This is a genomic window from Pseudomonas sp. FP453, assembly GCF_030687495.1.
Classification (GTDB): Bacteria; Pseudomonadota; Gammaproteobacteria; order Pseudomonadales; family Pseudomonadaceae; genus Aquipseudomonas.
The window spans coordinates 3,488,361-3,543,843 of record NZ_CP117435.1 but is presented as its reverse complement, the minus strand read 5'-3'; the positions used below and the strand labels follow the sequence as shown (position 1 = coordinate 3,543,843).

Annotated in this window: 56 protein-coding genes and 2 pseudogenes (2 of these 58 only partly in view); 35 read left to right on the top strand and 23 right to left on the bottom strand. The window is 62.7% G+C overall.

The annotated features are described in order from the left end of the window. The 3 genes from PSH87_RS15865 to PSH87_RS15855 form a co-directional block, all read left to right on the top strand. Positions 1–80: the 3' end of a YgcG family protein gene (locus tag PSH87_RS15865; protein WP_305430158.1), read on the top strand. The gene continues 1,117 nt to the left of window position 1, outside the view; the window shows 80 of its 1,197 coding nt (coding positions 1,118–1,197); the start codon falls outside the window, past its left edge; the stop codon is at positions 78–80. Positions 81–98: 18 nt separating this feature from the next. After that, positions 99–620, top strand: a complete 522-nt coding sequence (locus PSH87_RS15860; RefSeq protein ID WP_017738935.1) for a GNAT family N-acetyltransferase — start codon at positions 99–101, stop codon at positions 618–620. 81 nt (positions 621–701) lie between these two features. Continuing rightward, complete coding sequence (locus tag PSH87_RS15855) at positions 702–1,682, top strand: NAD-dependent epimerase/dehydratase family protein (protein WP_305430157.1); 981 nt, start codon at positions 702–704, stop codon at positions 1,680–1,682. Here PSH87_RS15855 and PSH87_RS15850 read toward each other — a convergent pair. The 3 genes from PSH87_RS15850 to PSH87_RS15840 all read right to left on the bottom strand — a co-directional run bounded on the left by PSH87_RS15850 (position 1,600) and on the right by PSH87_RS15840 (position 3,016). Further along, a complete protein-coding gene (locus PSH87_RS15850) occupies positions 1,600–2,028 on the bottom strand; it encodes a MerR family transcriptional regulator (protein ID WP_305430156.1) in 429 nt (142 codons plus the stop codon). The two genes, PSH87_RS15855 and PSH87_RS15850, sit on opposite strands and share 83 nt — an antisense overlap. Positions 2,029–2,056: 28 nt before the next feature. Next, positions 2,057–2,548, bottom strand: coding sequence for a GNAT family N-acetyltransferase (locus tag PSH87_RS15845; RefSeq protein WP_305430155.1), 492 nt, complete (start codon positions 2,546–2,548; stop codon positions 2,057–2,059). A gap of 93 nt (positions 2,549–2,641) precedes the next feature. Then, complete coding sequence (locus PSH87_RS15840) at positions 2,642–3,016, bottom strand: hypothetical protein (protein WP_305430153.1); 375 nt, start codon at positions 3,014–3,016, stop codon at positions 2,642–2,644. A 117-nt stretch (positions 3,017–3,133) separates the two neighbouring features. Here PSH87_RS15840 and PSH87_RS15835 point away from each other — a divergent pair, with 117 nt between their 5' ends. Beyond that, a complete protein-coding gene (locus PSH87_RS15835; RefSeq protein ID WP_305430151.1) occupies positions 3,134–3,595 on the top strand; it encodes a GNAT family N-acetyltransferase in 462 nt (153 codons plus the stop codon). Positions 3,596–3,749: 154 nt separating this feature from the next. Then, positions 3,750–4,031 carry a hypothetical protein gene (locus tag PSH87_RS15830; RefSeq protein ID WP_305430150.1) on the top strand — a complete coding sequence of 94 codons (282 nt, stop codon included), beginning with the start codon at positions 3,750–3,752 and terminating at the stop codon, positions 4,029–4,031. 148 nt (positions 4,032–4,179) lie between these two features. Here PSH87_RS15830 and PSH87_RS15825 read toward each other — a convergent pair whose 3' ends face one another. Beyond that, positions 4,180–4,473, bottom strand: a complete 294-nt coding sequence (locus tag PSH87_RS15825; RefSeq protein WP_305430148.1) for a fructose-bisphosphate aldolase — start codon at positions 4,471–4,473, stop codon at positions 4,180–4,182. 403 nt (positions 4,474–4,876) lie between these two features. Between PSH87_RS15825 and PSH87_RS15820 the strand changes: the two are divergent. The 3 genes and pseudogenes from PSH87_RS15820 to PSH87_RS15805 all read left to right on the top strand — a co-directional run. Continuing rightward, positions 4,877–5,050 (top strand): annotated as a pseudogene (locus tag PSH87_RS15820) (AAA family ATPase); the annotation flags it as partial. A gap of 514 nt (positions 5,051–5,564) precedes the next feature. Further along, positions 5,565–7,826: an AAA family ATPase gene (locus PSH87_RS15810; protein WP_305430147.1), complete on the top strand. Its 2,262-nt coding sequence runs from the start codon at positions 5,565–5,567 to the stop codon at positions 7,824–7,826. Positions 7,827–8,636: 810 nt separating this feature from the next. Then, on the top strand, positions 8,637–9,200 hold the full coding sequence (locus PSH87_RS15805) for an NADAR family protein (RefSeq protein ID WP_305430146.1): 564 nt from the start codon (positions 8,637–8,639) through the stop codon (positions 9,198–9,200). 88 nt (positions 9,201–9,288) lie between these two features. Here the strand turns inward: PSH87_RS15805 and PSH87_RS15800 are convergent, their stop codons facing one another. Further along, positions 9,289–9,891: a response regulator transcription factor gene (locus tag PSH87_RS15800; protein ID WP_305430145.1), complete on the bottom strand. Its 603-nt coding sequence runs from the start codon at positions 9,889–9,891 to the stop codon at positions 9,289–9,291. Positions 9,892–9,988: 97 nt separating this feature from the next. Here PSH87_RS15800 and PSH87_RS15795 point away from each other — a divergent pair, with 97 nt between their 5' ends. Continuing rightward, on the top strand, positions 9,989–11,626 hold the full coding sequence (locus tag PSH87_RS15795; protein ID WP_305430143.1) for a hybrid sensor histidine kinase/response regulator: 1,638 nt from the start codon (positions 9,989–9,991) through the stop codon (positions 11,624–11,626). Here PSH87_RS15795 and PSH87_RS15790 read toward each other — a convergent pair. Then, on the bottom strand, positions 11,592–11,927 hold the full coding sequence (locus PSH87_RS15790) for a hypothetical protein (RefSeq protein ID WP_305430142.1): 336 nt from the start codon (positions 11,925–11,927) through the stop codon (positions 11,592–11,594). The genes PSH87_RS15795 and PSH87_RS15790 overlap by 35 nt on opposite strands. 914 nt (positions 11,928–12,841) lie before the next feature. Here PSH87_RS15790 and PSH87_RS15785 point away from each other — a divergent pair. Next, positions 12,842–13,171 (top strand): DHCW motif cupin fold protein, encoded by a 330-nt coding sequence (locus PSH87_RS15785; protein ID WP_305430141.1) that lies wholly within the window; start codon positions 12,842–12,844, stop codon positions 13,169–13,171. A 3-nt stretch (positions 13,172–13,174) separates the two neighbouring features. Here the strand turns inward: PSH87_RS15785 and PSH87_RS15780 are convergent, their stop codons facing one another. Both PSH87_RS15780 and PSH87_RS15775 read right to left on the bottom strand, forming a co-directional pair. Continuing rightward, the gene (locus PSH87_RS15780; protein ID WP_305430139.1) at positions 13,175–13,642 is read right to left on the bottom strand and encodes a copper chaperone PCu(A)C; all 468 of its coding nucleotides are present in this window, start codon (positions 13,640–13,642) and stop codon (positions 13,175–13,177) included. After that, on the bottom strand, positions 13,642–14,250 hold the full coding sequence (locus tag PSH87_RS15775; RefSeq protein ID WP_305430138.1) for an SCO family protein: 609 nt from the start codon (positions 14,248–14,250) through the stop codon (positions 13,642–13,644). The genes PSH87_RS15780 and PSH87_RS15775 overlap by 1 nt, the downstream gene beginning before the upstream one ends. Positions 14,251–14,431: 181 nt before the next feature. Here PSH87_RS15775 and PSH87_RS15770 point away from each other — a divergent pair, with 181 nt between their 5' ends. The 5 genes from PSH87_RS15770 (at position 14,432) to PSH87_RS15750 (ending at position 18,317) form a co-directional block, all read left to right on the top strand. Beyond that, positions 14,432–14,812, top strand: a complete 381-nt coding sequence (locus tag PSH87_RS15770) for a DUF2946 domain-containing protein (RefSeq protein WP_017738925.1) — start codon at positions 14,432–14,434, stop codon at positions 14,810–14,812. A gap of 62 nt (positions 14,813–14,874) precedes the next feature. Then, the gene (locus PSH87_RS15765; RefSeq protein ID WP_026137068.1) at positions 14,875–15,420 is read left to right on the top strand and encodes a putative natural product biosynthesis protein; all 546 of its coding nucleotides are present in this window, start codon (positions 14,875–14,877) and stop codon (positions 15,418–15,420) included. 162 nt (positions 15,421–15,582) lie between these two features. Continuing rightward, entirely contained in the window at positions 15,583–16,899 is a 1,317-nt protein-coding gene (locus PSH87_RS15760) for an OprD family porin (RefSeq protein ID WP_305430136.1), read from the top strand. Positions 16,900–16,974: 75 nt separating this feature from the next. Continuing rightward, entirely contained in the window at positions 16,975–17,418 is a 444-nt protein-coding gene (locus PSH87_RS15755) for a CopD family copper resistance protein (RefSeq protein WP_017738922.1), read from the top strand. 74 nt (positions 17,419–17,492) lie between these two features. Further along, positions 17,493–18,317 carry a hypothetical protein gene (locus tag PSH87_RS15750; protein ID WP_305430134.1) on the top strand — a complete coding sequence of 275 codons (825 nt, stop codon included), beginning with the start codon at positions 17,493–17,495 and terminating at the stop codon, positions 18,315–18,317. Positions 18,318–18,464: 147 nt separating this feature from the next. Here the strand turns inward: PSH87_RS15750 and PSH87_RS15745 are convergent, their stop codons facing one another. From PSH87_RS15745 to PSH87_RS15695, 11 genes are read right to left on the bottom strand one after another with little or no spacing between them, the layout of a single operon-like run. Further along, positions 18,465–19,919 carry a nitrite reductase gene (locus tag PSH87_RS15745; protein ID WP_305430133.1) on the bottom strand — a complete coding sequence of 485 codons (1,455 nt, stop codon included), beginning with the start codon at positions 19,917–19,919 and terminating at the stop codon, positions 18,465–18,467. Then, positions 19,916–20,740 (bottom strand): uroporphyrinogen-III C-methyltransferase, encoded by an 825-nt coding sequence (gene cobA / locus PSH87_RS15740; RefSeq protein ID WP_305430132.1) that lies wholly within the window; start codon positions 20,738–20,740, stop codon positions 19,916–19,918. Before cobA ends, PSH87_RS15745 begins: the two co-directional genes overlap by 4 nt. Positions 20,741–20,783: 43 nt before the next feature. Beyond that, positions 20,784–21,962, bottom strand: a complete 1,179-nt coding sequence (gene nirJ / locus PSH87_RS15735) for a heme d1 biosynthesis radical SAM protein NirJ (protein WP_017738918.1) — start codon at positions 21,960–21,962, stop codon at positions 20,784–20,786. A gap of 9 nt (positions 21,963–21,971) precedes the next feature. Beyond that, entirely contained in the window at positions 21,972–22,472 is a 501-nt protein-coding gene (locus PSH87_RS15730) for a nitrite reductase (protein ID WP_305430129.1), read from the bottom strand. Next, positions 22,447–22,890: an Lrp/AsnC family transcriptional regulator gene (locus PSH87_RS15725; RefSeq protein ID WP_017738916.1), complete on the bottom strand. Its 444-nt coding sequence runs from the start codon at positions 22,888–22,890 to the stop codon at positions 22,447–22,449. The genes PSH87_RS15730 and PSH87_RS15725 overlap by 26 nt, the downstream gene beginning before the upstream one ends. Further along, on the bottom strand, positions 22,883–23,371 hold the full coding sequence (locus PSH87_RS15720; RefSeq protein WP_370695325.1) for an AsnC family protein: 489 nt from the start codon (positions 23,369–23,371) through the stop codon (positions 22,883–22,885). Before PSH87_RS15720 ends, PSH87_RS15725 begins: the two co-directional genes overlap by 8 nt. 23 nt (positions 23,372–23,394) lie before the next feature. Continuing rightward, positions 23,395–23,853: an Lrp/AsnC family transcriptional regulator gene (locus PSH87_RS15715; protein WP_305430126.1), complete on the bottom strand. Its 459-nt coding sequence runs from the start codon at positions 23,851–23,853 to the stop codon at positions 23,395–23,397. Between the two features lies 1 nt (position 23,854). Next, positions 23,855–25,024, bottom strand: coding sequence for a cytochrome D1 domain-containing protein (locus PSH87_RS15710; protein ID WP_305430125.1), 1,170 nt, complete (start codon positions 25,022–25,024; stop codon positions 23,855–23,857). Next, positions 25,021–25,338, bottom strand: a complete 318-nt coding sequence (locus PSH87_RS15705) for a cytochrome c (protein WP_305430124.1) — start codon at positions 25,336–25,338, stop codon at positions 25,021–25,023. Before PSH87_RS15705 ends, PSH87_RS15710 begins: the two co-directional genes overlap by 4 nt. Before the next feature lie 16 nt (positions 25,339–25,354). Beyond that, positions 25,355–25,669, bottom strand: a complete 315-nt coding sequence (locus tag PSH87_RS15700; protein WP_017738911.1) for a c-type cytochrome — start codon at positions 25,667–25,669, stop codon at positions 25,355–25,357. Positions 25,670–25,693: 24 nt separating this feature from the next. Continuing rightward, positions 25,694–27,367, bottom strand: coding sequence for a cytochrome D1 domain-containing protein (locus PSH87_RS15695; protein ID WP_305430123.1), 1,674 nt, complete (start codon positions 27,365–27,367; stop codon positions 25,694–25,696). A 193-nt stretch (positions 27,368–27,560) separates the two neighbouring features. Here PSH87_RS15695 and PSH87_RS15690 point away from each other — a divergent pair, with 193 nt between their 5' ends. The 6 genes from PSH87_RS15690 (at position 27,561) to PSH87_RS15665 (ending at position 33,879) form a co-directional block, all read left to right on the top strand. Next, positions 27,561–28,337 (top strand): CbbQ/NirQ/NorQ/GpvN family protein, encoded by a 777-nt coding sequence (locus tag PSH87_RS15690; RefSeq protein WP_305430122.1) that lies wholly within the window; start codon positions 27,561–27,563, stop codon positions 28,335–28,337. Then, on the top strand, positions 28,321–28,884 hold the full coding sequence (locus PSH87_RS15685; RefSeq protein ID WP_305430121.1) for a cytochrome c oxidase subunit 3: 564 nt from the start codon (positions 28,321–28,323) through the stop codon (positions 28,882–28,884). The genes PSH87_RS15690 and PSH87_RS15685 overlap by 17 nt, the downstream gene beginning before the upstream one ends. Positions 28,885–28,890: 6 nt before the next feature. Continuing rightward, the gene (locus PSH87_RS15680; RefSeq protein WP_305430119.1) at positions 28,891–29,124 is read left to right on the top strand and encodes a cytochrome C oxidase subunit IV family protein; all 234 of its coding nucleotides are present in this window, start codon (positions 28,891–28,893) and stop codon (positions 29,122–29,124) included. A 982-nt stretch (positions 29,125–30,106) separates the two neighbouring features. Further along, positions 30,107–30,547 carry a cytochrome c gene (locus PSH87_RS15675; protein ID WP_305430118.1) on the top strand — a complete coding sequence of 147 codons (441 nt, stop codon included), beginning with the start codon at positions 30,107–30,109 and terminating at the stop codon, positions 30,545–30,547. A gap of 3 nt (positions 30,548–30,550) precedes the next feature. Further along, a complete protein-coding gene (locus PSH87_RS15670; RefSeq protein ID WP_305430117.1) occupies positions 30,551–31,972 on the top strand; it encodes a cbb3-type cytochrome c oxidase subunit I in 1,422 nt (473 codons plus the stop codon). 65 nt (positions 31,973–32,037) lie between these two features. Continuing rightward, on the top strand, positions 32,038–33,879 hold the full coding sequence (locus PSH87_RS15665; protein WP_305430116.1) for a nitric oxide reductase activation protein NorD: 1,842 nt from the start codon (positions 32,038–32,040) through the stop codon (positions 33,877–33,879). Here PSH87_RS15665 and PSH87_RS15660 read toward each other — a convergent pair. Continuing rightward, positions 33,873–34,064, bottom strand: a complete 192-nt coding sequence (locus tag PSH87_RS15660; protein WP_305430115.1) for a protein DnrP — start codon at positions 34,062–34,064, stop codon at positions 33,873–33,875. The genes PSH87_RS15665 and PSH87_RS15660 overlap by 7 nt on opposite strands. Continuing rightward, entirely contained in the window at positions 34,061–34,744 is a 684-nt protein-coding gene (locus PSH87_RS15655) for a Crp/Fnr family transcriptional regulator (RefSeq protein ID WP_017738901.1), read from the bottom strand. Before PSH87_RS15655 ends, PSH87_RS15660 begins: the two co-directional genes overlap by 4 nt. A 134-nt stretch (positions 34,745–34,878) precedes the next feature. Between PSH87_RS15655 and PSH87_RS15650 the strand changes: the two are divergent. The 6 genes and pseudogenes from PSH87_RS15650 (at position 34,879) to PSH87_RS15625 (ending at position 41,259) form a co-directional block, all read left to right on the top strand. Continuing rightward, a pseudogene (locus tag PSH87_RS15650) lies at positions 34,879–36,055 on the top strand (NnrS family protein). Positions 36,056–37,114: 1,059 nt separating this feature from the next. Further along, positions 37,115–37,669: a molybdenum cofactor biosynthesis protein B gene (gene moaB / locus PSH87_RS15645; protein WP_017735673.1), complete on the top strand. Its 555-nt coding sequence runs from the start codon at positions 37,115–37,117 to the stop codon at positions 37,667–37,669. Beyond that, positions 37,666–38,892, top strand: coding sequence for a gephyrin-like molybdotransferase Glp (gene glp, locus PSH87_RS15640; RefSeq protein ID WP_305430114.1), 1,227 nt, complete (start codon positions 37,666–37,668; stop codon positions 38,890–38,892). Before moaB ends, glp begins: the two co-directional genes overlap by 4 nt. A 9-nt stretch (positions 38,893–38,901) precedes the next feature. Then, positions 38,902–39,897 (top strand): peptidase U32 family protein, encoded by a 996-nt coding sequence (locus tag PSH87_RS15635; protein WP_305430113.1) that lies wholly within the window; start codon positions 38,902–38,904, stop codon positions 39,895–39,897. A 10-nt stretch (positions 39,898–39,907) separates the two neighbouring features. Beyond that, positions 39,908–40,798, top strand: coding sequence for a U32 family peptidase (locus PSH87_RS15630; RefSeq protein ID WP_305430112.1), 891 nt, complete (start codon positions 39,908–39,910; stop codon positions 40,796–40,798). Beyond that, positions 40,792–41,259 (top strand): SCP2 domain-containing protein, encoded by a 468-nt coding sequence (locus tag PSH87_RS15625; protein ID WP_305430111.1) that lies wholly within the window; start codon positions 40,792–40,794, stop codon positions 41,257–41,259. The genes PSH87_RS15630 and PSH87_RS15625 overlap by 7 nt, the downstream gene beginning before the upstream one ends. Positions 41,260–42,031: 772 nt before the next feature. Here PSH87_RS15625 and narL read toward each other — a convergent pair. Together narL and PSH87_RS15615 are read right to left on the bottom strand one after the other, a co-directional pair. Continuing rightward, entirely contained in the window at positions 42,032–42,679 is a 648-nt protein-coding gene (narL, locus tag PSH87_RS15620) for a two-component system response regulator NarL (RefSeq protein WP_017735781.1), read from the bottom strand. Continuing rightward, the gene (locus tag PSH87_RS15615) at positions 42,676–44,478 is read right to left on the bottom strand and encodes a HAMP domain-containing protein (protein WP_305430110.1); all 1,803 of its coding nucleotides are present in this window, start codon (positions 44,476–44,478) and stop codon (positions 42,676–42,678) included. Before PSH87_RS15615 ends, narL begins: the two co-directional genes overlap by 4 nt. A gap of 310 nt (positions 44,479–44,788) precedes the next feature. On the opposite strand from PSH87_RS15615, the gene PSH87_RS15610 reads away from it, so the two are divergent. The 8 genes in view from PSH87_RS15610 to moaA are tightly spaced (at most 57 nt apart) and all read left to right on the top strand, a layout consistent with a single transcriptional unit that may run on beyond the window. After that, positions 44,789–46,039, top strand: coding sequence for a nitrate/nitrite transporter (locus tag PSH87_RS15610; RefSeq protein ID WP_305430109.1), 1,251 nt, complete (start codon positions 44,789–44,791; stop codon positions 46,037–46,039). A 2-nt stretch (positions 46,040–46,041) separates the two neighbouring features. Further along, on the top strand, positions 46,042–47,439 hold the full coding sequence (locus PSH87_RS15605; protein ID WP_305430108.1) for a NarK family nitrate/nitrite MFS transporter: 1,398 nt from the start codon (positions 46,042–46,044) through the stop codon (positions 47,437–47,439). Positions 47,440–47,496: 57 nt separating this feature from the next. Beyond that, positions 47,497–51,270, top strand: coding sequence for a nitrate reductase subunit alpha (locus PSH87_RS15600; protein WP_305430106.1), 3,774 nt, complete (start codon positions 47,497–47,499; stop codon positions 51,268–51,270). A 1-nt stretch (position 51,271) separates the two neighbouring features. Continuing rightward, positions 51,272–52,810, top strand: coding sequence for a nitrate reductase subunit beta (gene narH, locus PSH87_RS15595; protein WP_017735786.1), 1,539 nt, complete (start codon positions 51,272–51,274; stop codon positions 52,808–52,810). A 3-nt stretch (positions 52,811–52,813) separates the two neighbouring features. After that, positions 52,814–53,569, top strand: coding sequence for a nitrate reductase molybdenum cofactor assembly chaperone (gene narJ / locus PSH87_RS15590; RefSeq protein ID WP_017735787.1), 756 nt, complete (start codon positions 52,814–52,816; stop codon positions 53,567–53,569). After that, positions 53,562–54,242 (top strand): respiratory nitrate reductase subunit gamma, encoded by a 681-nt coding sequence (gene narI, locus PSH87_RS15585; RefSeq protein WP_017735788.1) that lies wholly within the window; start codon positions 53,562–53,564, stop codon positions 54,240–54,242. Before narJ ends, narI begins: the two co-directional genes overlap by 8 nt. A gap of 10 nt (positions 54,243–54,252) precedes the next feature. Continuing rightward, a complete protein-coding gene (locus PSH87_RS15580; protein ID WP_305430103.1) occupies positions 54,253–55,146 on the top strand; it encodes a peptidylprolyl isomerase in 894 nt (297 codons plus the stop codon). Between the two features lies 1 nt (position 55,147). Next, positions 55,148–55,483, top strand: partial view of a GTP 3',8-cyclase MoaA gene (gene moaA / locus PSH87_RS15575; protein WP_017735790.1) — the beginning only. The gene runs 651 nt beyond the window's last position; only the first 336 of its 987 coding nucleotides appear in the window; it begins with the start codon at positions 55,148–55,150; the stop codon falls past the right edge of the window.

Sequence of the window (55,483 nt, the reverse complement as noted above, 5' to 3'; positions counted from 1 at the left end):
CGGGTTCCAGCCGCTCCAGCAGCAGCTCGTCGGGCGGTGGTGGTTCGAGTGGTGGCGGTGGCGCTTCGGGGAGTTGGTAAACCATGTCCAGAGACATCATGATTCGTCCCGCAACGGCTGAGGACGCGCTGTGTATCGGCGTGCTGGGCATGCAGGTCTTCCTCGACACCTACGCCACCGAAGGCATCCGCAATGCGATCGCCAATGAGGCGCTGCAAGCGTTCTCGCCGCAGGCCATCACGCGGCTGCTGGCTGAGCCTGGCATTGCGTTGCTGGTTGCCGAGTGCAACCACCACCTGGTTGGCTTCGCCCAGGTCAAACTCAACACCGGTCACGCGATGATTGAGGCGGCGGATGTTGCCGAGCTGCAGCGCCTGTATATCCAGGAGCGTTTTACCGGGTTGGGCATGGGCTACCGCCTGCTGCAAGCCGCCGAACAACGCGCTGCACTGGAGGGTGCCTCATTGCTGTGGGCCACCGTATGGGACGGCAATGAGCGCGCGCTGGCGTTCTACCCTCGGCGCGGCTACGCGCTGTTGGGCGCGCCGACCTACACCTTCCAGGGCGAGACCCACGGCAATCGGCTGTTTGGCAAAGCCCTGGGCCTGACGCCCGCTTGACTCTGCCCCACGGGACAGACTGTATGCTTTTTTTCGCTGCGCATAGCGCAGGGTTTTTTAAGCGAAAAAAGGACGATAAGCATGTTGTGTCTGGTGACGGGGGCCAATGGGCACCTGGGCAATACGCTGGTCAGGGCGCTGCTCAGGCAAGGTCACACCGTCCGTGCCGGGGTGCGCGATATCCATCAGCAGGCCGCGTTCGCAGGGCTCGCGTGTGAGGTGGTCTACGCCGAGCTGCTGGATGAGGCAGCACTAGGCAAGGCCCTCGACGGCGTCGAGGTATTGTTTCAAGTGGCGGCGGTGTTCAAGCATTGGGCGAAAAATCCCGAGGCCGATATCGTCGAGCCCAATGTGCAGGGCACACGGTGTGTGTTGCAGGCCGCCAGCCGTGCAGGGGTCAAGCGCGTGGTGTATGTCAGTTCCGTGGCAGCGGTGGGGCATGACGGTAGCGCGTTGGATGAAACCCGGTGGTGTGAGGAGGCTGAGAATGCCTACTACCGTTCGAAAATCCTCAGCGAACAGCTCGCGTGGCAAACCGCGAATGCGTTGGGGTTGTGGATGGTCTCGGTATTGCCTTCGGCAATGATCGGCCCCAACGCCGGGCGCTTGACCGATACCTTGGGTTTTTTGCAGGCGGTGAAGGATCGCAAGGTGCCGCTGGACCCAGGCTTTCACTTCAATTTTGTCGATGTGCGCGATGTCGCCAACGGCATGCTGCTCGCCGCGCAGAAGGGCCGTGCAGGCCAGCGGTATATCCTCGCCAATGAGCGCTCGTCATCGCTGGCTGAACTGGCCGATGTATTGGGTGTGCGAGCGCCGCCACAGGCGCCGCGTCGGTTGCTGCTGGCCATCGCTTGGCTGCAAGAGCGCTGGGCTCGCCTCACTGGGCATCCCGCCCAGCTGATGCGAAGTCAGGTGCGTTTGTTCCATGGTGTGCGCCAGGAATACAACATCGACAAAGCCAAGGCCGAGTTGGGATTCAATCCGCGCCCGCCGCAGCAGGCGTTGCGCGAAGCGTTTGCGTATCTGGACAGACGCGGGGGGCAGCCGTATGAGGGGTGAACAGCTCATTCATCTGGCACTTGAGCCCGGCGAGGTGGACGTCCAATGCTTGCAACTCGCGGATTCTGGCTTGCACATCCAGGCGTTTGGCATCGACGGCAGCGTTGGCCAAGTCCAATGGAAAGGCGCGTAGCGCGTTTTTCGCGGCGATCAACGGGCCCATCTCGGCGAGCTTGAAACCCGCCGTCTGTGCCTTGCGGATCAGCTGCACCATTTGCACATGGTGCGGGTTGTACACGCGGTAGCGGCCACTGCGCTGGGGTTCGCTGATCAGCCCCAGCTGTTCGTACAGGCGGATCGCTTTTGGCGTGCAGCCGGTGAGTTGGGCGAGGCGTCCGATGAACATCGAGGCAGTCCTTTACCGGGAGGGAAGATCAGAGATCCATGACCATCTCATGCCACGCCATCCCGCCGTGATCAGAGGCTGACGGCCGCACGTAGCGATAGCCCATGTGCTCGTACAACGGCACATGGCGGTCCTTGCACATCAGATGAATGGTCCGTTTGCCCAACGCTTGCATGCGTTGTACAAACGCGTTCATCAGCGTCGTGGAATAGCCCTTGCCCTGGTGCGCCGGGTCAAGCACCACCGACATGATCACCACATTCGGCGCGTCGGCCGAATGCCCTACCAGCTCCTTGAACGCTTCGTCCGACATCACCACTTCGTGGGCGCAACCGCCGTTGATGAACCCCACCACCTCGCCATCGGCTTCCAGGATCAGAAAGCCTTGTGGGTACAGCGCGATGCGCGTGGCGATTTTTTCCAGGGTCGCGGCTTCGTCGCCTTCGTAGGCGCTGGTTTCGATTGCAAAGCAGCGGGCGGCGTCAGAGGGCAGGGCGTTGCGCAAGGTGAGGGTGGGCATGCTGGGGCCTGGAAAGAGAGCGAGGGGCGATATGATAAAGAAATATCGCCTTTGCCACACGGGCTTGCCAACGGCTCGCTCAAATGACCGTGGTCAAGTGAACATGTCCGGGCCGAAGTCTTCAACGCCTTCGTGACGGAGCGTCTGTTGGAACTGCTCCTTGAAGCGGTTTATCTTCTGTTGAAGTTCGGTGCTGTAGGTGCCGTCCGGGTTGTCGGGGGGGAAGTTGAATTGGATCGGATATACGTTCTCCGGGGAAAGGTAAGGGGCTTTTTCAGGCCCCCCCACCTCCGATTGAAGAGGCTGTAAACCGAGGGTCTCGGCGATGTTGAAGGCGGTATTCAGCGTCTTGTCCACATCGCTCGCTTTTACCAGTACCTGGGCTTTTTCACGGGGTGGCGGTAGTTGACTCGATGTTTGATGAATCGAGTGTTGCGCAGATAACGACAGAGAATTAATAGTGGACATGCTCGGTTCTCATGAGGGGAGGGTGGGGGAAGGACCAAACCGTGTGTGGTGCTAGAGACGCTTTGGGTTCCCTGTAACCCGTTGTTCAAGGATGGATTTTTTGAAAAGGAAGCAGACATGCTCGAAATAAAGCCGGCGACTGCGCAGGATGCCCCCGCGGCTTTTGATATTCGCCGCGAAGCTATCCGCAGCCAATGCATCGGCGCCTACACCCGCGAACAAATGATGCTCTGGACACGCGGCAACGCCGACGACGGCTACAGCGCGCTGATGGACAAGCCGTTTTACCTGGGGTGGGTACAGGGTCAGCCGGTGATCACCGGGATGCTCGACCACAATGAAATCGGTGCATTGTTCGTGTTGCCGGGATTTGCCGGGCGCGGGTATGGCAAGGCAATGCTTGAGCACCTGGAATACCAGGCACGGCAACGGGCGGTTGAAACGGTGGTGCTGGATGCGACGTTGAATGCCGCGAGTTTCTATCGGGCGTGTGGGTACGTGGGGGATGAGCAGGCGGTCTACCATTCGCCGTCGGGGCTGACGTTGGCGTGTATACCGATGACCAAGCGACTGGTTTGATGCGTGAGCGCTTTAGCGAGGCTGCGAAGGCGGTGGCACTGCGGGTAGAAATGTTGCCTGTGAACTGTGACCACTGCTGCGCGATGCCGATTTATCTGCCCGTTAACTGCACGAGGTCACTATGGGTTATCACATTTGCCACAGAGATGGGGCCATGCAGTCGGACCCCGGCCTACACACATTCCCGGAGCTTCTTGCCGAACTGAAAACCCGCCCGGAAGATGAGGAACATGCAGAGGTTTCAGTGACCAACGACGCAGAGTGGTGCATCGCAGTGTCCCTGTCAGCCACCGTCACCTTTGAAAACCTGGAGTCCGGCGAGCCTCGCCATATGAAGCAAGTCCCTGAGAGCAAGGTCCTGGAATTGTGGCGCTTATTGGCCGAGGGAGACGTTGCGACCCTTGAGCAAGAACCGTGGTTGCCGGGCTACGCCTGACCTGATGGATGCCAGTCAGTTGAAGGGTGAACACTGTAGCTGTGGCCGGCATCAGGTCGTGCTAACGATGACGCAAGTCCAGCTGCTGAACCCTCAATCAAAAACCAGAAAACCCGCCTAAGCGGGTTCCCTCAACACTCACACACCCTCAACTCGCAGCCGGCACCTCAAACCCTCGCCGCTCAATCACCGCAAACACATCCGCCACATCCTGGACCATGATCCGGGCGGTATTGGCAACGGTATTGATATCGTGCTCGGCATAGTCCGACACGTTGGAACAGGCCATCAGATGCAGGTAGGCGAGGGCAGCGTTCAAGCGTTCGCTGGCGCACGCCTGCAACTCGCTGAGCGGGGCGTCGCTGTCGATCAGCAGGACGGGGTAGTCGGTTGCGGTTTGGGACATGGGGGTGAAGCGGCGGGGCGGGTTTTGATTGGTCATGGTAATAATCCTTTAGCAAGAATAATTGCCACCGTTTTGCTGCGAAACAAAGATGGGTGGCAGCTGTGCGCGGGTTCGCAGACCGGGGATTATTACCAGAACCCGGCAGACCCGAAGGTCTCCCACGCACAACCGCCATAAAACGAGAGGCAGCTTTAATTTGGCTGCGTCATGTTCGACGGTACTGGTAATAATTTTGAGGGCTGCGAAACCCTGTCGCCAGCCAATGCCAGCGACGGGCCGAACTATAAGGCGCTGTGAAAAGGGGTGCAACCAAGAGAATGTTTCAACGCCGCGATAAGGCCTCAAACATCGCGAGCGGTGGTTGCTTCAACGCTTTTCAATCAGCGTCATCAGGCTTCGACACGGCGACGTTCCAGTGCCCAACCCCGTGCTTCATCTCATGACAGGCAAAATCGCCTCCGGCAAATCAACCCTGGCCAAAAGCCAAGCAGCCGAAGACTCGGTCACTCTGCTGAGTGAGGATCAGTGGCTCTCACGGCTGTACCCTGATCAGATCAAATCAATAACCGACTATGTGCGCCTCGCACGACAGATTCGCGAGGTGGTGGGCCCCTGCGCGTGGCGTCCACCCAGTTATCGAGCGTTTTGACGGACATTTCAGCTGGCGGGCCGCTTCGGTTCTGCCAACACTTTCAGCTAGCGCAACCGCTTGAGTCTTGAACTCATCGGTATAGTTACGGCGAGTAGATGGATACATGGCAACCTCCAAGAGAACGATTTAAGTATCGCTTCTTGGCGTCCGTTGTCACGGGACAGGCCCAATAGGTACTTTTGTGCGCCGGATGAGGGGGGGCGGGTTGAAGTTCATCGTGGTTGATGGGGAGGGGCATCGTGAGAATGGGGGGCTGGAAGGCTGGTTTTGGGCCGTTCACTGTCCCCCACAACAGGCGGCTATCGGCCAGGAGCGGTCGCACAACCAGCAAATAAGTCTGTTCCTTTTCCGACTACTCCCTTTCGGACTATATAAGAGCGGACGCCTATCGATTTCTGGTCAAACCGCACCGAAAGCAATTTGCCACCATTAGCCTATACTCGTTCGTTCGCGGTGTTTTCAAGGAGAGATCTCAATGGTTGTACCAGATTTGAATGAGCTAGACGCTCCCGTTGTCGACGATTTTGAAACTTGGCTCGGCGAAAGAAGCCGATGGTTACAGACAGCCGCAAAGAATTTAATCGATACCAAGAAGCCCCCGACAGACGACCAGATAAAAGAGCTTTCCCGGCTTTGCATGGTCGAATCGAAGAAGGAAGAGGACCCAGGCTTCGGCATCGTATCGCCAGGCTCGTTGGCACTTGCTGCCAGCCGTCCTGCCATCCGCATAGAAGGGATCTCAGAAGTCCACGGGTTGAATGCGATCAAATCAGGCGCAGCACTACCCCTTGGCACAGGCAACATCACAGTGTTCTACGGTCAAAATGGCTCAGGAAAAAGCGGGTATGCACGCCTCCTGAAACAGGCATGTGGCTCAAGGTCCAAGGACGAAATTCACCCTAACGTCTTCATTGAAGAGCCTGAGGCCTGCAAGGCTAATTTCCAAATCTCTGCAGGACAAAAGAAAGGAACAATTGAATGGACGCTTACCCAAGGGGCAGATCCTTTACTTCGTCACGCCCAGATATTTGACTCCAGAACGGCTACCCAATACATGGGCAAAAACGAGGCCAGCTACGAACCCAGTCAAATGAAGTTCGTGGCGTCATTGATCGCCGTGTCAGACAAAGTTAGTCAGCACCTCATGGCATCGAAGAATGCATTGCTGAGTGTATTGCCACAATTCCCAGCGGACTTGGAAGTCACTGAAGAACGTACGTGGCTTGCGAGTATTAAGCCTGCAACGAATACGGCTGCTATCGACAAATTTTGTACGTACACTCCAGAGCACGACGCTGAGCGGATTATCACAGAAGGTGCACTGGCCCAGAAGGACGTGGTGGGGCGCCTGGCCTCAATCACGAAAGAAAAGCAAGGAGTGGCAACAGTTCGGCTAGCTATGAGCCAACTCAAGGAAAAGCTCTCCAACGAAACAGCACAGATCATCGTAAGTGCCAACGCTGATGCAAAGGGAAAACGGCAAGCCGCTCAGAAATTTGCTCAACAACTCTTCTCCGAAACTCCACTTGAAGGAGTCGGCGAGGCGGTGTGGCAACAGTTATGGGCCCAAGCTCGATTGTTCTCTCAAAATCATGCTTACCCAGGTCAACCATTTCCTGTTGTGGATGAGCAAGCAAGGTGTGTACTTTGCCAACAAGAGCTCAATGAGGATGCTAGTCATCGGTTGAGCCACTTTGAGCAGTTTGTCACCGAAGGTTTGGAGCTAGGCGCAAAACAAGCAGAAGACAAACATAAGGGTTTTATCCTTGCCTTACCCCAATTGCCGAGAGAACAAGACTGGTTAGCTCATATGGCCCTGATCAAGCTGGATCAACAGCAGGCCATCGATTTGCATAAAACCTTGGTTAAAAGACGCTCCGATCTCGAGACCGCTGAACAAATCGAAAATGTTGCCCTATTCGACTGGTCTCTGGTAGATCAGGCACTGGCAGAAGTAACCGAGCAGTTAGGGGGCGAAGAAAAGTCGCTGACTGAGCTCTCTCAAGACGGCAAACGACAGCAAATGGAGGTACAACTCCGAAAGCTGAAGGCCATGCAGTGGCTTTCCCAAAACAAACTAGCAGTCCTAGCTGAACGTGACAGGTTGTTGGCTGTTGACCAGTACGGGAAAGCCATCCGGCTTGCTGCAACCAACACGCTAACGATTAAGAACAACGAACTGGCGAAATCCGAGGTGGAGGCCGGATATCAAACTCGCTTCGCTGCCGAACTCAAGCTACTAGGTGGTTCGAGATTGCCTGTAGCCCCTCAAAGTAAAACAGTCGGTAAAGGCAGGACAACATTCGGACTGACGCTCGTTGGTGCGAAAGGCGCCCGCCCGCCAGAACAAATTCTCAGTGAAGGTGAGACTAGAATTGTAGCTTTGGCTGCATTCCTCGCCGATATTACTGGCTCAAATCAAGTCGCGCCGTTTATTTTCGATGACCCGATTTCCTCACTCGATCAAGATTTTGAAGAGCGGGTTGTCGCGCGACTCGTAGATTTAGCGCAAACCCGTCAGGTCATCATCTTCACCCACAGGCTGTCGCTGGTGACACTTCTGGAATCTGCAGTAAAGAAAGTGAAAGAACATCCAGATATCCCGGATATCGCCTTCGACGTCCAGACGCTTCGACGTCCAGACGCTTCGACGTCTCGACAAAACATCCGGCATTCTGACAGGACAAAGTGCTCGAGACTCGAAACCGAAGCCGGCCATCAACAAGCTCTTGAATGAGAGCCTAGCCCGACTCAAGAGGCACCAGGCAGAAGGCGATGCTGAAAGCTACGACCTCATGGCCAAGAGTGTTTGCAGCGACTTCCGAATCATCGTGGAGCGCACTGTTGAGGTGGTGATGCTGAACAGCGTCGTACTGCGATTCCGTAGAGAAGTGATGACCAAAGGGCTACTGAGGCAGCTAAGCAACATCACTCAGGAAGATTGTGATCTGATTGACGACTTGATGACACGATACTCTGTGTATGAGCACTCTCAGGCAGACGATCTCCCAGCAGTTCCCCCCGAACTTGTTCAACTCGAAACCGATATGCGGTCGCTTGCGGACTGGATAGAGGCCTATTCGAAGCGAGTGGCCTGACACACATTGCAAGACATCCGGAAAATGGGGGACAGACCACATTTAAAACTATGGCTGTCTGCCCCCAATTTCCGCGCGTTTAATGACGGCTTCTGGCCGGTAGCTGCCCTCCGTCACAGACACCAACCGGCCAAGGCGATTGCTCAGGAACCCCGCTTGCCTGGCCGCAATAGCTTGCTTCGACGCACCGATGGATGCCTGCATTCCCTGCGGAAAAGGACATTCAGACGCCGCCAATGCCGAGGCGGACGCCATGCAACTCAGTAACGTGAAAACAGCGGCCATCCTTGTCATGAAATTCCCTCGTTGCTAGCAAGCACTGTCGAAATAAGCTGCGGATTCTAGCCGATGCCAGAGGATGAAGCGCTCCATTGACCTGCCAAGCTTCGTGGTTGCCTTGTCCAGCCCTGTCGCTGTAACTTCGCTCTCCAGTTATCGAGGGTATCTCATTGAACGACTCTGAACATTTGAACGCACTGTGCGCCCGTTTCAACTCAGGAGAAGATCTGAGCTTTACGTTTTTCTGGGGGCACCAGCGCAGCAAAACTGTCGTCACGGCTTCGTGTTTCAGCCAGTGGTTTGAGGCCGGGTTTGTGGTCGATGGGCAACATTACCCGACGGCCGAACACTTCATGATGGCCGAGAAAGCGGCCTTGTTTGACGATCAGGATATTCGTGCGCAGGTGTTCAACGCTCCTACGCCAAATGCCGCCAAAGCGCTTGGCCGTAATGTGCGCGGGTTTGATGAGCAGGTTTGGCTGCAACACCGATACGACATCGTGGTTCGAGCGAACCAGGCCAAGTTTTCTCAAAATCCGCCGTTAAACGAATACCTTCTACAAACCGGTTCGCGGGTTATTGTCGAGGCCAGCCCGGTTGATAGCATCTGGGGTATAGGGCTCGCGCAGGATAACGCGGATGTGAACAATCCGAATCTTTGGAAAGGCTTGAACCTACTGGGCTTTGCGCTGATGCAAGTGCGGGACGGTGGCGGTGTGCCGGCCCCAAGGTAGTTGCCCCGAGTGCGAGAAAGCTTCCTCAGATACAAGTGGTCGAGCAGGCGTTCATTGCGGTGATGCTGGACCACGACAAAACCAACCCTCAACCCACCCCCGAATACTTCACCGCCGCGGCCGCCCGCGAACTCACTCCCAACACCCTCAGCAACGACGAAACATGAATCCGCACGGTAAACGGCGAAATATCCAACGCTTTGGCAATCTCCTTGTTCGTCTTGCCCTGGGCAATCAACCTCAGCACATCCTGCTGTCGCGCCGTCAACGTATGGGTATCCAACGGCAACAACCCCGACGGCGCAAACTTGACCAACACCTCACCCTCACGAATCGCCAGCAACGCCTGGCCGATCTCCTCGGGTGCGATGTTTTTGCCGATAAAACCGTCTGCGCCCAACGCCATCACCTGATCGATCAACGCCGGGTCATCCACCATCGACACCACGATCAAGGTGGTGCGCCGCAGTTGCTGGCGCAGTTCGGCCAGTTGGCTCAGGCAGGTCAGGCCGGGGAAGCGCAGGTCGAGGATCAGGGTGTCGATGTCGGCGCCGTCGCTGATTAGCACTTGCACCGTGTCGAGGTCGCCGGCTTCTTGCACCTCGGCCGCGGGCAGCAGGCGTTGCACGGTGCGCAGCATGCCTTCGCGAAACATCGGATGGTCGTCGGCGATGATGATGCGGCCGGTCATGGGGGGCTCCTCCCTGGGGCGGTGTGTGGCGCGGTCATGCTACCTTAGCACCGCATTGCATGACGCCGCTGACGACTGCCGCACAAGGACGTAACCCATGGGTATTGAGACCAACTCTGAACTCGACCAGGCCAACTTGCGCATCGTGGTGGCCGCTATCGCGATTGTTTACATCAGTGTGCTGGGGTTTTTGCCGGGGCAGTCGCTGGAGACTTATCTGCCGGTGATTCTGTACATCGTGCTGTTTCTGATCGCCTCGATTATCTTGCGGCAGGTGATCGCCCGTTGGCCTGGGCATTACCCTGCGCGGCGTATCTTCGGCATGATCCACGACTATACGGGCACTTCGTTCGGCATGGTGGTGGGCGGCGAGGCGGCGTTGCCGTTGTATGCGGTGATGGTGTGGGTCAACCTGGGCAACGGCATGCGCTACGGCTCGCGCTACCTGGCGATTGCCACGGCGTTGGCGTTGTTGGCGTTGCTGATCGTGTACCAGTTGACGCCGGTGTGGCAGGCGCAACCGTTTATGGTGCTGATGTTGATGATCACCAGTACGGTGATCCCGGTGTACGCCCATATCCTGCTGGAACGTACGCGCAAGGCGTCGGAAGAAGCCATCGCCGCCAACCTGGAAAAATCCCGTTTTCTCGCCCAGGCCAGTCATGACCTGCGCCAGCCCATTCACTCCATCGGCCTGTTTACCGCGTGCTTGCGCGAAGCACGCCTGGGCGATGAAGAGCGGCGGTTGGTGGATAACATCGACCGCTCGCTGCTCAATGTGTCGCAGTTGTTTCGTTCGATTCTGGACCTGTACACCCTCGACAACGGGCGCTTGCTGCCCAAATACCAGGCGGTGCATTTGGGCGAGTTTCTCGCCGATCTGGTGCGCCAGAACGCCGAGGCCGCGCGCTGGGCCGGGGTGGAATTGCGCTTGCGGCCCTGCGCCCACTGGGTGTTGGTGGACCCTGCGCTGTTGGCGACCATGGTGCAAAACGTGCTGTCCAATTGCTTCAAGTACGGCGCGCACCGGCCGGTGTTGATGGGCGTGCGTATTCGCGACGGCGGGCTGGCGGTGCAGATTCATGATCGGGGGCGGGGGATTGCCGAGGAGCATCTGTCAAAGGTCTTCGAAGAGTTCTATCGCGTACGCCACCTGCGGGACAAGGACGTCGAAGGCGTGGGCCTGGGGCTGTCCATCGTCAAGCGCCTGGGGCAGTTGATGGGGGTGCAGGTGAGCCTGCGTTCAAAGGTGGGCCATGGCACCTCGGTGAGCCTGCATGGCTTGACCCTGGCCAGCGCGCCGCGTGCAGCCGCTGCCCGTGACGACATACGGCAGGCCGGCCTGCTCACCGGCTTGAAAGTGTGCCTGGTGGAGGATGATCACAACGTGCTGCTCGCCACCCAGGCGCTGCTGGAGCGCTGGGGCTGCGAGGTGCAGGCGGAGTCGTCGGGGCGTGATCTGGTGAGTGATTGCGACATCATCGTCGCCGACTATGACCTGGGCAACCACGCCACGGGTATCGAATGCATCGATGCCCTGCGCGAACAACGTGGCTGGGCGGTGCCCGCGCTGATCCTCACGGGACACGACGTGGAACGCATCCAGGCCGCTTTGCACGACCGTCAGATCGCCATCCTGTCCAAGCCGGTGCGCCCCGCAGAACTGCGCGGCACACTGCGCGACTTGAGTCAGCAGCCACTTACTGGGCGAATGGAGCAAGCCCGTTACCCTTAGCGCCCTTGGGCTGGCAATAGGCGGCAGGTTTCATCAGGCCGAAGCTGGCAATTGCGAAGGCACCGCCACTGGCGCCGCTGGGCACCGAGCAGTTGTATTCGCCGGAGGCGGCGCTGGCCACGTAGTAGGTGCTCATGGAGTCACTGCGCACATTGGAGATGCGTTTTACCGGCTCGCCCAGGTTGGTTTCCGACAGGGTCTTGAGGTGGTCTTCGCTGGGTTTGATATTGCTGCAGCCGACCACGCCGATGATCAAGGCGCCCAACAGGGTGATGCGGGTAACAGAGGAGTGCAGTTTCATGGTGCTTCTTCCTTGGGGTTGTTATGGTTTTTCCAACGCACAACGGGTCCGCGCGCAGGGGATGCACGGTGCGGATGGGTGTGTTGGAAGTGCCGAGGAATATAGCGCCGCAGGGGGGAGGGGTCGATTAGCACAGGTGTGCTAGTGGCACACTGAGGTCATCCTTGTGGTGAGCGGGCTTGGGGCGGTACAAACCGGGGACATCGTTTACATTTCTAACCGGGGATATGGTTTACGGGCTAATACGCATGATCAGGAGGTAACTGATCATGCCCTGGAACCAAGAGTCCGCCATGACCAAGCGGTTGGTGTGTTGAGCATACGGTTTGTGGGGGCTGTCGAGCTTTAGCGAGGCTGCGAAGGCGGCGGCACGGCTGGTAGAGATGTTGCCTGAGCCAGCGCCATCGCAGGCAAGCCAGCTCCCACATTTTTGAACGGTGTACACCTGCGGCAACCTGCAAACCCAATCCCCTGTGGGAGCTGTCGAGCTTTAGCGAGGCTGCGAAGGCGGCGGCACGGCTGGCAGAGATGTTGCCTGAGCCAGCGCTTTCGCAGGCAAGCCAGCTCCCACATTTTTGAACGGTGTACACCTGCAGCAACCTGCAAACCCAATCCCCTGTGGGAGCTGTCGAGCTTTAGCGAGGCTGCGAAGGCGGCGGCACTGCTGGTAGAGATGTTGCCTGAGCCAGCGCTTTCGCAGGCAAGCCAGCTCCCACATTTTTGAACGGTGTACACCTGCAGCAATCTGCAAACCCAATCCCCTGTGGGAGCTGGCTGGCCTGCGATGCAGGCGCCTCGGTCTGTCAGTTGAGCCGCAGTTGTTCTGTATCCCCAAAAAGCCCAGGATCTGTGTCTATCGACCGAGCCATGTGCTCGTTAGCCTTGCGTCACGTTAACTGACGACCGAGCTTCCCATGGACCTCACCGCCGTACCCTTTGGCACCACCGACTGGTCAACCATCGAGCCTGTTACCTATCCCGGCGAAACCGGCAGCGCCCTGTGGCGCACCTGCCATTTCGGCACCACCCGTGTACGCAGGGTGGAGTACACCGCAGGCTACCTGGCGGATCACTGGTGCAAGCGCGGGCACATTCTGCTGTGCCTGGAGGGAGAGTTGCACACGGAGCTCGAAGACGGCCGCCAGTTCACACTGACAGCCGGGATGAGTTACCAGGTAGGCAACGACATGGAGGCGCACCGGTCATTCACTGCCGGCGGGGCGAAGCTATTTATCGTCGACTAGCCCTTAGTGCATCTTGCTGTGGTCCATGCCATCCAGGCCTCGGGCCGGAGCCGTCACTTCAATCGTCTGTTTCTCGCCCTTGGCGTTCTCGACCGTCAGGGTCAGCGGCACCTGGTCACCTTCCTTGATCTGCCCGGTCAGGCCCATCAGCATCACGTGGTAGCCGTTGGGGTCGAGGGTGACGGCCTTGCCGGCGGGCAGTGCGACCGAGTCCACCGGGCCCATGTGCATCACGTCGTCCTTCATGCTCATCTCATGGATCTGCACGTCCTTGGCCGCTGGCGTCGCCACGCTCAGCAGCTTGCTGTCGCTGTCGGCGGTGACGGTCATGAACGCGCCGCTCGACGGCTGGCCCGGCACGGTGGCGCGCACCCAGGCGTCGCTCACTTGTACCTGGGCACTGGCGTGGGCGGCGAGGGTCAGCAGGGTAAGGCCGAATGTCAGGCGCTTGAGGTGTTGAACGGCAGTCATTAGCAGACCTCCATGACGGTGAGCAGGTCTTCTGCGCACTCTTTAGCGGTAAGGGATGCCTGCAGCCCCAGGCGCAGGTTGCCACGGGTGTCGAAGACAAAACTGGTGGCGGTGTGGGACAGGGTGTAGGTGTCGCCGGCGGGGATTTTTTCATAAAAGATCCCGAACTCCTTGGCGGCCACGGCGATTTCTTCCGGGGTGCCGTACAGCGCTTCGAAGCTGGGGTCGAAGGCCTTGACGTACTTGTCGAGAATTTCCGGTGTGTCGCGCTCGGGGTCGAGGGTGATGAACACCACTTGCATGATCTCGCCGTCGCGGCCCATCAGCTTCTTGGCCTGGGCGGCGCGGGCCAGGGTGGTCGGGCACACGGCCGGGCACTGCGTGAAGCCGAAGAACACCACCGGCATCAGGCCACGGAACGAGCTCAGGGTGACGGTCTCGCCGTCGGTGTTCTTGAGCTTGAAGGTGCGGCCCATGATCTTGTCACTGAGGTCCTTGCCGTACTTGAAGTTCAGCTTGGGGCTGTAGTCACAGGCGCCCAGCAGGCTGCCCAGGCCCAACAGGCCCATGCCGGTCAGCACTTTGCGGCGGGTGAATAACGTACTCATCAACTGCGCATCCTGTGAAACGCCTGCATTGCTCTGGATCTACACATCAGGCTTTGAAAAGGAGTAAAGGAGGAGGGCGCCAAGTCTACCAACCCCGGCCCGCCCGCGTAATGTGCGACGTTCTGCCACAGGGGCGCGCCGTGCTTCATCTCGGTGCGCCTGTGGTGGTAGAGTCGCCGCCATGAAATTGCGCCCTCCCGACCGCTCGCTGATCGCCTGGACCCTGTACTTCTGCGTGCTGATGAACCTGTTCGTGTGCGGTTTGGGCCATGGGCAGATGATGGGCCTGGAGCTCAACGGCATCGGCGGGCAGTTCTGTTCGGTGGAAGGCAGCCAGCCGATTTCCGACAAAGGGTTGGGTAGCCCGGCTTCCAGCAACATCTCGAACTACTTTGCCTGCCCGGTGTGCAACGCGTTGACCGTCGCCCTGGTGTTCCTGATCGGTCTGGCCTGGCTGCTGGGCCTGGGGCAAACCCCGCGCCCGGCCCATGAACGGCGCAACAAGGCGCCGCCGCGCTATTCCTGGCCCTCGGCCAACCCCCGCGCTTCCCCCGCTTTCTGACGTGTGCCTTGGGCCGCCTGTGATCAGGCGGCGTTCTATCGTCACGACTGTGAGTGCGTTTCATGAACCCTCTATTGCCTGCCGGCGCCAACCGCCTGGTCAGCAAGGCGTCCCGGCGCCTGCGCCTGGAGCCGGCGCTGCCCGACTACCCGAGCAATTCCCGCTGCTTCGTGCACCTCGATGCACGCCTGTTGCCCCATTGGCACACCCTGTTCGACATCTGCCCGGCGTTGCTCAAGCTTGACCCGCCCGAGGGCTTGAACCTGTTCCGCAGCTTCATGACCTGGGCCTATCGCCACCGGCCACCGCTGGATTGGACCTACCACGTCAACGTCTGCCGCTGGCTGCTCGGCTCGCCGTATCGGACGCAGATTGACGATGAGCCGATCGAAGCCTTCATGGCGGCTGCGGCGGCGTGCTGGATCAACGCCGACACCAGTCAAGACAGTGGCGTGGTCCTGACCTGGCAAGGCTCGACCGTGTTCGACTGGAAGGACGCGCGCCGGGCGGATTCAGAACACCAAGCCTTGCCAGGCACCGAATGGGACTTCGCCTGGTGCCCACTAGACGCGCAGGGAGCGTTCAGCCGATGGCACTCAATACCCTGAGATTGTTACGCAACCGGTAAAAGTGAATGACGGTTTCCCCGGCTGTTTCCCGCGCGGCCGAGGCTATACCGTGCGCGCTCCCGTTGAATGCAGCACCACCCGACTGGCAAAGAACAGGGCCGGGCTGCGACGGGATCGCCTCATTTATCTTACGGAGCCTTCATGAATCACAAGACTTGCCTGGCCCTCGCCGTTTCCCTGGGGGCCGCGCAACACGCTGCTGCGTCCGGCTTTATCGACGACAGCAAAGCCAGCCTCGACCTGCGCAACTTCTACTACAACCAGGACACCCGCAACGCCCGAGGCGCGTCGGACAAGGAGTGGGGCCAGGCGTTCATGTTCAACTACCAGTCCGGCTTCACCGAAGGCACCGTCGGCTTCGGCCTGGACTTGCAGCAGATGATCGGCCTGCGCCTGGACGCCTCGGGCCGCGCCGGCAAGGCCGGTGCCGACAACACCCCCGGCAGCGTCTTCCCGCTGGACGATGGCAAGGCCGCCCATGACTTCAGCAAGACCGGCGTCACCGGCAAGATGCGCATCGCCCAGACCCAGCTCAAGGTCGGCAACCTGCAACCCAAGCTGCCGGTGCTGACCACCGAAGACGGCCGCCTGCTGCCCCAGACCTTTCGCGGTTACCAACTCGACTCCAAAGACTTCAAGGACTTCAACCTGATCGCCGGCAAGCTGGAGCAGGTCGTCGACCGCAACTCCAGCAACGGCCAGGGCCTGTCGATTGCCGGTGCAAACGACCCCGTCAAGGGCAAGTCCAGCAACCAGTTCTACTACGGCGGCGTGGACTACGCGGTCAGCAAGCAACTGCAAGTGCAGTACTACTACGCCAGCCTGGAGAACTTCTACCAGCAGCATTTCCTCGGCCTGGTGCACAACTGGCAACTGCCGGTGGGCCAGTTCAAAAGCGACCTGCGCTACTTCTACAGCACCGCCGACGGCAAGAACGCCAGCGCGGCCGGGCGCGATGAAGGCTACGTCAGCGCGGGTTACTACGGCCCCGGCGCGAACACCGGCAAGGTCGACAACCGCCTGTGGAGTGCGCTGTTTACCTACGCCTTGAGCGGGCATTCGGTCAGCCTCGGCTACCAGAAAACCACGGGTGAAAGTGACTTTCCCCATATCAACCAGGGCCAGGGCCGCTCGCTCTACCTGATCACCAATTCGCAGTCGCTGAAATTCGTCAATGCGGGCGAGCAAGCCACCGTCGGCAGCTATGCCTATGACTTTGCCGGCCTCGGCGTACCGGGCCTGCGCTCCAGCGTCACCTATATCCACGGCAGCCACATCCGCACGGCCAGCCGTGACAACAGTGAATGGGAGCGCGACCTGCGCGTGGACTACGTGATTCCCACCGGCACCTTCAAGGGCCTGGGCCTGACCTGGCGCAGCGCGGTCCTGCGCGGCAACGACACGGTGGACAAGGACGAGACGCGGTTGATCGTCAGCTACAGCATCCCGCTGCTGTAACGGCTTGACCGGCATCAAGGCGTGGCCGCATGAAGGGCGCGACACTGGAGGCCCGGCGCGACCTGCGAGGCCTCCATGCTCTACCTGCTGTTTCTCCTGGCCCATCTGTTCGCTGCGCTGATCTTTATCGGCACGGTGTTTTTCGAAGTGCTGATCCTCGCCCACCTGCATCGGCACCTGCCGGCGCGGGTGATGGTGCAGGTCGAACAAGGCGTCGGCCAACGTGCGCGGGCGTTGATGCCGTGGGTGTTGCTGGTGCTGTTCGGCGCGGGCATCGGCATGGTCTGGCTGCGTTATCGGCCGATATTGGCGGCACCGCTGGCCAGCGCTTTCGGCACATTGCTGAGCCTCAAGCTGATTCTCGCGGGCAGCGTGCTGCTGCACTTTGTGCTGACGATGCTGCGCATGCGCCGTGGCCGTGTCAGTGCGCGGTACCTGCGCTTTATCCACCTCAGCCTGTTCGCGCACATGGTGGCGATTGTGCTGTTGGCCAAGAGCATGTTTTACCTCAGTTGGTAAAGCCCTTGATGCATATCAAGGGGTGCCCTGGTGTCGCACCGGACAATGGCTCACCGTCCATGGAGGAGCCCGTCATGCGCAGTGTCATTTCTCTCGATGTGGTGCGTACCCTACGCAGCAGCCGCCAACGCCAGCGCCCCCTGGCGTTGACCTTGCACTGGCCGGCCGGCACGGCGAACGACGCGTGCCGGCGCAGCCTGGACGAGGAGGCGCAATGGATCGGCCGCCACCTCGACCAGCGCCAACCCGTGGCGCATTTCCAGTGGCGCGGCGCAGCGGCCGTCGCCGAGGTGCAGGCGATGATGGGCACCCTGCATGCACGCTTCAATTTCTTCGAGCGCGACCGCGGCGACTACGCCATCGACCTTGCGCCCCGGCACACCGATTGGGCGAGCGTCGGCCTGCTGCGCGAGCTGGGGTTCAACCACGTCTGCATCAGCGCGCCCGATGCCTGCGCCGGGGTCGAACCCTCGCCGTTGTGCTACCGCAACTCCGCACCGATCCAGTCGTTGATCGATGCGGCGCGCACCTTCGATTTTCGTTCAGTGAGTGTCGACCTTGGCTACGGCGCCGCCTGGCAGACCCTGGCCAGTTTCGAGTCCAAGCTCGACAGCCTGATCACCCTGGCGCCGGATCGCTTGCACCTGTTCGACTACGCCCGGCCACCTCGGCGGTACCGCGCGCAACCGACGCAAGCCCATAGCGGCGCCATGCGCCAGCTGAGTTTCGAGCGCCTGGCCGCGGCGGGTTACCACTACATCGGCCAGGGGCAGTTTGCCCGCAGTGACGATGACTTCACCCAGGCCCAGGAGCGCGGCAACCTGCGCCGTACCGGCGAAGGGTTCACGGTGCACGGTGACTGTGACCATATCAGCCTGGGCGACACACTCCTGTGGTGAGTGAGCTTGCTGTGGCGAGGGAGCTTGCTCCCGCTGGAGTGCGTAGCACGCCCAAAAAAGCCGGCTCCAGCTGCGCTGTCGAGCGGGAGCAAGCTCCCTCGCCACAGAAGATTGTCTTGCTCTTTTGACTTGGTGAATAACAAAGCCTCAGTGCGACGTACCCTCGGCAAACTCAATCTTGTTGCCCACGTTGTACTTGCCCGACGGCTTGTTCATCGGCAGGCGCTTGATCTCTTCAAGCGTCTGGCTGTCGTACACGATCAGTGCGCCGTCGCTGGCCCAGATGCTCAGCAGCACGTAGCGCCCATCGCGGGTGAATTCCACATGGGCGGCGGTCTTGCCCGGTACCGGGCGCAGGGTGTGGGCGATTTCCAGGGTCTGTTTGTCGATCAAGTGGATGGCATCGTTGTCCGGGCCGAAGAACACATCGCTCCACACATAGCGCGAGTTGACATGGCTGCGCATGAAAAACCCCGGGCCCAGGGTGGGGATCTGTTTGATCAACTTCCAGGTGCTGGGGTCGAGCACGCTGATTTGCCCCTGGCTGATATTCGGCGTGGCGAACACCCACTGGCCATTGCGCCGCCAATAGGTGCCGGAGCCCAGGTGCGGCATGCCCGCCAGTGGGATATCCGTGACCACGGCACCGGAATCCAGGTCGATCACCTGGCCGCCACCGGCCTTGCGTGACGTGGCGAGCAACTGGCGGTAATCCGGGGTGAACGAGAAGTCATCCAGCACGTCACGGGCCGCGATGCGTCGGGGTTCGAAGCTGGGCGTTTGGGCGGCATAGGACAGCTCCCACACCTCGTTCACGTCCTTGAGCGCCACGACAAAACTGTTGCGCGGCGGTGCGGTGTACACGGCGCTGACCCGTGAGCCGGTGGGCAGTGTCTTGACCAGCGACAAATCCCGCGCATCGAGCACCACCAGGTTGCCCGGCAGGTAGTTGCCCACCAGCACCCAGCGCCCATCCTTGCTCACCGCGAGGTTGCGGGTGTTGAGCCCGGCGCGGATCTCGGCGATCAGGGTGAGGTTGTGCAGGTCGTACAGGCTGATCCAGCCATCCCGCGAGGCGAAGTACACGAAGCGTCCATCCGGCGAGAACTTGGGCCCGCCGTGCACGGCAAAGTGGCTGGCGAAACGGTCAAGCACGGTGAAGCGATCACCGTCGAGGATGTCGATGTGATGGTCGCCGGACTCCACCACCACAAACAGGTTGAGCGGGTCGGCGTGGTGTTGCGGGGTTGTCGGTAACTGGCGCAGGTCGGCCAGCAGGCGGTGGCTGTTGCGGATGTCTTGCGCCGCCCAACTGACTGGCGTGACCGGCGGTTGTTGCAGAAAGTCCGCCAGGGCGTCGATCCGTGCCGCACTCAGTTGCGGCGCAAAGGCGGCCATCTGGCTGGCCGCGCGGCCTTGGGCGATGACCTCTCGCACCTCGTGTGGCTTGATCCGCCCGAGGCTTTCCGGCAGCAGTGCCGGGCCGCTGGCGCCGATGCGATTGAGGCCATGGCAACTCTCGCAATACTGCTGGTAGTCCTCGTCCGGTGTGCCATGGGCGGCGCTGGCCCACAGCAACGGCAGCAGCCACAGGCGTTTCATAGCGCCACCGCTGCGCGGGGCGCCGACAGGCTGGCCGGGTAGTGCAGGGCGGCGTCGGCAAACAGGTCGACCACCGCGCCGATCACCGTCAGGGTCGGCACGCCGGGTTCGCAGTCGGCGGCCAGGGTCGGCAACTGGCGCAAGGTGCCACGGGCCACGTGCTGGTCGGCCCGCGCACCGTTGCTGATCAGCGCCGCCGGCGTATCGCCCGGCAAGCCGGCGGCCATCAGGTGTTCGGCGATCAGCGCCAGGTTCGCCAGGCCCATGTAGAACACCAGGGTCTGGCTGGGCTCGGCGAGGCTGGCCCATGGCAGTTTCAATGCGCCGTCGCGTTGCAAATGCCCGGTGACGAAGCGGCAGGAGTTGACCAGGTCGCGGTGGGTCAACGGGATCCCCGCGTAGGCGCTGCACCCGGACGCGGCGGTGATGCCCGGCACCACCTGGCAGGGAATGTCGCGCGCGAGCAGGTATTCCAACTCCTCGGCGCCGCGCCCGAAGATGAACGGGTCGCCACCCTTGAGGCGCACCACGCGCTGACCCTGCTCGGCCAACTCCGCCAGCAGTGCGTTGAGTTGCGCCTGGGGCAGGCTGTGGTAGCCGCTGGCCTTGCCGACGTAGTGACGCGCGCAGCTGAGGGGGATCAGGCTCAGCAGTTCGGCGCTGATCAGGCGGTCGAACACCACCGCGTCGGCCTGCATCAACAGGCTCCAGGCGCGCAGCGTCAGCAGGCGAGGGTCGCCGGGGCCGGCGCCCACCAGCGCGACTTCGCCGGGGTGGAAAGGGCTATGCAAACTGGCGGGTAAGGCGGTCGGTAGGTGCATGAGACGTCCTTGGTTCATCATCAGGAAGGCGCCCGCGGTTGTGTCACCGGGTAGCGCACGGGATCAGGTCGAGGGGGTGGCGGGCGATCTCGGTGTCGCTCAGATAACAGCCCGGGTCCGGGCCCCAGAGGTCGCCATCGGCCCAGGCGCGGGTCCGCGTGTTGCCGTTGCAGATCGCCAGCCAACGGCACTCGGTACAGCGCCCGCCGATCTGTCGCGGGTGCTCGCGCAGGCGCAGCAGCAACGGGTCGGGCTGGTCCAGCCAGAGGTGGCGGAAGCGGGTGTTGCGCACGTTGCCCACCGAGTGCTGCCACCAGTAGGTGTCCGGGTGCACTTCGCCGGTGTTGTCGATATTCGCGATGCCACTGCCCGACGCATTGCCGCCCCAGCCGTGCAGCAGGTGTTCCAGTTGCGGGTAGTGCTCGGGCAGGTGGCGGTGCACCCATTGCAGCAAGAGGATGGCGTCGGCGTCGTTGTTGCCGCTGACAAAGTCGCTGGCCACGCCCTGTTCGATGTCATCCCAGGCCTGCTGGAAAATCAGCGTCATGGCCTCGCGACCCATCTGGCGGTGGGCGTCCAGCAGGCGACTGCGTTTGCCGCGCCCGCTGTAGTTGAGGTGCGACAGGTAGAACTTCTGCACGTCGTAGCTGCGCATCAGCGCCAGCAGTTGTGGCAACTGGGCATGGTTTTCCTGGGTCAGCGTGGTGCGCAGGCCCACGCGAATCCCGGCTTCGCGGCACAGGCGGATGGCGTGCAGCGAGCGCCGGAAACTGCCGTGCATTTGCCGAAACGCATCGTGGGTGGCCTCCAGCCCATCGATGCTGATGCCCACGTAGTCGTAGCGGGCGTCGGCGATCTGCTGGATGTTGTGCTCGTCGATCAGCGTGCCGTTGGTGGACAGCGCGACGAAAAAGCCTTTTTGCCGGGCGTAGGCGCTGAGCTGGAACAGGTCCTCGCGCAGCAAGGGTTCGCCGCCGGACAGGATCAACACGCGCACCCCGGCGTCGTGCAGATCGTCGATCACCCGCAGCGCCGTGGCAGTGTCCAACTCATCGCGAAACACGCTGTCGGCGCTGGTGGCGTAACAGTGTTTGCAGGTGAGGTTGCAGCGGCGCAACAGGTTCCAGATCACCACCGGCGGGCGCTCACTGCCCGGCGTCGAGGTGCGGGGTGGCGGGCATTGGCCGGCCACTGTGCGCAAGTACTGACTGATCCGCAGCATGGCAACTCCTTAGTGCGAGGGGGGCCGGCGCAGGCCGGTTTTTTTCAGGATGCGGCTGCTCACCAGCATCTCGTCGGCACGGCAGGCATCGCCCAGCAGGTAGCGCAGGTGTTCGCGGTAGCTGTCGATCTCTTCGCGGCTGCGCCCATGCACCATGGCGAACAGGTTGTACGGCCAATCCGCGCGGCGCGGGCGGCGGTAGCAATGGCTGACGAAGGGCTGCGCGCCCAGCAGTTCGCCCAGGCGCGGCAGCTGCGCGTCGGCCACGTCCCACACGGTCATGCCGTTGTGCCGATAACCCAGGCGGTAGTGATTGGGCACGGCGGCGATGCGGCGGATCGCACCTTCGGCTTGCAGGCGCTTGAGCAGGTCCAGGGTCGATTCGACGCTGACGCCCAATTGCTCGGCAAGCCACGCCCAGGGATCCTCCACCAGCGGCAGGCCGCTTTGGGTCAGGGCGATCAGGCGCAGGGCCAGGGCGTTGTCAGACCGGGAAATACAGACCGACATGGTAGGTGTGCTCCTTCGGCAGGTTGAGCACCGCCAGCCCGGTGAGGGCTTCGATGCGGGACAGGGCCTGTGCCAGCTCCGCGGCGCTGGCGCAGGCCAGTACGAACCACATGTTCCAGTGGTGCTCGCGGCGGTAGTTGTGGGCCACTTGCGGCAGGTCATTGAGTTGCGCGGCCACCGTCTCGAAGCGCCCTTCGGGGACGGCCAGGGCGGCGAGGGTAAAGGCGCCGCCGAGCTGCTCGATGTCAAACATCGGGCCGAAGCGCGTCAGCACGCCGTCTTCCAGCAGATCATGCAGGCGGTCGAGCAGTTCGCAGGGGCGGCTGGCCAACTCCTGCGCCAGTTGCTGCCAGGGTTGGCGCACCAGCGGCAGGCCGTGTTGCAGGCGGTTGATCAGGCGGCGGTCGAGGTCATCCATGGGCCCATACCTGGGACGGTGGCGGCGCAAAACGCCCGCCGCATTGTTTGTAGGCGCAGGTACTGAACAGCAGGTGGTGGGGCAGGTCACTCAGCTGTTGCTGCTCCAGCACTGCGCGGATATGCGCGGTGACCTCCTCGCGTTCACGGCCATGCACCATGCAGAACAGGTTGTAGCGCCACAGCGGCAGGCGGCGCGGGCGCTGGTAACACAGGTTGATGCGCGGCGCGCGGCCCAGGCGCGTGCCCACTTCATCCACCAGCGCATCCGGCACGTCGAGCACCAGCATGGCATTGGCGACAAAACCCAGGGCGCGGTGGTTGAGGACCAGGCCGACACGGCGGAACAGGCCTTGCTCCTGCCATTGCTGCATCTGTTGCAGCACCTGGTCGTGATGGGCGCCGATGCGCTCGGCGAGGTCGTCATAGGGCCGCTTTACCACCGGCAAACCGCGTTCCAGGCACTGGCGCAGGTCGAGCATTTGTTCGTGGTTCAGGGGCGTGATCACGGATGGGCTCCCAGGGAGAACCCGAGGTCGATGCGGTAGGCGGTGAGCATTGGCAAATCCAGGGGACGCAGGCCGGTGTCTTTCTCCAGCTCGTCCAGGACCTGTTCCAAGTGCTGGCGGTGCGGCCCGGTGAGCACGAACCACAGGTTGTAATGGTGCTCGCGGGCATAGTTGTGATTGACCTCCGGGTACTGGCTGACCCGCCGGGCCACCTGTTCCAGGCGTTCCAGCGGCACCGCCAGGGCGGCCAGGGTGCTGGCGCCGGCGCGGGTGTGCTCGAACACCGGGCCGATGCGCGAGAGGGCGCCGGCCAGTTCCAGGCGTTGCAGGCAGGCCATCACCTCGGCTTCGCGGCAGCCCAGCACCTGGGCCATTTCCCGATAGGGCTCGGCGCACAGCGGCATGCCGTGCTGGTAGCGTTCGATCAATTGCTGGCTGAGCAGGTCAAGGTCCATCTCAATACCCCATTTTTTGCGCGCGGCTGCTGAAGAAAATTCCACTGGGGCTCAAGGCCGGCAAGGTCTTGAGCAAGGTCAGGCGATAGGGGTCCCAGACCTGCACCTGCTCACCGTCGCGCACCGACAGCCACAGCTGCTCGCCACGCCCGGTGAACTCCAGGTGCAGCACGCCGGGACCGGGGCGCAGGTCGGCGACGATCTGGTGGGTCTGGGTGTCGAGCACCTGCACGCGATCGTTGTCCGGGTAGGCGAAGTTGACCCACAGCTGGCGCCCGTCCGGCCGCGCGGTGACGAAGATCGGCTGGCCGGCCACGGCGATGGTCGCGGTCTGCTGCCAGCTGCGTGAATCCATCACCAATACTTGGTGGCGGCCCACGGCAGGCACGAAGGCCTGGTGGTCGGCCACGGCCCAACCTTCGAGGTGGGGCATCTTGTACACCGGCAGTTTCGCCTGGCCGCGGCCGTAGTCGGCGAGCACCCGCTTGACGCCTTGTTCCGGGTGCCACAGGTCGAGCTGGGCCATGCCGTCTTCTCCGAACAGCCCGGCCATGTAGTAGCGGCCATCGGCGGTGATCAGGGCGTCGTAGGGTTGCTCGCCGATGTCGTTGTAGCGGGTGATAGTGGGTGGGGTGCCGTGGCTGAAGTCCGCGCTCCAGATCTCGCCGGTGTCGAACAGGCTGAACACGAAACGCTGGCCGGGCGCGTCCACCAGACCCACCACCCGCGAGCGCTTGCCATCGGGCAAGGCGGTCGCGGGGATGTCCGCGACCTGGGCGAGGGTGGCGGCATCGAACACCTTGACCCCGCCGGGCAGGTAATTGGACACGGCAATCAGGCGCCCATCCTGGCTGATCGCGCCGCCGATGCTGTTGCCGCCCTGGATGATGCGTTTTTCAATGCGCTGGCCCAGCAAGTCGACCTTGGTCAGCCCGCCGTCGCGGCCAAACACATAGGCGTAGCGCTGGTCGCGGGAAAACACCACCGAGGCGTGGGACAGGTCGCCCAGGCCATTGAGGCGTGCCAGGGCGGTCATGCCGCTGGTTTCAATGATTTGCACACTGGCGCTGGCGCGTTCGATCACCAAGCCGAGGTCGCCGGTGCCGCGCAACGTCGGCTGGGTGCAGGCGCCGAGCAACAGGCACAGGGATAAACACAGGGGACGGATCATGGCGCGAGGCTTCCTTGCAAGAGACGGTCGACCAGCCAGGCGATCTCACTGGCGTTGAGCAGCGGTGCCCAGCCAGGCATCGCGCGGGTCGGGCGGCCATGGGTCACGGTGGCGATCAGGCTGTCACGGCTTTGCCCGGCCAGGGCCTGGGGCGTCAGAGGCGGGCCAAGGCCGCCGGTCAGGTACAGGCCGTGGCAGGCGCCGCAGTCCTGGGTCAGCAGATGCTCCAGGCGCGGCGCATCCACGGCCGCGTTGACGGGCGCGGGAATAAGTAGGAGCAGCGCCGCGGCCGAACCGATCATCGAAACTTGCATGGCGTGCTCCTTGGGGTCATTTCAAGGTCAGGATCCAGGTGGCCAACGTCTTCGCTTCGTCATCCGTCACCGGGTTCGGCGGCATCGGGATCGGTCCCCAGTTGCCCTGGGTACCGTTCTTGATATGGCTGGCGAGGGTGGTGGCCGCGTCTTTGACCGCGGCGTTCCTGGCGGCGACCTCCTTGAGCGACGGCCCGACCACTTTGCTGTCGATGCTGTGGCAGGCCGCGCAAGGTTTGCTCTTGAACAGCGCCGGGCCGTCCTCGGCGAGGGCCGGTTGCAGGCCGATAAAGGCGGTGCTGGCGAGCAATGCGAGGAGCATATTTTTCATGGCGGGTTCTCTTGTTGATGCGGCTCAATAAATGTCGTGTTGGGTGTTGAACACGTTGAACTTGCCGGTCGGTGTGATCAGCCGTTTGTCCTTGATCACCTGCTTGAGCTTGAGGGTCTTGTCGTCGATCACCACCAGCGCCGACTCCTCGGTCTGGCCGTTCCACACCGAGAACCACACCTCGTCACCGGCCTTGTTGTATTCCGGTTGCACCACACGCAGTGCGCCTTGCTTGATGCCCGAGTACTCGGCGATCGGCAGCACGCTGTAGCCCTTGTCGAGTTGGTTGATGTCGAATACCGCCACCGACTGGCTGAGCTTGGCGTCGGGGTTGAGGGTGGTGTCGACGTAGAGGTGATGGGAGTTGGGGTGGGTCTTGATAAACAGCGAGCCGCCCCCTTGGCCGCTGAGGGATGCCACCTGTTTCCAGGCGTATTGCGCGTGCTTGATCGGGTCGGTGCCGATCACCGAGATGCCGCCATCGCCCAAGTGGCTGGTGGCCCACACCGGCCCGTATTGCGGGTGCACGAAGTTGGCGCCACGCCCGGGGTGCGGGGTCTTGCCGACGTCCACCAGGGCGGTGAGGGTGCGCAGCTTGGAGTCGATCACCGCGACCTTGTTCGAGTTGTTGGCTGCCGTGAGGAAGTAGCGGTGGGTGCTGTCCCAACCGCCGTCATGCAGGAACGGCGCAGCGTCGATAGTGGTGATGGTGAGGTTCTTGATGTCCTGGTAGTTGACCAGCATGACCTTGCCGGTTTCCTTGACGTTGACGATGAACTCCGGCCATTCGTGGGAGGCAATGATCGCCGCCACGCGCGGTTCGGGGTGGTACTCCTGCTTGTCCACGGTCATGCCGCGGGTCGAGACGATCTGCCTGGGCTCCAGGGTTTCGCCGTCCATGATCGTGAACTGCGGCGGCCAGTAGGAGCCGGCGATGGTGTATTTGTCCTCGAAGCCCTTGAACTTGGAGGTCTCCACCGAGCGCGCTTCGATGCCGACCTTGATCTCGGCGACCTTGGTCGGCTCGGCGGGCCACAGGTCGATCATGTCGATCTTGGCATCGCGGCCGATCACCAGCAGGTAGCGCCCCGAGGCGGAAATCCGCGAGATGTGCACGGCGTAGCCGGTGTCGATCAGCTTGACGATCTGCTTGGTGTCGCCATCGATCAGGGCGATCTTGCCGTCGTCGCGCAGGGTCACGGAGAACAGGTTGTCCAGGTTGAGTTTATTCAGCTGGCGCTTCGGCCGGTCTTCAGGCTTGACCAGCACTTTCCAGGTCTTGAGCGTCTCGGCCATGCCCCATTCCGGCGGAGTGGGCGCGGTGTGCTGGATGAAGGTGGCCATGCTGCTGATCTGGGCTTTGGTCAGCGCATTGGAGGTGCCCCAGTTCGGCATGCCGGCGGGGGAACCGTAGGTGATCAGCGCTTCGAGGTACGCCTGGCCACGGGATTGGGTGATGTCCGGGGTCAGCGGTTTGCCGGTGGCGCCCTTGCGCAGCACGCCGTGGCAGCCGGCGCAGCGTTCGAAGTAAATCTGCTTGGAGGCGTCGAAGTCGGCCTGGCTGATGTCCGGCGCACCGGCGGTTTTCACCACGGCGGGCGTGGCGGCGCCATGGGCGCTCAAGGGCAGGACGAGGGCCAGCGCGCAGCTCAGGCTGGCGAGGCTCAGGGTGAAGGTTTTTGTGTGGCGAGTCAGCATTCCATTTACTCCTCAGGCGAGACCTTTGCGGTGCCGCGCAACGGGGTGCGGGCGCAGGTTCTTAGTGCCTGGCCAGACTATGGCGAGGTGTTGCAATGCTCGCTTGACGGCGATCAAGTTTGCCTTGGGTAGCGCTTGCCAGGTTGTCGCAGGCGCCCTTAGCGTGGCCGCAAACCTGCTTTGGATGTGTGTGATGACCGAGCCGTTCTATCAACCCGTCGACAATGAATGCCTGCTGTTCGAACACGCCTGGCACCACCGCATGCCGGTGCTGATCAAGGGCCCCACCGGCTGCGGCAAGACGCGCTTTGTGCAGCATATGGCGCACCGCCTGCAGTTGCCGCTGTACACCGTGGCCTGTCACGACGACCTCAGCGCCGCCGACCTGATTGGCCGCCACTTGATCGGCGCCCAGGGCACCTGGTGGCAGGACGGCCCGCTGACCCGCGCCGTGCGCGAAGGTGGCATCTGTTACCTGGATGAAGTGGTCGAGGCCCGCCAGGACACGGCGGTGGTCCTGCACCCGGTGGCCGACGACCGCCGCGAGTTGTACCTGGAACGCACGGGGGAAGTGGTCAAGGCGCCGCCGTCGTTCATGCTGGTGGTGTCGTACAACCCCGGTTACCAGAACCTGCTCAAGGGCATGAAACCCAGCACCCGCCAGCGCTTTGTGGCCATGCGCTTCGACTATCCGGCGGCGGCGGACGAAGCGCGCATCGTCGCCCAGGAGGCCCAGGTGGACAGTGCGCTGGCGGCTGAAGTGGTGCGCTTGGGCCAGGCGTTGCGCCGTCTCGATCAACACGACCTGGAGGAAGTCGCCTCCACGCGCTTGCTGATCTTCACCGCCCGCCTGATCGCCGCCGGCATGCCACCGCGCGAAGCCTGCCTGGCCTGCCTGGCCCAGGCCCTGAGCGACGACCCGCAAACCGTCGCGGCATTGATGGACGTGGTGGATGTGCACTTTGCCTGAACCGCGCCGCCTGCGGGGTGACTTGGCGATGTGGTTTTTCATCCTTGCCGAGCTGACGGTGTTTGCGATTTTGATCCTCGCATTTGTCGTCACGCAGCGCCTCGAACCTGAAGGGTTTGCCGCAGGCCGCAGCCAGCTGGACAGCTCCACCGGGCTGGCGATGACGGTGAGCCTGCTGACCGCGGGCTTGCTCGCGGCGTTGGCAGTGCAACAGGTGCGCGTGCAACGGTCACGGCGTGGCGCCGCCTTGTTTGGGGCGGCCTTGCTGGTAGCGCTGGTGTACGTCGCGATCAAGCTCGGCGAATACAGCCACCTTGCCGGTGTTGGACTGGGCTTGGAGTACAGCCGGTTCTTTACCTTGTACTGGATGCTCACGGGGTTTCATTTTTTGCATGTGCTGCTGGGCATGCTGATCCTCGGCTGGCTGGCCATGGCCTGCTGGCGCGGAAGGGTGGCAGTGAGCGGGGTGGAGTCGGGGGTGCTGTACTGGCACATGGTGGACCTGGTGTGGGTGGTGTTGTTTCCGGTGGTCTACGTGATGGGGTGAGGGCCGATGAGTGCGTCGCAGGGGTTGCTGGTGTGTTGGGCGGTGCTGGTGTCGCTGAGTGCCGGGACGGTGCTGGCGGGCGCTGCGGGGGTGTGGTTGGTGGTGCTGTTGTTGGCGGCCTCCAAGGCGTGGCTGATTGCGGACGGGTTTATGGAGTTGCGGCATGCGCCCTGGGGGTGGCGCGGGATGTTGTTGGGATGGGCTGTGGTGCTGGTGCTGCTGATCGGTGTTATCTGCTGACAGCGTTAAGTCAGTGGCTCGTTTATGTAGGCAATTGCCTGCTCACTTGTCGTTCGCTTCCGAAACATGAGTTTCGCCCCGGACGATGACTCACCCCCTCGGCAGTGCCTTCCTATAGTCGTGCGCCACAGTCTTGGAGGTGCACGCGATGCAAGGACCCTACGCATTTATCAATGAACGACCGCAACCCTATTGGGAGGTACGGAGGGCAGTAAGCTTGGAGCGCGCGTGGGCACTTATCCCTATGAAAACTAACGGAGTAAGCGATGAGCGTTGAGTACATAGGCATGGGGGCGGAGGGCGGCTGCTGGACCTGTGGCGAGGGAGCTTGCTCCCGTGACTGCCTGGCAGTCGGGCGATTTTTACCGGGTGTAAACCGGCTCTACTGTGGGAGCGGGCTTGCTCGCGAAGACGGCCTGTCAGGCGGTTGAGTTTTGTTGGTTGCACACCGCTCTGAGGTGGGAGCTGGCTTGTCGGGTCGCCGCATCGCTGCGATGACTATGTGCATGGCGCCGGAGCTTTTGGGTCGGAGTACATATCCATTGCTGCGGTCACGGCCACTGACGGTTCCGCTCTTACAGCGGCTCACTTTTGGAAGGACCCAAAAGTAAGCAAAAGGTCCTCGCCCCACCACTCGGCACCTCGCCTTGGCTCGGTGTGGCCTCTCCCCGGCTTGAATCCGTGGGCCGCCGTCATGGGCCATCCTTGGCCCAGGACGGCTAACCCGGCGTCCTGCCGGGTTACCCACGGATTCAAGCCTGCGTTCGGCCAGCGTGGTTAACGGGGCGCCTAAGATCAAGATCACAAGCCAGATCAAGAGCCAACGCTTCGGGTTTTGTCAGGTCCGGTAGTTGTGTAGATACCTATGGCCATCGGGGGTAGGCCCATCCCACCCGCAATCCCCACTTCTTGATCGCCATCAATCACTTTTCACCCCCCGCCTTCCTATCATGGCCCCCGCCAAGCCATGAGGAAGACGACCATGTCAGAGACCTTCACCAAGGGCATGGCCAGGAATATCTACTTCGGAGGGAGCGTGTTCTTCTTCCTGATTTTCCTGGCCCTGACCTACCACACCGAGCAAACCTTTCCCACCCGTAGCAACGTCGATCAGCTCACTGAATCGGTTGTGCGCGGCAAGGGCGTGTGGGAGCGCAACAACTGTGTCGGCTGCCACACCCTGTTGGGCGAGGGCGCGTACTTTGCGCCGGAGCTGGGCAATGTGTTCCAGCGCCGGGGCGGTGACGAAGGGTTCAAGCCGTTCCTGCACGCCTGGATGAAGATGCAACCCCTGGGCGTGCCCGGGCGCCGGGCCATGCCGCAATTCAATCTCAGTGACCAGGAAGTGGGTGATCTGGCCGAGTTCCTCAAGTGGAGCTCGAAGATCGACACCAATAACTGGCCACCGAACAAGGAGGGCTGAGCCATGCGCAGCGCCAACCCCTATCTGAAATTCCAATCCCAGGCCGTGGCCAAACCTTACTTTGTGTTTGCCCTGATGCTGTTTGTCGGCCAGGTGCTGTTCGGCCTGATCATGGGCCTGCAATACGTGGTGGGTGACTTCCTCTTCCCGTTGATCCCGTTCAACGTGGCGCGGATGGTCCACACCAACCTGCTGATCGTCTGGCTGCTGTTCGGCTTCATGGGCGCCGCCTATTACCTGGTGCCCGAGGAGGCGGACCGCGAGTTGCACAGTCCGAAACTGGCGATCCTGTTGTTCTGGGTGTTTGCCGTGGCCGGGGTGCTGACCATCCTCGGCTACCTGCTGGTGCCCTATGCGGCGCTGGCCAAGCTCACCCACAACGAGCTGCTGCCCACCATGGGCCGCGAGTTCCTTGAGCAACCGACCATCACCAAGATGGGCATCGTGGTGGTCTGCCTGGGCTTTCTCTACAACATCGGCATGACCCTGCTCAAGGGCCGCAAGACCACGGTGAGCATGGTGATGATGACCGGGCTGATCGGCCTCGCGGTGTTCTTCCTGTTCTCCTTCTACAACCCCGGCAACCTGGCGCGGGACAAGTTCTACTGGTGGTGGGTGGTGCACCTGTGGGTCGAAGGCGTGTGGGAATTGATCATGGGCTCGATGCTGGCGTTCGTGCTGATCAAGGTCACCGGTGTCGACCGCGAAGTGGTGGAGAAGTGGCTGTACGTGATCATCGCCATGGCCTTGATCACCGGGATCATCGGCACCGGTCACCACTTCTTCTGGATCGGCGCGCCGCAGGTGTGGCTGTGGGTCGGCTCGATCTTCTCGGCGCTGGAACCGCTGCCGTTCCTGGCGATGGTGATGTTCGCCTTTACCATGGTCAAACGCCGGCGCCGCGAGCACCCCAACCGCGCCGCAACGCTGTGGGCCAAGGGCACCACGGTGACGGCATTCTTCGGCGCCGGGGTCTGGGGTTTCCTGCACACCTTGGCACCGGTCAACTTCTACACCCACGGCACCCAGCTCACGGCAGCCCACGGGCACCTGGCGTTCTTCGGGGCCTACGCCATGATCGTGATGACCTTGATCAGCTACGCCATGCCGCGCCTGCGTGGCCTTGGTGAAGCGCCGGATGCACGCGCGCAGACCATTGAGGTCTGGGGCTTCTGGTTGATGGTGTTGTCGATGGTGATGATCACCGTGTTCCTCACCGCCGCCGGCGCGGTGCAGGTGTGGTTGCAGCGTTGGCCGGTGGACGGCGTGGCACTGCCGTTCATGGCCACGGTGGAGCATCTGAACACCTTGTTCTGGGCGCGCTTGGCCAGCGGCGTGGTGTTCCTGCTGGGGCTGCTCTGCTACCTGTACAGCTGCCGGCAACGGCGCGCGGTGGTCGGTGAACCGGTGCCGAGTGTGCACTGATCGTTAATCCCCAAGAGGGCGGCCCGGCTGGTACAGCGGGCCGTTTTACGTTTGGAGCAATGCCCATGGCCTTTACCCTGGAGCTGGAAGAGTGGGTCGGCAGTGCCTGGCACCGCTTTATCACGCGCCGTGCAAGCGTGGATTTCCCCGCCGCGCAGGTGCACCTGCGCGACCGCCAGCGCAGTCTGGCGCTACTGTTTCGCGCCCTTGGCGGCGCCGGCGGCATCGCCCTGGAGGCTGCCGGCGAGCGCGACCTGCTGCTGCGCCGCAACCTGCTGATGCGCATCGCCGGTACCTGCAAGCAGGCGCCGCTGGCCAGCTGCGACGGCAACCGCTTGCGCCTGCCGTCGCGCCTGGCGGTGTTCCCCCACGCCAGCCTCAACCTGGAACTGTATCGCTGGCTGGCCCTGCTCGCCGCACAGTCCGGCCCGATGACCCACTGGGCGCGGGACAACCAGCGCTGGACCTGGCTGCTGCTGCAACGCTATCCCGCCATGCGCCCCAGCTACCGGCGCCTGGTGGACGCGCATATCGCCCTGCGCCCCGACCCGGCCAGCCTGTGCCCCGACGAAGCGGCGTTGGAAAAAGCCTTGCGCAAGGCCCTGCGCGAACCCGACAGCGTGCGCCACTTGCCGCGCAGTCAGCGTGCGCCCTGGCCGCTTCCGTTATGGCTGTACCCGCCGCTGCACCTGGACACGCCGCAAAGCGCCGACCTCTTTGATGAAGGCGACGACCTCGCCGCCCATCCCGGCGAGCAGCACGGTGCGCGCAAACGCGTCACACGCCTGGACGACCAGCGTCGCGACGGTGGCCTGCTGGTGGTCCGCCTGGAAAACCTGTTCAGCTGGACCGAACACGTCGACCTCGAACGCTGGACCGACGACGGCCACGACCCGGATGCCGCACGCGTCGCCGAAGACCTCGACCAGTTGAGCCTGTCGCGCCAACGCGTGCGCAAGAGCGGCGGCCTGAAGCTGCACCTCGACCTGCCACCCGCCGATGTCGATGACATCCCCCTCGGCGAAGGCATCAAGCTGCCCGAATGGGACTATCGCCAACAACGCCTGCAAGACGCCTTCGTCAACCTGCAACTGATGCAGCCACGCGACGCGGCGCCGCAACCCTTGCCCCCACGCCTGCAAGCCCAGGCCCAGCGCCTGCGGCGCCAGTTCCAGCGACTGCGCACCGACCGCCAATGGCAGCGCCAGCAACCCCAGGGCAGCGAACTCGACCTGCAAGCCTGGCTGGATTTCCATGTGCAGCGCCAGCACGCGGCCTGTGCCGAGCGCGGCCTGTTCATGGAGCAGCGTCACCGCCAGCGCGACCTCGCGTGCCTGCTGCTGGCGGACCTGTCGATGTCCACCGACGCCCATCTGAACGACACGCAAAAAGTCATCGACGTGATCCGCGACAGCTTGCTGCTGTTCGGTGAAAGCCTGACCGGGGCCGGGGATCGGTTTGCGCTGTATGGGTTTTCGTCCCTGCGCCGGCATCAGGTGCGCTTGCAGGTGCTCAAGTCCTTCCAGCAACCCTACGACGACCGCATACGCGGCGCGATCCAGGGCCTCAAGCAGGGCTATTACACGCGCATGGGCGCCGCCATCCGCCAGGCCACCCAGCTGTTGGGCGCCTGCCCGCAGCGGCGCAAGCTGCTGTTGCTGCTCACCGATGGCAAGCCCAATGACCTGGACCTGTACGAGGGCCGCTATGGCTTCGAAGACACCCGCCAGGCAGTGCTGCAGGCGCGGCGCGCGGGCTTGATTCCGTTCTGCATCACCATCGACAAACAGGCCGGCGACTACCTGCCGTACATGTTCGGCGCGAATGGCTTCACCCTGATCCGCCAACCGCAGCAGTTGCCCCAACGCTTGCCGCAGCTGTACCGGCAGTTGACCGAAGGTCAGTAAATACCCCGGGGCAACCAGAAGAACATCGCGATGCAAAACAGCAGCAGGCCCAGGCAAAACCACTGGAAGCGGCTCAGCCGCCGGGCCTGGTGGCTGGCCTCGGACGCCGGCAGCGGCATGGCGCAGTGCTCGCAGGTGTCGCGCTCCACGGCATTGCGATGCTGGCAGTAGAGGCAGGTTTTCACTCGAATTGCTCCAGGCGCGAACGGTCGAGAATGGCGATGTGGCGACCGTCCTGGGTGATGATCTTTTCATCGATCAGGCGCCGGATAATCCGCGAGAACGTCTCCGGCTGAATCGACAAGTGCCCGGCGATCAACTGCTTGGCCATGGGCAGTTCAAAGCGCGTCTCGCTGCTGTGCAGGCGCACCAGTTGCGTGAGCAGGTAGCGCACCACGCGGTGGGTGGCGTTTTTCAGCGACAACGTCTCGATCTCGTTGACCCGCTGGTGCAAACGCACGCACAACGTGCCGAGCAAGGCGAAGGTCAGGCGGCTGTTGCTCTGCAACAGGCGCATATAGGTGGCGTTGGACAGGCGATACACCTGGGTCGGGCACACCGCTTCGGCGCACGCCACATAGTTGGGCGTGTCCATCAGCATCATCGCTTCGGCAAAGGTCTGGCGCTCGCCGATCACCTCGAACACTTTCTCCTGGCCATCCGGGGTCAGGCGGTAGATTTTCACCGCGCCGGCAATCACGAAGTAAAACGCATCGGCCGGTTCGCCCTGGCGAAACAGCGGCTCGCCCTTGTCGACATTGAGCAATTGGCTGTTGCTCATCAACTCACTCAGTTGGGCCTCGTCCATGGGCTCGAACAGGTGGTGACTGCGCAGGATCTGGTGATGGACACGATGGAGCACCATCAATACCTCGGGACACAAAGGGGAAGGGGGCTCAAGGCTAATCCGACGGCCCTTGGCACAGCTTGATCTGCGACAAGGGCAAGACGCGGGCACAGGCGCACCATCGCCACAGAACTGAGTTGAGGAGCCGCAACATGCACGTACTGGATCGGCGCAAGGCAATGTCGATTACCCCGCTGTTTCGCCTGGCCTTCCGGCCTTTTTTTTCTCGGTGCGTGCCTGTTGGCGGCGCTGGCGATTCCCCTGTGGCTGCTGGCCCTGGGCGGCATGACCGGCGGTTGGCAACCAGCGGGCGGCTGGCTGGCGTGGCATCGGCATGAGCTGTTGTTCGGTTTTGGCGTGGCGATCATCGCTGGCTTCCTGCTGACGGCGGTGCAGACCTGGACCGGGCGCCCGGGCCTCAGCGGTGCGCCCTTGGCCGTACTGGTGGCGTTGTGGCTGGCGGCGCGCTTGGGTTGGTTGCTGAACGTCCCGTGGCCGTTGCTGGCGTTGCTGGAACTGAGCTTTCCGTTGGCCGTGGCCGGGGTGATGGGCTGGACGCTGTGGAAGGTACGGCAGACGCGCAACTACCCGATTGTGCTGGTGTTGGTGCTGCTGGCGGTGGCGGATGGAGTGTCGTTGGTTGACGCGAGCCTGCAACGTCAGGCGGTGCTGGCCGGGTTGTGGCTGGTGGCGGCGATGATGGGGCTGATCGGTGGGCGGGTGATTCCGTTTTTTACCCAGCGCGGCTTGGGACGGGTTGAGGCGGTCAAGCCTTGGCCGTGGTTGGATTATCTGTTGTTGGGCGGGTCGGTCCTGGTTGCGCTGGGCTACGTCAGTGGAGTGGCACTGCTTCCTAGCGTGTGGCTTGGCGTGCTGTTTTTTGTGTTGGGTCTGGGGCACTTGTTGCGATTGGTGCGCTGGCATGATCGTGGGCTGTGGCGGGTGCCGCTGTTGTGGTCGTTGCACTTGGCTTATGCCTGGCTGGCGTTGGCGTGCCTGGGGATGGGGCTGTGGCATTTTGGGGGGGCGTTGAATCCTAGTCTGGCGGTGCATGCGTTGACCGTGGGGGGCATGGGTGGGTTGATTTTGGCGATGATTGCGCGGGTGAGTCTTGGGCATACGGGGCGGCCGTTGCAGTTGCCGCGGGGGATGGGGGTGGCGTTTGTCTTGTTGAATTTGGCGTGTGTGTGTCGGGTGTTTTTGGTGGGGGTTTGGCCGGTGGTGGGGTTGTGGGGGGCGGGGGGGTGTTGGTGTGTTGGGTTTGGGCTGTACTTGTGGCGGTATGGGCCGATGTTGTGGCGGGCGCGGGTGGATGGGCATCCGGGGTAGGTGTGGTGTCTGTGTACATATCCGTTTCTTCGGTAACGGCCACTTAGGGTTCCGCCCTTACGGCGGGTCACTTTTGGAGGGACCTGTACGGACCGGAGAAAAAGCCCCAAAGTAACCAAAGGGCTCTTGCCCCAACACTCGGTGCCTCGCTTAGGCTCGGCATGCCCGAACGCAGGCTTGAATCCGTGGGCCGCCGCCACGCGCCATCCATGGCGCGGGGCGGCTAACCCGGCGTCCTGCCGGGTTGCCCACGGATTCAAGCCTGCGTTCGGCCAGCGTGTTTAACGGGGCGACCCCAGATCAAAAGCAAGAGCGCGGCGGCCTTAAAGCCGACCGGTATTTCTCATGGTGTCCACTCTTCAACTGTGGGAACCGGCAACTGTGGGAGCTGGCTTGCCTGCGATGCAGACAACTCGGTACACCAGACAAACCCAGTTGATGCCATCGCAGGCAAGCCAGCTCCCACAGGGAAACGCGCACGCTTCATCGATCAGGCCGGCTGTCAGGCCGCCTCGCTTTGCTTTTGATTTTGATCTTGGGCGCCCCGTTAAACACGCTGGCCGGAATTCGACATGGATTTGGGGGGTAAACCGGCAGGGATGCCGGTTTAGCCGCCCCGCGCCATGGATGGCGCGGGGCGGCGGCCCCCCAAATCCATGTCGGATTACGGGCATGCCGAGCCTAGGCGAGGCACCGAGTGTTGGGGCAAGAGCCCTTTTGGTTACTTTTGGGGCTCTTTTCCAAAAGTGACCCGCCGTAAGGGCGGAACCATAGGTGGCCGTTACCCAAATAACGGATATGTACACCGATAGACCGCCATCGCAGGCAAGCCAGCTCCCACAGAAAAACATCTCCCCGGGCAGTCCCGGCCATTCCATGCGACCCCATGCCACACCCAACCCTTGACCACGATCAACAGCCCCCACCCAGCCAGTTCCCACACTGTGCCAACCCCCCTGAAGGACCACGCCCCCAACGGCATACCTCCTCCGAGGAATAGGCCCTACGCCCAATGCGGCGCAGGCTGCCCCCATCTTTCCAACGCTTGGAGCCCGGACCATGGCCCACCTGACCCAGCAAAACTTCGTCTCCCTGAACATCGCCGTACTGACCATCAGCGACACCCGCACCTACGACACCGACACCTCCGGCGACACCCTGGTAGACCGCCTGCAAACCGCCGGCCACATGCTCATCGACCGTGGCATCGTGATGGACGACATCTACCAGATCCGCGCCCGGGTTTCACAGTGGATCGCCGACCCCCAGGTGCAAGTGGTGCTGATGACCGGCGGCACCGGTTTCACCGCGCGCGACAACACGCCCCAAGCCGTGCTGCCGCTGCTGGACAAGCAAGTGGACGGCTTCGGCGAGTTGTTCCGTCAGGTGTCCCTGGCCGAAATCGGCATGTCGACCCTGCAATCCCGCGCCCTGGCCGGCTTCAGCAACGGCGTGCTGGTGTGCTGCATGCCGGGTTCACCGGGCGCCTGTCGCACGGCCTGGGACCAGATTCTTGTCGGCCAACTGGACAGCCGCACCGGCCCGTGCAACTTCGCGCCGCACCTCAAGCCGCAACTCGATCAAGCGCTCAGCGCCTGTGAGTCACGCTCATGAACCTGTGTGACAGCGGTGACCTGCTGCCGGTGGAGGACGCTATCGAGCAGTTGCTCGCGCAGGCGCCGCCACCCCCGTCCACCGAGGTGATTGCCTTGGCCCAGGCCCTTGGGCGGGTGGTCGCTGAAGACGTGTTTTCGCCCCTCGACTTGCCGGCCTGGGACAACAGTGCCATGGACGGCTACGCCCTGCGCGCGTTTGACGTGCCGGAGCAGGGCGGTCATCTGGAAGTCGCCGGGCGTATCGCTGCCGGGCACAGCAGCGATGAGCCGTTGCAGGCCGGGCAAGCCGTGCGCATCTTTACCGGCGCGCCGTTGCCACCGGGGGCCGACAGTGTGGTCGCCCAGGAACGTTGCCGCGTGTATGGCCAGCGCATCTGGTGCCCGCCGGTCCGCTTGGGCGACCACGTGCGCAAGCGCGGCGAAGAGCTGCAACGCGGGCAGCAGGTGTTGAGCGCCGGCAAGCGCCTGCGCGCCCAGGAGATCGGCCTGCTGGCGGCGGCGGGCATCCCTCGGGTCAAGGTCTATCGGCCGCTGCGGGTGTGCCTGCTCAGCAGTGGTGATGAATTGCGCGAACCCGGTGAGTCGCTGGCACCGGGGCAGATCTACAACAGCAACCGTTACCTCATCGCAGCGCTGCTGCGGGGCTGGGGTGTGGAGGTGCACGACTACGGCGTGATGGCCGACGCCCTGACGGCGAGTCGCGATGCGTTGGCGCTGGCGTCTTCCGAATGCGACCTGCTGCTGACCACCGGCGGCGTGTCGGTGGGGGAGGAGGACCACCTCAAGCAAGCGATCCGCGAACTGGGCAAGGTCGAGTTCTGGCGCCTGGCGATCCAGCCCGGCAAGCCCCTGGCGTTTGGTCAGGTGGCGGGCAAACCGTGGATTGGCCTGCCGGGTAATCCGACGGCCGCGCTGGTCACGGCGCTGGTGGTGGTGCGCCCGTTCCTGCTGCGTGCCCAGGGCGCAGAGCGGGTGTTGCCGGTGCCGGCCAGCGTGCCGGCGGCGTTTGAATGGCTCAAGCCCAACCCGCGCCGCCAATACCTGCGTGCGCGCTTGAGCCCCGGCAGCGATGGGCAACTGCGCGCGATCCTGCACCCGCAGCAAAGCTCGGCGATGCTGGTCGCCGCCTGCTGGGCCGACGGCCTGGTGATCGTCGAGCGCGGGCAACAGGTGCTCAAGGGCGCGGCGGTGCCGTTTCTGTCCTTTGCCGATTTTCAATAAGGAGCCACCATGCAACTGGTCTGCCCGGCAGGTAACTTGCCTGCGTTGAAAGCCGCTGTGCGCCAAGGCGCCGACGCGGTGTATGTGGGGTTTCGCGATGACACCAACGCCCGGCACTTCGCCGGGCTGAACATGGACGACAAGCAGTTCGACGCCGCCGTCGCCCATATCCGCCAGCACCAGCGCAAGCTCTACGTGGCGGTCAACACCTACCCGCAACCGAAGATCTGGCCGCGCTGGCAACGCGCCGTCGATCGCGCCGCCGACCATGGGGTGGACGCCCTGATTGCCGGCGACCCCGGCGTGCTCGGCTACGCGGCCGCGCGTCATCCGCAGATGGCCTTGCACTTGTCGGTGCAGGGCTCGGCCACCCACGCGGCGGCGTTGAAGTTCTACGTCGAACGCTATGGCATCCGCCGTGCGGTGCTGCCCCGGGTGTTGTCCCTGGCCCAGGTCAGGCAGGTGGCGGCGAGCGCCACGGTGCCCATCGAAGTGTTCGGCTTTGGCAGCCTGTGCATCATGGCCGAAGGGCGCTGCCACTTGTCCTCCTACATCACCGGCGAATCCCCCAACCTGTGCGGCGTGTGCTCGCCGGCCAAGGCGGTGCGCTGGAGCGACGACGCCGACGGCCTCAGCGCGCGCTTGAGCGAAGTGCTGATCGACCGCTACACCCCGGACGAACCGGCCGGCTACCCGACCCTGTGCAAGGGCCGCTTCCTGGTGGGCGGCAAGAGCTTCCATGCGCTGGAGGAACCCACCAGCCTTGACACCCTCGACCTGCTGCCGGAACTGGCCGCCATCGGCGTGGAAGCGGTGAAGATCGAAGGCCGCCAACGCAGCCCGGCCTATGTGGAGCAAGTCACCCGCGTCTGGCGCGCGGCCCTCGACGCCCACCGCAGCAACCCGGCCAACTTTGTCGTCAAGGAACAATGGCGTCAGGTATTGGCCGGGCTTTCCGAAGGCAGCCAGACCACCCTGGGTGCTTACCATCGTGCATGGCAGTGAGGACACACAGATGAAACTCAGCCTCGGACCGGTGCTGTTTTATTGGGACAAGGAACACCTCGGGCGCTTCTACGCGGACATGGCCGACGTGCCCCTGGACGTGATCTACCTGGGCGAAACCGTGTGCTCGAAACGCCGCGTGTTCAACCTCGATCAATGGCTGGGCCTGGGCCGCGAGTTGCAGGCGTGCAGTTCGGCGCAGATCGTGTTGTCGAGCCTCACCTTGATCGAGGCGGCCTCCGAACTGTCCCGCCTGCGGCGCCTGTGCGACAACGGCGAGTTACAGGTGGAAGCCAACGACATGGGCGCGGTGCAGTTGCTGGTGGAGCGCAAGTTGCCCTTTGTCGGCGGCCCGGCGCTCAACCTCTACAACGGCCACGCCCTGGTGCAGTTGCTCGACTTGGGCATGCAACGCTGGGTGCCGGCGGTGGAATGCTCCCAGAGCTTGATCGCCGATGTGCTGGAACAGGTGCGCGAATTGGGCAGGCCGTTGCCGGAGGTGGAAATCTTCGCCTACGGCCATTTGCCCCTGGCCTACTCGGCGCGCTGCTTCACCGCCCGCGCCGAAAACCGGCCCAAGGACGACTGCCAGTTCTGCTGCATCAACTACCCGGACGGCATGGCCTTGACCAGCCAGGAAGGGCAGGCGTTGTTTACCTTGAATGGGATTCAGACGATGTCGGCGGACGTGACTAACCTGCTGGCCGACTATCCCGGGTTGGTCGCTTGTGGCGCTGATGTCTTGCGCCTGAGCCCGCGTGCGGAAGGCATGGCTGATGTGGTGCGTGCCTACGACCATGTGCGCCAGGGCGCGACGCCGCCGCTGTTTGTCGAGGGTTGCAACGGCTACTGGCATGGCCAGGCGGGCATGTTACGGGTTGAGGAGGTGGGGCTGTGTTGAGTCGCAAGCAATGGTTGCTCAAGGGGGCCGACCGGTTGTTGCCGCTGGTTCGGCGGGTGCCGTTTGCGGTGCAGCGTGTGGCCTTGGAGCAGGGGCTTAATCGCTGTCTGGCTGAGCCTTTGCGCGAGGGTGGTTTTGATTTGCTGCGCGGGCGTTGGATGTGTTTGCGCGTTCCTGACTTGGGGTTGTGTTGGTACCTGACGTTGGCGCGGGAGGGGTTGCGTATTGCTGACAGGGCTGAGGCGCAGGTGACCATCAGTGGTAATTGGCGGGAGTTTTTGTTGTTGGCCAGTCGGCAGGAGGATCCGGATACGTTGTTTTTTCGGCGGCGGTTGGTGATTGAGGGGGATACGGAATTGGGGTTGGGGTTGAAGAATTTGATTGATAGTTTGGATTCGGATGTGTTGCCGGGGTTGTTGTGGCGGGGGTTGGAGCGGGCGGGGCGGGGGGTTGGTGTTTGACCGGGTAACCGAGTACATATCCGTTTCTTCGGTAACGGCTGCTTATGGTTCCGCTCTTACAGCGGGTCACTTTTTGAAGAGCGCAAAAAGTAACCAAAAACGCTTCGCCCCAACACTCGGCACCTCGCCTAGGCTCGGTGTGCCCGAACGCAGGCTTGAATCCGTGGGCCGCCGCAATGGGCCATCCATGGCCCAGTGCGGCTAACCCGGCGTCCTGCCGGGTTGCCCACGGATTCAAGCCTGCGTTCGGCCAGCGTGTTTGACGGGGCGACCCCAGATCAAAAGCCAGAGCGCGGCGGCCTTAGAGCCGACCGATTCTTTGTGTCGATCTCGGTTCAAAATGTGGGAGCTGGCTTGCCTGCGATGCAGACACCTCGGTACATCAGGCACACCCAGTTGATGCCATCGCAGGCAAGCCAGCTCCCACAGGGGAATGCGCACGCTTCATCGATTAGGTCGGCTACTAGGCCGCCGCGCTTTGTTTTTGATTTTGATCTTGGGCGCCCCGTTAAACACGCTGGCCGGAATTCGACATGGATTTGGGGGGTAAACCGGCAGGGATGCCGGTTTAGCCGCCCCGCGCCATGGATGGCGCGTGGCGGCGGCCCCCCAAATCCATGTCGGATTACGGGCATGCCGAGCCTAGGCGAGGCACCGAGTGTTGGGGCAAGAGCCCTTTGGTTACTTTGGGGCTCTTTTCCAAAGTGACCCGCCGTAAGGGCGGAACCAATACCCGCCGTTACCCAAATAACGGATATGTACCCAAGGCCACTCACCCCACCTGCCGCAGGTGTTCCATAGCCCAAACCGCCGCCTCCACCCGCGACCTCAACCCCAGCTTATGCAGCAAATTCTTCACATGCACCTTCACCGTCCCCTCCGTAATCCCCAACTTATGCCCGATCACCTTGTTGCTATACCCACTGGCAATCGTGCGCAAAACCTGCCGCTCCCGCTCAGTCAATTCCACCGCCGCATGCGGCTGCGGCGCGCGCAACGCCTGGGCCAGCACACGGGTCAACCCGGGACTGATCACCAACGCGCCATGCAACGCATCACGAATAAACTCCACCACCAACTCCGGCTCCATGTCCTTGAGCAAATACCCATTGGCATCCAGCCGCAGCGCATCCCGCACATCGTCCTCAGCGTCGGACACGGTAAACAGCAGCACCTTGCCCGCATAGTCCATGGCCCGCAGGCGGCGCAGGGTTTCCAGGCCGTTCATGTGCGGCATGTTGTTATCCAGCAGCACCAGGTCCGGTTGCAGGCTGGCGATCTGGTCGAGGGCTTCCTGGCCGTTGCCGGCCTCGCCGACCACGTGCAGGTCGTCTTCCAGTTCGAGGATCTGGCGCATGCCGTGGCGCATCATCGGGTGATCGTCAACCAGCAGGATACGGTGGCGCGTGGCGGTGTTCATGGGGCGGTGCCTTGTAGGGAATGGCCGAGGAATTCCGGCTGGAAACGCAGCTGCACCCGGGTGCCCTGGGGCTCGCGGGGGCTGATGTCGAGGTGGCCGTGCAGGCTGCGCGCGCGTTCGTCCATGATGGTCAGGCCGTGGTGTTCTCGTTTGTCGACGTCGCCGCCAAAACCACGGCCGTCGTCGTCGATGCTCAGGCTGACGGTCTCGCCGACCTGGCGCAGTTGCAGCCAGGCATTCTGCGCATGGGCGTGGCGCAGGCAGTTGGACAGGGCTTCGCGGGTGATCTGCAACAGGTGGATCTGCTCGCTGGCCGACAGCTGGAACGCCAGCGCATCCACATGCAGGTGCACCTGGAATTCGCCGCGCTGGGAGAACTCTTCGGCAGTGTCTTGCAGCTCTTGCACCAGCCCGGCATCGTGGATCTGCAAGCGAAAGGTGGTGAGCAATTCGCGCAGTTGGCGGTAGGCGTTGTTCAAGCCTTCGCGCAGTTCGGCGGTGACGCTGGCCAGGCTTTCCACCGGTTCGCCACGGCGGATCAGGGTTTGCATGCGGCTCACTTGCAGCTTCATGTACGACAGCGCCTGGGCCAGGGAGTCGTGCAGTTCGCGGGCGATGATGGTGCGCTCGTCCAACAGCAGCAGGCGGTGGTCCTGCTCGCGCTGGCGCTTGAGGGACAGCGAGGTGCCGATCAGGTTGGCCAGGGCCTGGATCAGTTGTTGCTCCCAATCCTGGGGCGCATGGCCGTCGAGGAAGTGCGCCTTGAGTTCACCCAGTTCGGCGCCCTGGTTGCTGATGCTGAACACCTGCGGCGGGGCGACGTGGGCACGCTCGCAGGTGGCGCAATCGCCAATCGCGCAGACGTTGCGGCTGTGCTCGCCGTGCAGGGCGAGCATCTGCTGGGCCGGGGCGAGGAAGTGGCCTTGCAGGCACAGCGACAAGCGCAGCCCCGGCAAGCGTTTCTGGAAGCGCCGGATCAGTTCATCGAGGCCCTCGGCATTGGCCAGGCGCGTGGCCAGGCTGCTGCTGCTCTGGTACAGCAGTTCCAGGGCGGCGTTGGCTTGTTGCAGGTTGAGGGTCTTGAGTTGCACCTGGCTTTCCAGGGTGCGATGGGACGCTTCGATGGTCGCGGCCATGGCATTGAAGCTCAGGGCCAGTTGGCCCAGCTCGTCGTCGGAGCGGTGGTTGACCCGGGTCTGGTAGTCACCGTCACGAAAGCGCCGGGTGGCGTGCACCAGTTCTTGCAGCGGCGTGACCACGCCGTACTGCAACTCATACAAACCCAGCAGCAGGATGATCAAGGTGCTGAACAGCGCCAGGCCCTGGATCGCCTGTTGCCAGCCTTGCTTGTGTTCGCTCTGTTGCTGCAACAGGCTGACGAAGCGGTTCAGTTGCTCGACGAACGCCGGTGCCTGGGCCTGGAACAGCGCCGCGTCGCCGCGCATCACTGCTGGGCGCAGTTCGTCGTTCCAGCGTTGCTGGATCTGCTGGTAACTCTGCAACAGCGCGCTGTGCGGGCCGTCTTCGAGCACGGCTTTCAGGGACTGGCTGTCGAGGCGCCGTTGCAGGCTCTGGCTGACCTCGGCGATTTCATCCGCGCGTGCGCCGGCGGCGAGTTTCCAGCTGAGGTGGTAGGTCTCCATGCGCACGGAGCCGGCGGTGTTGATCGCGGCGGCGTCGCCCTGGCTGAACCAGGCGATCAGCCCGGCGCTGAGGGAACTGGCCAGCGCCAAGATAGCGATCAGGATCACCGCCAGGCCAGCGCGGGCGGGCAGGGAGCTGCGCAGCCAGTCAAACATGACGGCGCAATCGAAGGGCGTGGGGGAGCAGCATGCTTGCACCTGGAACGGGAAAGGGGGTTGAACGTGGCCTTCCCTGGCGCACTACCTCTAAAGAATTGCCGGCGAACCCTCCCACGGATAAAAGCCGGCACAAGAGAGCAATCCATTGATAAATAAAGGCTTTCTCTTGATTTGTTGACTACCTCCAAGGAGGTAGACGGGGCCAGCATAGCCCCATACCCACCCGGCCCACGTTGATCTGGGTCAAGTTCTGCGGGGGTGTCGCCCCTAACCTGCGCTCATGGAATCACTTTCTGGAGCGCATACCGTGACTCAACCCCGTCTGCGACAAGGTCTGGTGCTGGGCATGAGCACCTTGGCCTTCACCGTCTGCTTTATGGTGTGGATGATGTTCGCCGTGCTCGGCGTGCCGATCAAAGACCTGCTGCAACTCAACGAGACCCAGTTCGGCCTGCTGGCCGCCACGCCGGTGCTGACCGGTTCCCTGGTGCGCCTGCCGCTGGGCCTGCTGACGGATCGCTTCGGCGGGCGCATCGTGTTTTTCCTGCTGATGCTGGTCTGCGTACTGCCGCTGTACCTGATTACCTACGCCACCGCCTATTGGCAGTTCCTCGTGCTCGGCCTGTTTGTCGGCCTGGCGGGCGGCTCGTTTTCGGTGGGCATTGCCTACGTCGCCAAATGGTTCGACAAGGACAACCAGGGCTTCGCCATGGGCGTGTTCGGCGCCGGCAACGCCGGGGCGGCGGTGACCAAGTTTCTCGCCCCGGCGCTGATTGCCCTCGGCACCTGGCACCTGGTGCCCAAGGTGTTCAGCGCGATCCTGTTTGTCACTGCGCTGCTGTTCTGGTTTCTCACCAGCGAAAACAAGGCGCACCGCAGTGCCGGTGGCGCCACCCTGCGTGAGCAGTTGGCGTGCCTGAAAGATCCGGCCGTGTGGCGCTACTGCCAGTACTACTCGATTGTCTTCGGCGGCTACGTCGCGCTGGCCCTGTGGGTGACCAAGTACTACGTGCAGGAATACGGTTTCAGCCTGCAAAGCGCCGCGCTGCTGGCCGCGTGTTTCTCCCTGCCCGGCGGTGTGCTGCGCGCGGTGGGCGGCTGGATGTCGGACCGCTGGGGCGCGCAAAGCGTGACCTGGTGGGTGCTGTGGGTGAGCTGGATCTGCCTGTTCCTGCTCAGCTACCCGCAGACCCAACTGCAAGTGATGACCGTCAACGGTCCCCTGGATTTCCATATCGGTCTCAACCCCACGCTGTTCACCGTGCTGCTGTTTGTGATGGGCATCGCCTTCGCATTCGGCAAGGCCTCGGTCTTCAAATACATCGCCAATGACTACCCGCACAACATGGGCGCGGTGTCCGGCATCGTCGGCCTCGCCGGTGGCCTGGGCGGCTTTGTCCTGCCGATTATGTTCGGCGCCCTGGTGGACCTCACCGGCGTGCGCTCTTCCTGCTTCATGTTGATGTACGGCGTGGTCTGGGTGTCCCTGACCTGGATGTACCTCAGCGAAATCCGCAAACAGCCGTTGCTCGGCACACGAGCCGGCAGAGGAGAATGATCATGTCTATCGCGCAAAAGCCCGAATCGGGCCCGGTGATCCACGACTGGCGCCCCGAAGACCCGGCGTTCTGGGGCGCCAGCGGCAAGAAGACCGCGACCCGCAACCTGTGGATCTCGATCCCCGCGCTGTTGCTGGCCTTTGCCGTGTGGATGGTGTGGAGCACAGTCATCGTGCGCCTCAACGCCATCGGCTTCAGCTTTACCACTGACCAGCTGTTCTGGCTGGCCGCCTTGCCGGGCCTATCGGGTGCGACGTTGCGGGTGTTCTATTCGTTCATGGTGCCGATCTTCGGCGGGCGCCGCTGGACCGCCCTGAGCACCGCCTCCTTGCTGCTGCCGTCGCTGTGGATGGGCTTCGCGGTGCAAGACCCGAGCACCCCGTACAGCGTGTTTGTGCTGATCGCCTTGCTCTGCGGGTTTGGCGGCGGCAACTTCGCTTCCAGCATGTCCAACATCAGCTTTTTCTACCCCAAGTCCCAGCAGGGCACTGCCCTCGGCCTGAACGCCGGTCTCGGCAACCTGGGGGTGTCGGTGATGCAGTTTTGCGTGCCGCTGGTGATCACCTTTGCCGCCTTCGGCGCGTTCGGTGGCCAGCCGCAAACCCTGGCGGATGGCAGCCAGCTGTGGTTGCAGAACGCCGGGTTCATCTGGGTGCCGTTCATCCTGATCGTCACCGTGGCGGCGTGGTTCGGCATGAATGACCTGTCCAGCGCCCGCGCCTCGTTCAGCGACCAGGCGGTGATCTTCAAGCGCAAGCACAACTGGCTGATGTGCTGGTTGTACCTGGCGACGTTTGGTTCGTTCATCGGCTTCTCGGCGGCGTTTCCGCTGCTGATCAAGACCTCGTTTCCCGACGTGGTGGCGCTGAAATTCGCCTTCCTCGGCCCGCTGGTGGGCGCGCTGGTACGCCCGTTGGGCGGCTGGCTGGCGGACAAGCTGGGCGGTGCGCGGGTGACCCTGTGGAACTTCGTGTTGATGATCGTGATGGTCTTCGGCGTGCTGCACTTTTTGCCGCAGCAGGGCGAGGCGGGCAACTTCTACGGCTTCCTGGGCCTGTTCATGCTGCTGTTCATCACCACCGGCATCGGCAACGGCTCCACCTTCCGCATGATCCCGGTGATCTTCCGCACCGTTCACGAAAAGGCCAGCGCCGGCCAACCGCCGGCCGTGCGTGAGCAAGCCTTGAAGGACGCCGGCAAGGAATCCGCCGCCGTGCTGGGTTTCAGCTCGGCCATGGGCGCATTCGGCGCGTTCTTCATCCCCAAGACCTTCGGCACCTCCATGGCCGCCACCGGCAGCCCGGCCATGGCGTTCTACCTTTTTGTCGGTTTCTACCTGAGCTGCATCGTCGTGACCTGGTGGTGGTACGCCCGCAAAGGCTGCGCCACACCCTGCTGATCGACCACGAATTCGCGGGGCAACGCACCCCACGGCACGCCTGATGAGGAAAGCATCATGAGTCACTTACTGGATCAACTGCGGTTCTTCAACCGCAAGCAAGACGAGTTCTCCGACGGCCACGGCGAGACCCGCAAGGAGTCGCGCGACTGGGAAAATGTCTACCGTTCGCGCTGGCAGTACGACAAGATCGTGCGCTCCACCCACGGGGTGAACTGCACCGGTTCCTGCTCGTGGAAGATCTACGTGAAGAACGGCCTGATCACCTGGGAAACCCAGCAGACCGACTACCCGCGCACCCGCAACGACCTGCCCAACCACGAACCCCGTGGCTGCCCGCGCGGCGCCAGCTATAGCTGGTACATCTACAGCGCCAACCGGCTCAAGTACCCGAAGATCCGCAAGCCGCTGCTCAAGCTGTGGCGTGAAGCGCGCCTGACCCTGGCGCCAGTGGAAGCCTGGGCGAGCATTGTCGAGGACAAGGCCAAGGCCGAGTCGTACAAGAGCAAGCGTGGCATGGGCGGGTTCATCCGCTCCAACTGGGAGGAGGTGAACGAGATCATCGCCGCCTCCAACGTCTACACCATCAAGCAATACGGGCCGGACCGCATCGTTGGCTTCTCGCCGATCCCGGCCATGTCCATGGTCAGCTACGCCGCCGGTTCCCGTTACCTGTCGCTGCTGGGCGGCGTGTGCCTGAGCTTCTATGACTGGTACTGCGACCTGCCACCGGCCTCGCCGATGGTGTGGGGCGAGCAGACCGACGTGCCGGAATCGGCCGACTGGTACAACTCCAACTACATCATTGCCTGGGGCTCCAACGTCCCGCAGACCCGCACCCCCGACGCGCACTTCTTCACCGAGGTGCGCTACAAGGGCACCAAGACCGTGGCCATCACCCCCGACTATTCGGAAGTGGCCAAGCTCACCGACCTGTGGCTCAACCCCAAGCAGGGCACCGACGCCGCGTTGGCCCAGGCCTTCAACCATGTGATCTTCAAGGAATTTCACCTGGACCACCCGAGCCCGTATTTCACCGACTACGCCAAGCGCTACACCGACCTGCCGGTGCTGGTGATGCTCAAGCCGATGCTCGGCACGGCGCCGGGCGCGGGCTTCCAGCCGGATCGCTTCCTGCGCGCCTCGGACCTGATCGACAACCTCGGCCAGGACAACAACCCGGAATGGAAAACCATCGCCCTCGACGAAAGCGGCGCGCTGGTCTCGCCACAGGGCGCCATCGGCTACCGCTGGGGCGAGAAGGGCAAGTGGAACATCCTCGCCAAAGAAGGCGGTGAAGGCCGCGCCATCGACCTGAAACTCAGCCTGATCGGCGACGACGTGGCCGAAGTGGCCTTCCCGTATTTTGCCGGTGAAGCCCACGAACACTTCCAGCACGTGGCCGGTGAAGCCGTGCAGTTCCGCCGCGTGCCGGTGCACAGCGTGGTGTTGGCGGATGGCAGCGTGGCCAAGGTCGCCACGGTGTTCGACCTGTCGGCGGCCAACCTCGCCATCGACCGTGGCCTGGGCGGCAGCAACGTGGCCAGGGACTACGACGACGCCAGCGTGCCCGGCACCCCGGCGTGGCAGGAGGCGATTACCGGCGTCAGCCGCGAGAAGGCGATCCAGATTGCCCGCGAGTTCGCCGACAACGCCGACAAGACCCGTGGCCGCTCAATGATCATCGTCGGCGCGGCGATGAACCACTGGTACCACATGGACATGAACTACCGTGGCCTGATCAACATGCTCATGCTCTGCGGCTGTGTCGGCCAGACCGGCGGCGGCTGGGCCCACTACGTCGGCCAGGAAAAACTGCGCCCGCAATGCGGCTGGCTGCCCCTGGCCTTTGGCCTGGACTGGAACCGCCCACCCCGCCAAATGAACGGCACCAGCTTCTTCTACGGCCACAGCTCCCAGTGGCGCCACGAAAAAATGAACATGCACGACGTGCTCTCGCCCCTGGCGGACAAGTCCCAGTTCCCCACCCACGCCCTGGACTACAACATCCGCGCCGAACGCGCCGGCTGGCTGCCCAGCGCGCCGCAACTGAACCGCAACCCGCTGCATATCTGCCGTGAAGCAGCCGCTGCGGGCATGGAGCCGAAAGACTACGTGGTCAAGTCCTGGCAGGACGGCTCCTTGCGTTTTGCCTGCGAACAACCGGACAGCCCGGTGAACTTCCCGCGCAACATGTTTATCTGGCGCTCCAACCTGCTCGGCTCGTCGGGCAAGGGCCATGAGTACATGCTCAAGTACCTGTTGGGCACCAAGAACGGCGTGATGAACGAAGACATCGGCTTTGGCGGCGAAAGCAAGCCGACCGAAGCCGAATGGGTCGACGACGGCGCCATCGGCAAGTTGGACCTGGTGACGACGCTGGACTTCCGCATGTCGTCCACCTGCGTGTATTCCGACATCGTCTTGCCGACCGCCACCTGGTACGAAAAAGACGACATGAACACCTCGGACATGCACCCGTTCATCCACCCGTTGTCGGCGGCCATCGACCCGGCGTGGGAGTCGCGCTCCGACTGGGAAATCTACAAGGGCATTGCCAAGGCCTTTTCCGCCATGGCGGTCGGGCACCTGGGTGTGGAAAAGGACCTGGTCACCGTACCGCTGATGCATGACAGCGTCGGCGAACTGGCCCAGCCATTTGGCGGCACCGACTGGAAAAGCGCCGGTGTGGCGCCCGTGCCGGGCAAGAACGCGCCAAACATGGCGGTGGTGGAACGCGACTACCCGAACATCTACAAGCAATTCAGCTCCCTCGGCCCGATGCTGGAAAAACTCGGCAACGGCGGCAAGGGCATCAACTGGAACACCGAGGAAGAAGTCGAGTTCCTCGGCGAGCTGAATCATCACGAAGGGGATGCGGGCATCAGCCAAGGGCGGCCGAAGATCGACACGGCCATCGACGCGGCCGAGGTGATCCTGTCCCTGGCCCCGGAAACCAACGGCAAGGTCGCCCTGAAAGCCTGGGCCGCGCTGTCGGAATTCACCGGCATCGACCACAGCCACCTGGCGATTTCCAAGTCCCACGAAGCCATCCGTTTCCGCGATATCCAGGCGCAGCCGCGCAAGATCATTTCCAGCCCCACCTGGTCCGGCCTCGAAGACGAGCACGTGAGCTACAACGCCGGCTACACCAACGTCCATGAAAACATCCCATGGCGCACCATCACCGGCCGCCAGCAGTTCTACCAGGACCACCCGTGGATGCAGGCGTTCGGTGAGCAGCTGATGAGTTATCGGCCGCCGGTCAACACCCGCACCATCGAAGGCGTGAAGGGCAAGCGCAGCAATGGCGAGCCGGAGATCGTGCTGAACTGGATCACGCCGCACCAGAAGTGGGGCATCCACAGCACCTACAGCGACAACCTGCTGATGCTCACCCTCAGCCGTGGCGGGCCGATTGTGTGGCTCTCGGAAATCGACGCCAAGCGTGCCGGCATCGAGGACAACGACTGGATCGAATGCTTCAACGTCAACGGCGCGCTGACCGCCCGCGCGGTGGTCAGCCAGCGCGTCAAGGAAGGCATGGTGATGATGTACCACGCCCAGGAACGCATCGTGAACGTGCCCGGTTCGGAAACCACCAAGACCCGTGGCGGCCACCACAACTCAGTGACCCGCGTGGTGCTCAAACCGACCCACATGATCGGCGGCTACGCCCAGCAGGCCTACGGTTTCAACTATTACGGCACGGTCGGTTGCAACCGCGACGAGTTTGTCGTGGTGCGCAAGATGGCCAAGGTCGACTGGCTCGATGGCTCCCACGGCGATGACCTGCCACGCCCATTGCCGACTGATATCGAGGAGAACTGAGATGAAGATCCGCTCACAAATCGGCATGGTCCTCAACCTGGACAAATGCATCGGCTGCCACACCTGCTCGATCACCTGCAAAAACGTGTGGACCAGCCGCGAAGGCATGGAATACGCCTGGTTCAACAACGTCGAATCGAAACCCGGCATCGGCTACCCCAAGGAGTGGGAGAACCAGGACAAGTGGAAGGGCGGCTGGGTGCGCAACGCCAACGGCAGTATCAACCCGCGTATCGGCGGCAAGTTCCGCGTGCTCGCCAACCTGTTCGCCAACCCCGACCTGCCGGGCCTGGACGACTACTACGAGCCGTTCGACTTCGACTACCAGCACCTGCACACCGCGCCGCTCGGCGAGCACCAACCCACCGCACGCCCGCGTTCGGTGGTGTCGGGCAAGCGCATGCAGAAAATCGAGTGGGGCCCCAACTGGGAAGAAATCCTCGGCACCGAGTTTGCCAAGCGCCGCAAGGACAAGAACTTCGACCAGATCCAGGCCGACATCTACGGCGAGTACGAAAACACCTTCATGATGTACCTGCCGCGCCTGTGCGAGCACTGCCTCAACCCGGCGTGCGCGGCGTCGTGCCCCAGCGGCGCGATCTACAAGCGTGAAGAAGACGGCATTGTGCTGATCGACCAGGAAAAATGCCGTGGCTGGCGCATGTGCATCAGCGGCTGCCCGTACAAGAAGATCTACTTCAACTGGAAGAGCGGCAAATCCGAGAAGTGCATCTTCTGCTACCCGCGCATCGAAGCCGGCATGCCCACCGTGTGCGCTGAAACCTGCGTCGGCCGCATCCGCTACCTCGGCGTGTTGCTCTACGACGCCGACCGCATCAGCGAAGTGGCGAGCACCGCCAGCGAGCAGGACCTGTACGAGAAGCAGCTGGAGATCTTCCTCGACCCCAACGACCCCGCAGTGATCCGCCAGGCCCTGGCCGATGGCGTGCCGCAGTCGGTGATCGACTCGGCGCAGCGTTCGCCGGTGTACAAAATGGCCGTGGACTGGAAGCTCGCCCTGCCATTGCACCCTGAGTACCGCACTTTGCCGATGGTCTGGTACGTGCCGCCACTCTCGCCGATCCAGAACGCCGCCGCTGCCGGCACCGTGGGCATGAACGGCGTGATCCCGGATGTCGACAGCCTGCGCATCCCCCTGCGTTACCTGGCCAACATGCTCACGGCAGGCGATGAAAAACCGGTCAAGCGCGCCCTGAAACGCCTGTTGGCCATGCGTGCGTTCAAGCGCTCCCAGCAAGTGGACGGCGTGCAGGACCTGCAAGTGCTCGAAGACGTCGGTCTCAGCGTGCCCCAGGTGGAAGAGATGTACCGCTACCTGGCCATCGCCAATTACGAGGACCGTTTTGTCGTCCCTAGCGCCCACCGTGAAGACGCCATGAGCGACGCGTTCGCCGAGCGTTCCGGTTGTGGCTTCAGCTTTGGCAGCGGCTGCAGCGGCAGTTCCGACACCAATATGTTCGGCGCGAAGAAGGCCAACCGCCGCGACGTGCTGAAAACCGTACAGATCTGGGAGGACTGAGCCATGCGCATTCTTAAAGTGATTTCGCTGCTGCTGGACTACCCCACCGAACGCCTGGTGAACGGCCGCGATGAGTTGGAGCAGGCGATTATCGAGTCGCGGGAAATCAGCCCCAAGCAACGCGGTGCGCTGTTCGAATTGCTCGAACTGATCTGCGCCAACGACCTGATGGACGGCCAGGAACACTACGGCGCGCTGTTTGGCCGTGGGCGTTCGTTGTCGCTGCTGTTGTTTGAACACGTGCACGGCGAATCCCGTGACCGTGGCCAGGCCATGGTGGACATGATGGCCCAGTACGAGGCCGCCGGGTTTGCCATTGGCGTCAAGGAGCTGCCGGACTACATCCCGCTGTACCTGGAGTTCTTGTCCACCCGCGAAGACATCGAGGCCCGCGAGGGCCTGGCGGATGTGGCGCACCTGCTGGCCTTGCTCGGCGCGCGCCTGGAAGAGCGCGAGAGCGCCTACGCCAGTTGCTTCCGTGCACTGTTGCAGATCGCCGGCGCCGAGCCGCACCAGGCCGTGGCCGAGGTGCGTGCGCAAGTGGCGGCCGAGCCGCGTGACGACTCCCTCGAAGCCCTCGACAAGGTCTGGGAGGAGGAGGCCGTGGATTTCATGCAGGCCGAACAGCAGGACCGTTGCAGTGCCATGCCGAGTGCTCCGGGCAAGGCCCGCGAAGAAAGCGCCGTGCCGTTGCACTGGGTGGATTTTCAGCAGCAAGGGCCGGCCGCCGTGCCGGCCGGGGAGGTGGGTAATGTCTAAGTGGAATTTGCTGGTATTCGGGGTGTATCCCTATGTCGCCCTGGCGATCTGCCTGTTGGGCAGCTGGGCGCGGTTCGACCTGGCGCAGTACACCTGGAAGGCCGGCTCCAGCCAGATGCTCAACAACCGTGGCATGCGCGTGGCGAGCAACTTGTTCCATATCGGCGTGCTGTTTGTATTGGCCGGGCATTTTGTAGGCCTGCTCACGCCGGCGTCGGTGTACCACCACGTCATCAGCACCGAAAACAAGCAGTTGCTGGCGATGGTCTCCGGTGGCTTCTTCGGCCTGCTGTGCCTGGTGGGCCTGCTGATGCTGGTCAAACGCCGCCTCAGCGATCCACGGGTGCGGGCGACGTCGAGTGCGTCGGACATCCTCATCCTGCTGGTGCTGCTCGCGCAGTTGCTGCTGGGTTTGCTGACCATCGTCGCGTCCACCGGCCATATGGACGGCTCGGTGATGGTGATGCTCGCCGACTGGGCGCAGAACGTGGTGCTGCTGCGGCCAGTGGAAGCAGCGGCGGCGATTGCGCCGGTGTCGCTGATCTACAAGGCCCATGTGGCGCTGGGCCTGACCTTGTTCGTGCTGTTCCCGTTTACCCGCTTGGTGCACGTGGTCAGCGCACCGATCTGGTACCTGGGGCGGCGTTATCAAATCGTGCGGCAGAAGTCGTGAGGAGACGGTCATGACAACAGGATGCGGATGTGGCGGAGGTTGCGGGTCGTCGGTGCCAGCGCCGGAAGTCGAGGTGGTCGAGGTGGCAGAGGCGGCGCCTGAGTTGATCGCCAGCAGTGAACAGGAATGGCCCATCGTCAGCGTCAACGGCGTGCCTATCACGCCCGAGGCGATGGCCCTGGAGTTGCAGTATCACCCGGCGGAAAGCCGCGAGTCGGCGGTGTACCTGGCCGCCCGCGCGCTGGTGATCCGCGAGCTGTTGCAGCAGCGCATCAGTGAGCTTGGGCTGGCGGTGGACATTGCCCCCGGCGAGAACGAAGAAGAGGCGGCCACACGCCTGCTGCTGGAGCGTGAAATCAGCGTGCCGCAGTGCGACGAGGCGACGTGCCTGCACTACTTCGAGAGCAATCGCGGGCGCTTCCACAGCGCGCCGTTGCTGGCGGTGCGGCATATCCTCCTCGAATGCGCACCGGACGACGCCGAGGCGCGGCAGATGGCCCATGTGCAGGCGGAAATCCTGCTGCTGAGCCTGGCGCAAACCCCCGGCAGCTTTGCCGAACTGGCCCTCAAGTACTCGGCGTGTCCCTCCAAGGCCCAGGGCGGTTCGCTGGGCCAGATCAGCAAGGGCCAGACCGTGCCGGAACTGGAGCGCCAGCTGTTCACCCTGGCGCCGGGCCTGGCCGACAAACCCCTGGAAAGCCGCTACGGCTGGCACGTGATCAGCATCGACCAGCGTGTCGAAGGCCAGCCGTTGCCCTATGAAGCGGTGGCCGGTGCGATCCGCACCCAGTTGCAGCAAGGCGTGTGGCAGAAGGCGCTGGTGCAATACCTGCACACCCTGATTGGCGCGGCGGATATCCGTGGCCTCGCCTTGCAGGGCGCCGACTCGCCGTTGGCGCAGTGACATGAGCCTGGTGGATGGGCTCGGCCGTTCGATTGACTACTTGCGCTTGTCGGTGACTGACCGTTGTGATTTTCGCTGTGTGTATTGCATGGCGAAAACCATGACCTTCCTGCCGCGCCAGCAGGTGCTGAGCCTGGAAGAGTTGGAGCGCCTGGCTGCGTTGTTTGTGGGGCAGGGCGTGCGCAAGATCCGCCTCACCGGTGGGGAACCGCTGATCCGTCCGGGGATTGTCGGGCTGTGCCGCAACATTGCGGCATTGCCGGGCTTGCGTGAGTTGGTGATGACCAGCAATGGCTCGCAACTGGCGCGGTTGGCGCGGCCGTTGGTGGAGGCGGGG

Coding starts and splice junctions, on each gene's coding strand:
- PSH87_RS15860 (WP_017738935.1), top strand. CDS start 99: ATGATTCGTCCCGCAACGGCTGAGGACGCGCTGTGTATCGGCGTGCTG.
- PSH87_RS15855 (WP_305430157.1), top strand. CDS start 702: ATGTTGTGTCTGGTGACGGGGGCCAATGGGCACCTGGGCAATACGCTG.
- PSH87_RS15850 (WP_305430156.1), bottom strand. CDS start 2,028: ATGTTCATCGGACGCCTCGCCCAACTCACCGGCTGCACGCCAAAAGCG.
- PSH87_RS15845 (WP_305430155.1), bottom strand. CDS start 2,548: ATGCCCACCCTCACCTTGCGCAACGCCCTGCCCTCTGACGCCGCCCGC.
- PSH87_RS15840 (WP_305430153.1), bottom strand. CDS start 3,016: ATGTCCACTATTAATTCTCTGTCGTTATCTGCGCAACACTCGATTCAT.
- PSH87_RS15835 (WP_305430151.1), top strand. CDS start 3,134: ATGCTCGAAATAAAGCCGGCGACTGCGCAGGATGCCCCCGCGGCTTTT.
- PSH87_RS15830 (WP_305430150.1), top strand. CDS start 3,750: ATGCAGTCGGACCCCGGCCTACACACATTCCCGGAGCTTCTTGCCGAA.
- PSH87_RS15825 (WP_305430148.1), bottom strand. CDS start 4,473: ATGACCAATCAAAACCCGCCCCGCCGCTTCACCCCCATGTCCCAAACC.
- PSH87_RS15810 (WP_305430147.1), top strand. CDS start 5,565: ATGGTTGTACCAGATTTGAATGAGCTAGACGCTCCCGTTGTCGACGAT.
- PSH87_RS15800 (WP_305430145.1), bottom strand. CDS start 9,891: ATGACCGGCCGCATCATCATCGCCGACGACCATCCGATGTTTCGCGAA.
- PSH87_RS15795 (WP_305430143.1), top strand. CDS start 9,989: ATGGGTATTGAGACCAACTCTGAACTCGACCAGGCCAACTTGCGCATC.
- PSH87_RS15790 (WP_305430142.1), bottom strand. CDS start 11,927: ATGAAACTGCACTCCTCTGTTACCCGCATCACCCTGTTGGGCGCCTTG.
- PSH87_RS15785 (WP_305430141.1), top strand. CDS start 12,842: ATGGACCTCACCGCCGTACCCTTTGGCACCACCGACTGGTCAACCATC.
- PSH87_RS15780 (WP_305430139.1), bottom strand. CDS start 13,642: ATGACTGCCGTTCAACACCTCAAGCGCCTGACATTCGGCCTTACCCTG.
- PSH87_RS15775 (WP_305430138.1), bottom strand. CDS start 14,250: ATGAGTACGTTATTCACCCGCCGCAAAGTGCTGACCGGCATGGGCCTG.
- PSH87_RS15770 (WP_017738925.1), top strand. CDS start 14,432: ATGAAATTGCGCCCTCCCGACCGCTCGCTGATCGCCTGGACCCTGTAC.
- PSH87_RS15765 (WP_026137068.1), top strand. CDS start 14,875: ATGAACCCTCTATTGCCTGCCGGCGCCAACCGCCTGGTCAGCAAGGCG.
- PSH87_RS15760 (WP_305430136.1), top strand. CDS start 15,583: ATGAATCACAAGACTTGCCTGGCCCTCGCCGTTTCCCTGGGGGCCGCG.
- PSH87_RS15755 (WP_017738922.1), top strand. CDS start 16,975: ATGCTCTACCTGCTGTTTCTCCTGGCCCATCTGTTCGCTGCGCTGATC.
- PSH87_RS15750 (WP_305430134.1), top strand. CDS start 17,493: ATGCGCAGTGTCATTTCTCTCGATGTGGTGCGTACCCTACGCAGCAGC.
- PSH87_RS15745 (WP_305430133.1), bottom strand. CDS start 19,919: ATGAAACGCCTGTGGCTGCTGCCGTTGCTGTGGGCCAGCGCCGCCCAT.
- cobA (WP_305430132.1), bottom strand. CDS start 20,740: ATGCACCTACCGACCGCCTTACCCGCCAGTTTGCATAGCCCTTTCCAC.
- nirJ (WP_017738918.1), bottom strand. CDS start 21,962: ATGCTGCGGATCAGTCAGTACTTGCGCACAGTGGCCGGCCAATGCCCG.
- PSH87_RS15730 (WP_305430129.1), bottom strand. CDS start 22,472: ATGTCGGTCTGTATTTCCCGGTCTGACAACGCCCTGGCCCTGCGCCTG.
- PSH87_RS15725 (WP_017738916.1), bottom strand. CDS start 22,890: ATGGATGACCTCGACCGCCGCCTGATCAACCGCCTGCAACACGGCCTG.
- PSH87_RS15720 (WP_370695325.1), bottom strand. CDS start 23,371: ATGCTCGACCTGCGCCAGTGCCTGGAACGCGGTTTGCCGGTGGTAAAG.
- PSH87_RS15715 (WP_305430126.1), bottom strand. CDS start 23,853: ATGGACCTTGACCTGCTCAGCCAGCAATTGATCGAACGCTACCAGCAC.
- PSH87_RS15710 (WP_305430125.1), bottom strand. CDS start 25,024: ATGATCCGTCCCCTGTGTTTATCCCTGTGCCTGTTGCTCGGCGCCTGC.
- PSH87_RS15705 (WP_305430124.1), bottom strand. CDS start 25,338: ATGCAAGTTTCGATGATCGGTTCGGCCGCGGCGCTGCTCCTACTTATT.
- PSH87_RS15700 (WP_017738911.1), bottom strand. CDS start 25,669: ATGAAAAATATGCTCCTCGCATTGCTCGCCAGCACCGCCTTTATCGGC.
- PSH87_RS15695 (WP_305430123.1), bottom strand. CDS start 27,367: ATGCTGACTCGCCACACAAAAACCTTCACCCTGAGCCTCGCCAGCCTG.
- PSH87_RS15690 (WP_305430122.1), top strand. CDS start 27,561: ATGACCGAGCCGTTCTATCAACCCGTCGACAATGAATGCCTGCTGTTC.
- PSH87_RS15685 (WP_305430121.1), top strand. CDS start 28,321: ATGTGCACTTTGCCTGAACCGCGCCGCCTGCGGGGTGACTTGGCGATG.
- PSH87_RS15680 (WP_305430119.1), top strand. CDS start 28,891: ATGAGTGCGTCGCAGGGGTTGCTGGTGTGTTGGGCGGTGCTGGTGTCG.
- PSH87_RS15675 (WP_305430118.1), top strand. CDS start 30,107: ATGTCAGAGACCTTCACCAAGGGCATGGCCAGGAATATCTACTTCGGA.
- PSH87_RS15670 (WP_305430117.1), top strand. CDS start 30,551: ATGCGCAGCGCCAACCCCTATCTGAAATTCCAATCCCAGGCCGTGGCC.
- PSH87_RS15665 (WP_305430116.1), top strand. CDS start 32,038: ATGGCCTTTACCCTGGAGCTGGAAGAGTGGGTCGGCAGTGCCTGGCAC.
- PSH87_RS15655 (WP_017738901.1), bottom strand. CDS start 34,744: ATGGTGCTCCATCGTGTCCATCACCAGATCCTGCGCAGTCACCACCTG.
- moaB (WP_017735673.1), top strand. CDS start 37,115: ATGGCCCACCTGACCCAGCAAAACTTCGTCTCCCTGAACATCGCCGTA.
- glp (WP_305430114.1), top strand. CDS start 37,666: ATGAACCTGTGTGACAGCGGTGACCTGCTGCCGGTGGAGGACGCTATC.
- PSH87_RS15635 (WP_305430113.1), top strand. CDS start 38,902: ATGCAACTGGTCTGCCCGGCAGGTAACTTGCCTGCGTTGAAAGCCGCT.
- PSH87_RS15630 (WP_305430112.1), top strand. CDS start 39,908: ATGAAACTCAGCCTCGGACCGGTGCTGTTTTATTGGGACAAGGAACAC.
- narL (WP_017735781.1), bottom strand. CDS start 42,679: ATGAACACCGCCACGCGCCACCGTATCCTGCTGGTTGACGATCACCCG.
- PSH87_RS15615 (WP_305430110.1), bottom strand. CDS start 44,478: ATGTTTGACTGGCTGCGCAGCTCCCTGCCCGCCCGCGCTGGCCTGGCG.
- PSH87_RS15605 (WP_305430108.1), top strand. CDS start 46,042: ATGTCTATCGCGCAAAAGCCCGAATCGGGCCCGGTGATCCACGACTGG.
- PSH87_RS15600 (WP_305430106.1), top strand. CDS start 47,497: ATGAGTCACTTACTGGATCAACTGCGGTTCTTCAACCGCAAGCAAGAC.
- narH (WP_017735786.1), top strand. CDS start 51,272: ATGAAGATCCGCTCACAAATCGGCATGGTCCTCAACCTGGACAAATGC.
- narJ (WP_017735787.1), top strand. CDS start 52,814: ATGCGCATTCTTAAAGTGATTTCGCTGCTGCTGGACTACCCCACCGAA.
- narI (WP_017735788.1), top strand. CDS start 53,562: ATGTCTAAGTGGAATTTGCTGGTATTCGGGGTGTATCCCTATGTCGCC.
- PSH87_RS15580 (WP_305430103.1), top strand. CDS start 54,253: ATGACAACAGGATGCGGATGTGGCGGAGGTTGCGGGTCGTCGGTGCCA.